At 70.6% G+C, this 55,560-nt stretch carries 51 protein-coding genes, 1 pseudogene and 1 riboswitch (2 of these 53 only partly in view); of the genes and pseudogenes, 29 read left to right on the top strand and 23 right to left on the bottom strand.

Features of this window, described 5'->3' with window-relative positions:
• Both ACH4S8_RS13815 and ACH4S8_RS13820 read right to left on the bottom strand, forming a co-directional pair.
• Window positions 1-624, bottom strand: partial view of a sucrase ferredoxin gene (locus tag ACH4S8_RS13815; protein WP_398393362.1) — the 5' portion only. The gene continues 321 nt to the left of window position 1, outside the view; the window shows 624 of its 945 coding nt (coding positions 1-624); it begins with the start codon at window positions 622-624; its stop codon lies off the left edge, out of view.
• Between the two features lie 165 nt (window positions 625-789).
• On the bottom strand, window positions 790-2,049 hold the full coding sequence (locus ACH4S8_RS13820; protein ID WP_398393364.1) for a citrate synthase: 1,260 nt from the start codon (window positions 2,047-2,049) through the stop codon (window positions 790-792).
• Window positions 2,050-2,146: 97 nt separating this feature from the next.
• On the opposite strand from ACH4S8_RS13820, the gene ACH4S8_RS13825 reads away from it, so the two are divergent.
• On the top strand, window positions 2,147-3,340 hold the full coding sequence (locus ACH4S8_RS13825) for a citrate synthase (protein ID WP_398393366.1): 1,194 nt from the start codon (window positions 2,147-2,149) through the stop codon (window positions 3,338-3,340).
• 302 nt (window positions 3,341-3,642) lie between these two features.
• On the opposite strand, the gene ACH4S8_RS13830 is transcribed toward ACH4S8_RS13825, so the two are convergent.
• Both ACH4S8_RS13830 and ACH4S8_RS13835 read right to left on the bottom strand, forming a co-directional pair.
• Window positions 3,643-3,879 (bottom strand): hypothetical protein, encoded by a 237-nt coding sequence (locus ACH4S8_RS13830; protein WP_326785064.1) that lies wholly within the window; start codon window positions 3,877-3,879, stop codon window positions 3,643-3,645.
• 122 nt (window positions 3,880-4,001) lie between these two features.
• A complete protein-coding gene (locus tag ACH4S8_RS13835; RefSeq protein WP_398393369.1) occupies window positions 4,002-4,556 on the bottom strand; it encodes a DUF6082 family protein in 555 nt (184 codons plus the stop codon).
• A gap of 323 nt (window positions 4,557-4,879) precedes the next feature.
• On the opposite strand from ACH4S8_RS13835, the gene ACH4S8_RS13840 reads away from it, so the two are divergent.
• Window positions 4,880-6,013, top strand: a complete 1,134-nt coding sequence (locus tag ACH4S8_RS13840; protein WP_398393371.1) for a CobW family GTP-binding protein — start codon at window positions 4,880-4,882, stop codon at window positions 6,011-6,013.
• Between the two features lie 7 nt (window positions 6,014-6,020).
• Here ACH4S8_RS13840 and ACH4S8_RS13845 read toward each other — a convergent pair whose 3' ends face one another.
• Window positions 6,021-8,480, bottom strand: coding sequence for a DNA topoisomerase (ATP-hydrolyzing) subunit A (locus ACH4S8_RS13845; RefSeq protein ID WP_398393373.1), 2,460 nt, complete (start codon window positions 8,478-8,480; stop codon window positions 6,021-6,023).
• Window positions 8,481-8,829: 349 nt separating this feature from the next.
• Here ACH4S8_RS13845 and ACH4S8_RS13850 point away from each other — a divergent pair, with 349 nt between their 5' ends.
• The 4 genes from ACH4S8_RS13850 (at window position 8,830) to ACH4S8_RS13865 (ending at window position 13,614) form a co-directional block, all read left to right on the top strand.
• The gene (locus tag ACH4S8_RS13850; RefSeq protein ID WP_398393375.1) at window positions 8,830-10,191 is read left to right on the top strand and encodes a M16 family metallopeptidase; all 1,362 of its coding nucleotides are present in this window, start codon (window positions 8,830-8,832) and stop codon (window positions 10,189-10,191) included.
• Window positions 10,188-11,576: a M16 family metallopeptidase gene (locus ACH4S8_RS13855; RefSeq protein WP_398393377.1), complete on the top strand. Its 1,389-nt coding sequence runs from the start codon at window positions 10,188-10,190 to the stop codon at window positions 11,574-11,576. The genes ACH4S8_RS13850 and ACH4S8_RS13855 overlap by 4 nt, the downstream gene beginning before the upstream one ends.
• Window positions 11,577-11,791: 215 nt before the next feature.
• Window positions 11,792-11,949: riboswitch (cyclic di-AMP (ydaO/yuaA leader) on the top strand.
• A 12-nt stretch (window positions 11,950-11,961) separates the two neighbouring features.
• The gene (locus tag ACH4S8_RS13860) at window positions 11,962-12,726 is read left to right on the top strand and encodes a M23 family metallopeptidase (RefSeq protein WP_398393379.1); all 765 of its coding nucleotides are present in this window, start codon (window positions 11,962-11,964) and stop codon (window positions 12,724-12,726) included.
• A gap of 195 nt (window positions 12,727-12,921) precedes the next feature.
• The gene (locus tag ACH4S8_RS13865) at window positions 12,922-13,614 is read left to right on the top strand and encodes a GntR family transcriptional regulator (RefSeq protein WP_398393381.1); all 693 of its coding nucleotides are present in this window, start codon (window positions 12,922-12,924) and stop codon (window positions 13,612-13,614) included.
• A 216-nt stretch (window positions 13,615-13,830) separates the two neighbouring features.
• Here the strand turns inward: ACH4S8_RS13865 and ACH4S8_RS13870 are convergent, their stop codons facing one another.
• Window positions 13,831-14,112, bottom strand: a complete 282-nt coding sequence (locus tag ACH4S8_RS13870; protein ID WP_398393383.1) for an HPr family phosphocarrier protein — start codon at window positions 14,110-14,112, stop codon at window positions 13,831-13,833.
• A 175-nt stretch (window positions 14,113-14,287) separates the two neighbouring features.
• Between ACH4S8_RS13870 and ACH4S8_RS13875 the strand changes: the two genes are divergently transcribed.
• The 4 genes from ACH4S8_RS13875 (at window position 14,288) to ACH4S8_RS13890 (ending at window position 19,865) form a co-directional block, all read left to right on the top strand.
• The gene (locus tag ACH4S8_RS13875) at window positions 14,288-17,116 is read left to right on the top strand and encodes a GNAT family N-acetyltransferase (RefSeq protein ID WP_398393385.1); all 2,829 of its coding nucleotides are present in this window, start codon (window positions 14,288-14,290) and stop codon (window positions 17,114-17,116) included.
• A gap of 282 nt (window positions 17,117-17,398) precedes the next feature.
• Entirely contained in the window at window positions 17,399-17,986 is a 588-nt protein-coding gene (locus tag ACH4S8_RS13880; RefSeq protein ID WP_261707673.1) for a DUF5998 family protein, read from the top strand.
• Window positions 17,986-19,173 carry an alkaline phosphatase family protein gene (locus ACH4S8_RS13885; RefSeq protein ID WP_398393388.1) on the top strand — a complete coding sequence of 396 codons (1,188 nt, stop codon included), beginning with the start codon at window positions 17,986-17,988 and terminating at the stop codon, window positions 19,171-19,173. Before ACH4S8_RS13880 ends, ACH4S8_RS13885 begins: the two co-directional genes overlap by 1 nt.
• 44 nt (window positions 19,174-19,217) lie before the next feature.
• Window positions 19,218-19,865, top strand: a complete 648-nt coding sequence (locus ACH4S8_RS13890; RefSeq protein ID WP_398393390.1) for a thymidine kinase — start codon at window positions 19,218-19,220, stop codon at window positions 19,863-19,865.
• Window positions 19,866-19,941: 76 nt separating this feature from the next.
• Here the strand turns inward: ACH4S8_RS13890 and ACH4S8_RS13895 are convergent, their stop codons facing one another.
• On the bottom strand, window positions 19,942-20,745 hold the full coding sequence (locus ACH4S8_RS13895) for a VOC family protein (protein WP_398393392.1): 804 nt from the start codon (window positions 20,743-20,745) through the stop codon (window positions 19,942-19,944).
• Between the two features lie 320 nt (window positions 20,746-21,065).
• On the opposite strand from ACH4S8_RS13895, the gene ACH4S8_RS13900 reads away from it, so the two are divergent.
• Window positions 21,066-21,893, top strand: a complete 828-nt coding sequence (locus ACH4S8_RS13900; protein ID WP_398393393.1) for a sulfurtransferase — start codon at window positions 21,066-21,068, stop codon at window positions 21,891-21,893.
• A 93-nt stretch (window positions 21,894-21,986) separates the two neighbouring features.
• Here ACH4S8_RS13900 and sepH read toward each other — a convergent pair whose 3' ends face one another.
• Window positions 21,987-23,039 (bottom strand): septation protein SepH, encoded by a 1,053-nt coding sequence (gene sepH / locus ACH4S8_RS13905; protein WP_398393394.1) that lies wholly within the window; start codon window positions 23,037-23,039, stop codon window positions 21,987-21,989.
• Between the two features lie 472 nt (window positions 23,040-23,511).
• Between sepH and ACH4S8_RS13910 the strand changes: the two genes are divergently transcribed.
• Window positions 23,512-24,303 carry a hypothetical protein gene (locus tag ACH4S8_RS13910; RefSeq protein WP_398393395.1) on the top strand — a complete coding sequence of 264 codons (792 nt, stop codon included), beginning with the start codon at window positions 23,512-23,514 and terminating at the stop codon, window positions 24,301-24,303.
• Here the strand turns inward: ACH4S8_RS13910 and ACH4S8_RS13915 are convergent.
• Complete coding sequence (locus ACH4S8_RS13915) at window positions 24,227-25,546, bottom strand: D-arabinono-1,4-lactone oxidase (protein WP_398393396.1); 1,320 nt, start codon at window positions 25,544-25,546, stop codon at window positions 24,227-24,229. The genes ACH4S8_RS13910 and ACH4S8_RS13915 overlap by 77 nt on opposite strands.
• Window positions 25,506-26,744 (bottom strand): MFS transporter, encoded by a 1,239-nt coding sequence (locus tag ACH4S8_RS13920; protein WP_398393398.1) that lies wholly within the window; start codon window positions 26,742-26,744, stop codon window positions 25,506-25,508. The genes ACH4S8_RS13915 and ACH4S8_RS13920 overlap by 41 nt, the downstream gene beginning before the upstream one ends.
• A gap of 273 nt (window positions 26,745-27,017) precedes the next feature.
• Between ACH4S8_RS13920 and ACH4S8_RS13925 the strand changes: the two genes are divergently transcribed.
• On the top strand, window positions 27,018-28,145 hold the full coding sequence (locus ACH4S8_RS13925; protein ID WP_398393400.1) for a ferrochelatase: 1,128 nt from the start codon (window positions 27,018-27,020) through the stop codon (window positions 28,143-28,145).
• Between the two features lie 8 nt (window positions 28,146-28,153).
• Window positions 28,154-28,969, top strand: a complete 816-nt coding sequence (locus ACH4S8_RS13930; protein ID WP_398393402.1) for an inositol monophosphatase family protein — start codon at window positions 28,154-28,156, stop codon at window positions 28,967-28,969.
• 89 nt (window positions 28,970-29,058) lie between these two features.
• On the opposite strand, the gene ACH4S8_RS13935 is transcribed toward ACH4S8_RS13930, so the two are convergent.
• Complete coding sequence (locus ACH4S8_RS13935) at window positions 29,059-29,232, bottom strand: hypothetical protein (protein WP_382794082.1); 174 nt, start codon at window positions 29,230-29,232, stop codon at window positions 29,059-29,061.
• Between the two features lie 412 nt (window positions 29,233-29,644).
• On the opposite strand from ACH4S8_RS13935, the gene ACH4S8_RS13940 reads away from it, so the two are divergent.
• From ACH4S8_RS13940 to ACH4S8_RS13955, 4 genes are all read left to right on the top strand, one after another.
• A complete protein-coding gene (locus tag ACH4S8_RS13940; RefSeq protein ID WP_398393405.1) occupies window positions 29,645-30,298 on the top strand; it encodes a response regulator transcription factor in 654 nt (217 codons plus the stop codon).
• A gap of 6 nt (window positions 30,299-30,304) precedes the next feature.
• A complete protein-coding gene (locus tag ACH4S8_RS13945; protein ID WP_398393407.1) occupies window positions 30,305-31,537 on the top strand; it encodes a sensor histidine kinase in 1,233 nt (410 codons plus the stop codon).
• 394 nt (window positions 31,538-31,931) lie between these two features.
• Window positions 31,932-32,228 (top strand): DUF4193 domain-containing protein, encoded by a 297-nt coding sequence (locus tag ACH4S8_RS13950; protein ID WP_003997302.1) that lies wholly within the window; start codon window positions 31,932-31,934, stop codon window positions 32,226-32,228.
• Between the two features lie 13 nt (window positions 32,229-32,241).
• Window positions 32,242-33,153 carry a hypothetical protein gene (locus tag ACH4S8_RS13955; protein ID WP_398393410.1) on the top strand — a complete coding sequence of 304 codons (912 nt, stop codon included), beginning with the start codon at window positions 32,242-32,244 and terminating at the stop codon, window positions 33,151-33,153.
• 88 nt (window positions 33,154-33,241) lie between these two features.
• Here the strand turns inward: ACH4S8_RS13955 and ACH4S8_RS13960 are convergent, their stop codons facing one another.
• Window positions 33,242-33,721, bottom strand: coding sequence for a DUF3093 domain-containing protein (locus ACH4S8_RS13960; RefSeq protein ID WP_398393412.1), 480 nt, complete (start codon window positions 33,719-33,721; stop codon window positions 33,242-33,244).
• Between the two features lie 58 nt (window positions 33,722-33,779).
• On the opposite strand from ACH4S8_RS13960, the gene ACH4S8_RS13965 reads away from it, so the two are divergent.
• The 8 genes from ACH4S8_RS13965 (at window position 33,780) to ACH4S8_RS14000 (ending at window position 42,083) form a co-directional block, all read left to right on the top strand.
• Window positions 33,780-34,364, top strand: a complete 585-nt coding sequence (locus tag ACH4S8_RS13965; RefSeq protein WP_398393413.1) for a PaaI family thioesterase — start codon at window positions 33,780-33,782, stop codon at window positions 34,362-34,364.
• 44 nt (window positions 34,365-34,408) lie between these two features.
• A complete protein-coding gene (gene dut / locus ACH4S8_RS13970) occupies window positions 34,409-34,900 on the top strand; it encodes a dUTP diphosphatase (RefSeq protein ID WP_398393415.1) in 492 nt (163 codons plus the stop codon).
• A 1-nt stretch (window position 34,901) separates the two neighbouring features.
• The gene (locus ACH4S8_RS13975) at window positions 34,902-35,666 is read left to right on the top strand and encodes a DUF3710 domain-containing protein (RefSeq protein WP_398393417.1); all 765 of its coding nucleotides are present in this window, start codon (window positions 34,902-34,904) and stop codon (window positions 35,664-35,666) included.
• Between the two features lie 366 nt (window positions 35,667-36,032).
• Window positions 36,033-37,253: an alginate lyase family protein gene (locus tag ACH4S8_RS13980; protein ID WP_398393419.1), complete on the top strand. Its 1,221-nt coding sequence runs from the start codon at window positions 36,033-36,035 to the stop codon at window positions 37,251-37,253.
• A 319-nt stretch (window positions 37,254-37,572) separates the two neighbouring features.
• A complete protein-coding gene (locus ACH4S8_RS13985; RefSeq protein WP_398393421.1) occupies window positions 37,573-40,116 on the top strand; it encodes an ATP-binding protein in 2,544 nt (847 codons plus the stop codon).
• Entirely contained in the window at window positions 40,113-40,796 is a 684-nt protein-coding gene (locus ACH4S8_RS13990) for a response regulator (protein WP_037620035.1), read from the top strand. The genes ACH4S8_RS13985 and ACH4S8_RS13990 overlap by 4 nt, the downstream gene beginning before the upstream one ends.
• Before the next feature lie 117 nt (window positions 40,797-40,913).
• Window positions 40,914-41,312 carry an OB-fold nucleic acid binding domain-containing protein gene (locus tag ACH4S8_RS13995; protein WP_261707694.1) on the top strand — a complete coding sequence of 133 codons (399 nt, stop codon included), beginning with the start codon at window positions 40,914-40,916 and terminating at the stop codon, window positions 41,310-41,312.
• Between the two features lie 3 nt (window positions 41,313-41,315).
• On the top strand, window positions 41,316-42,083 hold the full coding sequence (locus ACH4S8_RS14000; protein ID WP_398393424.1) for a DUF3159 domain-containing protein: 768 nt from the start codon (window positions 41,316-41,318) through the stop codon (window positions 42,081-42,083).
• A gap of 232 nt (window positions 42,084-42,315) precedes the next feature.
• On the opposite strand, the gene ACH4S8_RS14005 is transcribed toward ACH4S8_RS14000, so the two are convergent.
• Both ACH4S8_RS14005 and ACH4S8_RS14010 read right to left on the bottom strand, forming a co-directional pair.
• Window positions 42,316-42,996, bottom strand: coding sequence for a TrkA family potassium uptake protein (locus tag ACH4S8_RS14005; RefSeq protein ID WP_326785033.1), 681 nt, complete (start codon window positions 42,994-42,996; stop codon window positions 42,316-42,318).
• Window positions 42,996-43,667 carry a TrkA family potassium uptake protein gene (locus ACH4S8_RS14010; protein WP_326785032.1) on the bottom strand — a complete coding sequence of 224 codons (672 nt, stop codon included), beginning with the start codon at window positions 43,665-43,667 and terminating at the stop codon, window positions 42,996-42,998. Before ACH4S8_RS14010 ends, ACH4S8_RS14005 begins: the two co-directional genes overlap by 1 nt.
• Window positions 43,668-44,195: 528 nt before the next feature.
• Here ACH4S8_RS14010 and ACH4S8_RS14015 point away from each other — a divergent pair.
• The gene (locus ACH4S8_RS14015) at window positions 44,196-46,244 is read left to right on the top strand and encodes an APC family permease (RefSeq protein ID WP_398393427.1); all 2,049 of its coding nucleotides are present in this window, start codon (window positions 44,196-44,198) and stop codon (window positions 46,242-46,244) included.
• 164 nt (window positions 46,245-46,408) lie between these two features.
• A complete protein-coding gene (locus ACH4S8_RS14020) occupies window positions 46,409-47,737 on the top strand; it encodes a class I SAM-dependent RNA methyltransferase (protein ID WP_398393429.1) in 1,329 nt (442 codons plus the stop codon).
• 215 nt (window positions 47,738-47,952) lie between these two features.
• Here ACH4S8_RS14020 and ACH4S8_RS14025 read toward each other — a convergent pair.
• The 9 genes and pseudogenes from ACH4S8_RS14025 to ACH4S8_RS14065 form a co-directional block, all read right to left on the bottom strand.
• Window positions 47,953-48,492: pseudogene (locus ACH4S8_RS14025) on the bottom strand (ATP-binding protein); the annotation flags it as partial.
• A gap of 144 nt (window positions 48,493-48,636) precedes the next feature.
• Entirely contained in the window at window positions 48,637-48,873 is a 237-nt protein-coding gene (locus tag ACH4S8_RS14030; RefSeq protein WP_398393431.1) for a hypothetical protein, read from the bottom strand.
• Entirely contained in the window at window positions 48,870-49,163 is a 294-nt protein-coding gene (locus ACH4S8_RS14035; protein WP_398393434.1) for a hypothetical protein, read from the bottom strand. Before ACH4S8_RS14035 ends, ACH4S8_RS14030 begins: the two co-directional genes overlap by 4 nt.
• Before the next feature lie 209 nt (window positions 49,164-49,372).
• On the bottom strand, window positions 49,373-50,275 hold the full coding sequence (locus ACH4S8_RS14040) for a hypothetical protein (protein WP_398393436.1): 903 nt from the start codon (window positions 50,273-50,275) through the stop codon (window positions 49,373-49,375).
• A gap of 88 nt (window positions 50,276-50,363) precedes the next feature.
• A complete protein-coding gene (locus ACH4S8_RS14045; RefSeq protein WP_398393438.1) occupies window positions 50,364-50,543 on the bottom strand; it encodes a hypothetical protein in 180 nt (59 codons plus the stop codon).
• A 294-nt stretch (window positions 50,544-50,837) separates the two neighbouring features.
• Window positions 50,838-51,458, bottom strand: coding sequence for a hypothetical protein (locus ACH4S8_RS14050; RefSeq protein ID WP_398393440.1), 621 nt, complete (start codon window positions 51,456-51,458; stop codon window positions 50,838-50,840).
• A gap of 8 nt (window positions 51,459-51,466) precedes the next feature.
• The gene (locus ACH4S8_RS14055) at window positions 51,467-51,793 is read right to left on the bottom strand and encodes a hypothetical protein (protein WP_398393442.1); all 327 of its coding nucleotides are present in this window, start codon (window positions 51,791-51,793) and stop codon (window positions 51,467-51,469) included.
• Entirely contained in the window at window positions 51,793-52,443 is a 651-nt protein-coding gene (locus ACH4S8_RS14060) for a hypothetical protein (protein WP_398393444.1), read from the bottom strand. The genes ACH4S8_RS14055 and ACH4S8_RS14060 overlap by 1 nt, the downstream gene beginning before the upstream one ends.
• Before the next feature lie 147 nt (window positions 52,444-52,590).
• Window positions 52,591-54,363 (bottom strand): hypothetical protein, encoded by a 1,773-nt coding sequence (locus tag ACH4S8_RS14065; RefSeq protein WP_398393446.1) that lies wholly within the window; start codon window positions 54,361-54,363, stop codon window positions 52,591-52,593.
• A gap of 513 nt (window positions 54,364-54,876) precedes the next feature.
• Between ACH4S8_RS14065 and ACH4S8_RS14070 the strand changes: the two genes are divergently transcribed.
• Window positions 54,877-55,560, top strand: partial view of a helix-turn-helix domain-containing protein gene (locus ACH4S8_RS14070; protein ID WP_398393448.1) — the 5' portion only. 159 nt of this gene lie beyond the right edge of the window; only the first 684 of its 843 coding nucleotides appear in the window; the start codon lies at window positions 54,877-54,879; its stop codon lies beyond the right edge, outside the window.

Below are 55,560 nucleotides of genomic sequence, written 5' to 3' on the forward strand. Positions count from 1 at the left end.
CCGCACGCCCTGGAGGATCTCCTCGACGGCGTGGGCCTCGGTGCGGCCGTACGCGTAGCCGTACGGCAGGATCAGCACGGTGGGCGAGAAGCGATGACCGCCCAGATGGGTGACCTCCCAGGTGCCGCCGACGCCGGAAGCGGCCAGTTCCGCCGCCAGGGGGCGGCCGAGCAGGGCGCAGCAGCGGTCGCGTTTGCCGTTGGTGCAGACGAGGGCCAGCGGGTCGCCGGTATGGGGCCGTCCATGGAGAACATCGTCGAAGGAGCGCGGATCGCCCGTGCCGAGCGCGGTGAAGTCGAGGCCGAGCAGCCGTCCGGGGTCACGCGTCATGGCGCTGTGCAGCCACACACCTCCCGGGGTGGTGTGAGCCGCGTACACATGCCGTTCGGCGGCAGAACCGCAGTCGGCGTGGCGCCCGGGGCGCCGGATGAGCGCGATCCGCACCCCCGTGCCCTGTGCGGCCGCTTCGAGGGCGCGGCCGAGCGTGGGGTCCAGGTGGCTCGAAGTGAGCGCCTTGGCACCCCAGGGTCCGGGCTGCTCGATGAGCAGCCATGTCCTCGCAGTGGCCGCGGTCCCGGAAAGGGGCTCGTCGAGCTGCCGTGACGCGGTCGTGCACGTACTCACAGAGGTGAGCCTAACCTGACTTCGCGCGGGGTGACTTCCCGCCTCCCCATGGGGGCGCGTCAGGGGTGGTGCGGGCGCGTGGCCGGGTGCGCGGGGGCGTGGGTGGGGAAACAGCACTCATAGAGAGCGCACGGGTCCTTTCCCCGCGCCCGGCGTGCGCCGTGTCTAGCGGGGCAGCGGCCGGGGCGGCCGCTCGCCCACGTAATGGCCGCTCGGCCGCATCCGCAGGGGGCGCTCCGTGTACTCCTCCAGGGTGTGGGCGATCCAGCCCGCCGTCCGGGCGACGGCGAAGACCGTCTCTCCTGCCGAGGCCGGCATGCCGGAGGAGACGGTGAGGACGGCCAGGGCGAGGTCGACATTGGCGTGCAGCGGTGCGTGCCGGGCCGTGGTGGTCACCACGTCATGGGCCGCCGCCAGGGCGGGTGCCGCGCCGGGCACTTCCTCCAGGAGGGCGAACAGGGCACGCGCGCGAGGATCCTCGCCGGGGTAGAGCCGATGGCCGAGTCCGGGGACACGGCGCCCGGCGCGCAGTTCGTCGGCGACCACGGGGGCGGCCGTGCCCTGGTCGAGAACGTCCAGCAGCAGCCTGTGCGCGAGCCCGCTGGCCGCCCCGTGCAGGGGCCCTTCGAGGACACCGAGGCCCGCCGACACGGCCGCGTACGCGTGGGCGCGGGCCGACGCCGCGACCCGGACCGCCAGCGTCGAGGCGGCCAGGTCGTGGTCGACGAGCAGCCCGAGAGCCGTGTCCAGTACGCGCAGTGACGCGTCGTCGGGTGTGCGTCCGCTGAGCCGTGCCCACAGCCGATGAGCCAGTGGGCCTTCGTCGCGATGGTCGTGCCGCACGGTCGGGAGCGCGGCGACGAGGGTGGGAATGAGGGTGCGCCCGGTGCCGAGGACGGCGCTCTCGGAGAGGTCGAAGCGCAGCGGGTCGGCGGCCGCCGCGGCGATCGCCGCGACCCGTAGCCGGTCGGTCGGACCGCTGTGCTCGGGCAGTGCGTCGACGCTGCGCCGGGCGGCGGCCACGGACGCCTCCGGCGCCGTGAACGTGACGCCGGGGCGCAGTTCGCCGGTCCACAGCCATTCGGCGATCTCCTCGTAGGAGTACCGCGCGGCCAGCTCCGTCGCGTCGACGCCCCGGAAGTAGTACCGGTCCTTGTCGATCAACGTGATGCGGGTGCGGACGGAGAGCTCGCCGCTCCCGCTCGAACTGCCGCCGCCTTCACGCCTGTTGCGCCGTGAGAGTGCCTCGACCTCCTTGGCGTCGAACGTGCTCCCGCGCCCTCCCGGCTCCCGCCTGCTGCTGAGCTGACCACGGCTCACGTACGCGTACACGGTCTCCGGCTTCACGCCGAGCAGTTCGGCGGTCTCCTTGGTGCTGAGCCGTCGGCCCTCGTGCGTCGGCGTTGCCGCTTCTCGATCCCTCATGAGCGCCACCGTATCTGTGGATCGACATATTGATTCAATCAATATTGACAGCTATAGAGTCAAGCATGGACAGTCGAATCAAGTCCAGGGAGGAAACATGCCGATCAACCAAGCCGCTTCCGTCTCCGTCGATGCGCTTGCCGGCGCACCCGCCGACGTGCCGCGAGGACTCGCGGGTGTCGTCGTCACCGACACCGAACTGGGTGACGTCAGGGGGCTGGAGGGCTTCTATCACTACCGCCAGTACTCGGCCGTCGACCTCGCGCAGGCCTGCTGCTTCGAGGAGGTCTGGCATCTGCTGGCCCACGGTGAGCTGCCCGACGAGGCTCGCCTCGCCGCCTTCACCGCCCGGACCGCGAGGCTGCGCCGGCTGCCGGACGACGTGCGCGCCGCGCTGCCCGCCATCGCGGCGGCGACCGGACCGTCGGGACCCCTCGCCGGGCTGCGCACCGCTCTGTCGCTGCTCGGGGCCTCGCTGGGGTTCCGTCCGGTGTACGACATCGACGCCGGACGGCGCCGCGACGACGGCCTCGCGGCGACGGCGGCCGTGCCGACACTGCTCACCGCGCTGTACCGGATCGGGCAGGGTCTGGACCCGGTCGAGCCGCGCGAGGACCTGGGGTACGCCGCCAACTACCTGTACATGCTGACGGGTTCGGAGCCGGACGCGGCCCGCGCCCGTGCAGTCGAGCAATACCTCATCTCAACCATTGACCACGGATTCAATGCGTCAACGTTCACGGCGCGGGTGATCGCTTCCACCGGCGCGGATGTGGCGGCCTGTCTCGTCGGCGCGGTCGGGGCTCTCTCCGGTCCTCTCCACGGCGGTGCTCCCAGCCGGGCCCTGGACACCCTCGATGCGATCGGGACTCCTGACCGGATCGACGGCTGGATCAGGGAACGCGTCCTCGCCGGTGAGCGCATCATGGGCTTCGGACACCCCGTCTACCGCACGGAGGACCCGCGCTCGCGGATGCTCCGCGGGATGGCCCAGGAGTTCGGTGGCCCGCTCGTGGAGTTCGCGGTCGAGGTGGAACGGCGGGTGGAGGTGATCCTGGCCGAACTCAAGCCGGGCCGTGAGCTGCACACCAACGTGGAGTTCTACGCCGGAGTGGTCATGGAACTCTGCGGACTGCCCCGCGAGATGTTCACCCCCACCTTCGCCACCGCCCGCGTGGTCGGCTGGAGCGCCAACATCATGGAACAGGCGGAGGACACGAAGATCATCCGCCCGGCGGCCCGCTATGTGGGGCCGCAGGCGCCGGTGGCGGTGCCGAGGGTCTCCGTCTAGGTCGGCCGTAGTTCGTCTGGAGTCCGTGCGCGGCATCGCGTGACGGGAGCGGCGACCGCAGCGGGCTCAGACGAGAGGTCCAGCACCGGTCGGGGCTGGACCTCAGGAAGCTTCTGTCGAGCGGTGCGACGTGGGGTGAGCGCCGACGCGGCTCGGGCTCCGGCGACAGGGATGCTGCGCGGGGCGTGTGGGTGGTTGATGGGGCGGGCCGGGGAAAATGTGCGCCCTCCGGAGGTGGGTCGGGGTGACCGACGGATCTCGACGGACGGCGGGCATGTTCTGTTCTCAGCCCGGTGACCGCTTCACTTCTCGGGAATGTCCCTCTTCGCGCGGAGGAGGGTCTCCCTGCTGATGATCACGATGCGCTCGTAGTCCGCGCGTGCCGCGTCGTGAGGGAGTTGGTCGTCGAGCGCCGCTGTCGCCTCTGTGCCGATGACGGCGAAATTTCCGTCGCTCAGCTCGAAGATGTCAGGGCACGTCTCGCCCGTCACACTGCCTCGTTCGCGTGGGGATGCGCCGATGCGGCGCACGATCTTCAACTGGATCCCGGTCCTCAGGTTTAGACAGTGAAAACGGGGATACAGTAGCCCAGAGTTTACCAGGTTAGATTATCGCACTCTTGAGCCAACTGGGCCACCAGGGCTGCTTGTTGCGCCGGATGCTAGCCCTGTTCCGGGGGCGATTCGCCGACGACCCACCACTCTTCTGTGTCTGATTCATCCAAATCGTGGATGAGTGTGTCCATCATTCGGCCCACCCGTGCCTCCTGTGACGCTGTTTGAAGGCTCGCCCGATGGTGGCGTGTCGCGTCCCAGTAGTCGCGAAAGATCGCGCTCTGGCAGATCACTCGAAGGTGGCCGTGCAGTTCGTCCCAGGTGAGGTCCCCGGCCCGGTAGGCCCGCAGGATGTTGGTGTAGATGGCGTTGGCGAAGAGGTACTGGCGTCGTCTGGTCGGGTCCACCTCGTTGATGGTGCTCAGAACCTCGGCGAGATCCGGATCGTTCAGCGCTTTGTCGAGAAGGTAGGCCTGAAAGCGTTGCTGTTCCGCCAGTCGCGCGTTCCGGTCGTCGGCCTCCAGCATCTGCGTGACGCGCAGGTGAAGTGCCTCGAACCGGCGCTGGTGGGCGACCAGGACCGCGAGGACCCCTACTGCGAACGCGAGTCCTGCCGTCGCGGCAGAACTCAGCCTCCGCACCCCATGGTTCTGTGTGGTCATGTCAACCCCCGAATCAGGCGACCGTCCGCCGGTCGTCGGTTGTGGGGCGACAGAGAGCGGACCGACGAGCGTTGGGCGGCGCGCTTGCCGCTTCCCAGTGTTGCCGAGCGGCTCTGATCGGCGGGGAGGCGGAGAGGAGGCGCACGGAGGGATGTGTGGGTCGCATCCACCGGCGCCATGTCCAACGTGTGCCCCGCGAGCGCCGCCGACAATCGTTCACTTCGAGGTGTTTCCCCCCACTCGTATGCTGGGGCGGCATTCATTTCCCGCGTGAGCGCCGGTCCCGTGAGCCGGTGCGCGCACAGGTTCAGAAAGGGCGCGTGGTGAGTCGGTCGAGTACCCCGCAGATCCCGGTCATCGTTCTCGCCGGTTTCCTGGGTTCCGGCAAGACCACCCTGCTCAACCATCTCCTGCACCGCAGCGGTGGCAGTCGCATCGGAGCCGTCGTCAACGACTTCGGCGCGATCGAGATCGACGCGATGGCGGTGGCCGGGGCGCTCGGCGACTCCACCGTCTCGCTCGGCAACGGCTGTCTGTGCTGTGCGGTCGATGTCGGCGAACTTGATCAATATCTGGATCGGCTCGCTCGGCCCTCCGCCCGGATCGATGTCATCGTCATCGAGGCGAGCGGGCTCGCCGAGCCCCAGGAACTCGTGCGGATGGTGCTCGCCAGCGAGCACCCGGGGATCGTGTACGGAGGACTCGTCGAGGTCGTCGACGCCGCCGAGTTCACCGGCACCCGCGAGAAGCATCCCGAGATCGACCGGCACCTCGCCCTCGCCGATCTCGTCGTCGTCAACAAGATCGACCGGGCCGGCGACGCCCCGCGCGTGCTGGAGGTCGTCAGAGAGCTCGCCGACCGGGCCGCGGTCGTCCCCGCCACCTACGGCCGGATCGATCCGGAGTTCCTCTTCGACTGCAGGCCCACCGAGGAGCGCGTCGGACAGCTGTCCTTCGACGATCTCCACCGGTACGACGACGAGGCCTACGACGACGAGGCCTACGGCGGGGAGGGCGATCCCGGCGAGGGCGGACATGAGGACCACGGGCACGAGGACCGAGGTCACGAACGGAGCGGCCACCCCGGCCATCTCCACTCCGCCTACGCGTCCCTCTCCTTCAGCTCCGAAGTGCCGCTCGAACCGCGGCGGTTGATGGCGTTCCTCGACAGCCGGCCCGAAGGGCTCTACCGGATCAAGGGATACGTCGACTTCGGCGTCCAGGACCTCCGCAACCGGTACGCGGTGCATGCCGTCGGGCGGTTCCTGCGCTTCTATCCGGAGCCCTGGGCCGAGACGGACGAGCGGCTCACCCAGCTCGTCCTCATCGGCTCCGGGATCGACCCGAAGGCCCTGGCCAAGGAGCTGGAGGCATGCAAAGAGGACGCCCCGCACGCCGACGAACACAGCATGTGGGGCGTCCTCCGCTACGTGCAGGAGCCCGGCCAGGAGGGCTGACCGCGGGCTACACCGGGCCGGCCACCACCGACACCGGCTTGCCCAGTGACACGCCCGAGCCGTCACGGCGCGGGTCGATGTCCGGCAGGTCGACAGGCATGCCGGTCTTCTGCGCCGCGCGCCCCGGCGTCGGACCGGCCCAGGCCAGTGACAGACAGTCCTCGCCCTTCAGGAACCGCTGGCAGCGCACACCGCCCGTGGCGCGGCCCTTGCGCGGGTACTGGTCGAAGGGAGTCAGCTTGGCCGTGGTCTGGACGGAGTCGTCCAGCGTCCCGCGCGAACCCGCCACCGTGAAGACCACCGCGTCGACCGCCGGGTCGACCGCGGTGAACGAGATCACCTTCGCGCCGTCCGTCAGCTTGATGCCCGCCATGCCGCCCGCGGCACGGCCCTGCGGGCGCACCTGCGAGGCCTGGTAGCGCAGCAGCTGGGCGTCGTCCGTGATGAAGACCAGGTCCTCCTCGCCGGTGCGCAGCTCGACGGCGCCGACGATCCGGTCGCCGTCCTTGAGGGTGATGACCTCCAACTCGTCCTTGTTCGAGGGGTAGTCGGGCACCACACGCTTGACGACACCCTGCTCGGTGCCGATCGCGAGGCCCGGCGACGTCTCGTCGAGCGTCGTCAGGCAGATGACCGTCTCGTCCTGCTCGAGCGAGGACAGGAACTCCGAGACCGGAGCGCCTCCGGACAGGTTGGGCGCCGACGCCGTCTCGGGCAGCTGCGGGAGGTCGATCACGTTCAGACGCAGGAGGCGGCCCAGGGACGTGACGGCACCGATCTCGCCGCGTGCCGTCGAGGACACCGCGGAGACGATCACGTCGTGCTTGGTGCGCTTGCCGTCCGGGTCCTGTCCGAAGGGGTCGGCGGTCATCGTGCGTGCCAGCAGTCCCGTGGAGGACAGCAGGACCCGGCACGGGTCGTCGGCGACCTGGAGCGAGACCGTCGCGGCCGGGGCGCCCGCGGACTCCAGCAGCACCGTGCGCCGGTCGGTGCCGAACTTCTTGGCCACCGCGGCCAGTTCGGCGGAGACCAGCTTGCGCAGCTCGGCGTCCGACTCCAGGATGCCGGTCAGCTCGTCGATCTCGCCGTTGAGACGGTCGCGCTCCGACTCCAGCTCGATGCGGTCGAACCGGGTGAGGCGGCGCAGCGGCGTGTCCAGGATGTACTGCGTCTGGATCTCGGAGAGGGAGAAGTGCTCGATCAGCCGCTCCTTGGCCTGCGCCGAGTTGTCGCTGGAGCGGATGAGGCGGATGACCTCGTCGATGTCCAGGAGGGCGACGAGGAGGCCCTCGACCAGGTGCAGCCGGTCGCGCTTCTTGGTGCGGCGGAACTCGCTGCGGCGGCGTACGACGTCGAAGCGGTGGTCGAGATAGACCTCCAGCAGCTCCTTGAGGCCCAGGGTGAGCGGCTGGCCGTCCACCAGTGCCACGTTGTTGATGCCGAAGGACTCCTCCATCGGCGTCAGCTTGTAGAGCTGTTCGAGGACCGCCTCCGGCACGAAGCCGTTCTTGATCTCGATGACCAGGCGCAGGCCGTGCGCACGGTCCGTGAGGTCCTTGACGTCGGCGATGCCCTGGAGCTTCTTCGAGCCGACCAGGTCCTTGATCTTGGAGATCACCTTCTCCGGACCCACGGTGAAGGGCAGTTCGGTGACGACGAGGCCCTTGCGGCGCGCCGAGACGTCCTCCACCGACACCGTGGCACGGATCTTGAAGGTGCCGCGGCCCGACTCGTAGGCGTCCCTGATCCCGGAGAGACCGACGATGCGGCCGCCGGTGGGCAGGTCGGGGCCCGGGACGTGCTTCATCAGCGTCTCGAGGTCGGCCCCCGGGTAGCGGATGAGGTGCCGGGCGGCGGCGATGACCTCGCCGAGGTTGTGCGGCGGCATGTTGGTGGCCATGCCGACGGCGATGCCGGACGAGCCGTTGACCAGCAGGTTCGGGAAGGCGGCCGGGAGGGCCACCGGCTCCCGCTCCTGGCCGTCGTAGTTGGGCGTGAAGTCGACGGTGTCCTCGTCGATCGACTCGGTCATGAGCGACGTCGCGTCGGCCATCCGGGCCTCGGTGTACCGCATGGCGGCCGGCGGGTCGTCGTTGCCGAGGGAACCGAAGTTGCCGTGGCCGTCGACCAGGGGCAGACGCATGGAGAAGGGCTGCGCCAGACGCACCAGGGCGTCGTAGATCGACGCGTCGCCGTGCGGGTGCAGTTTACCCATGACCTCGCCGACGACACGGGCACACTTCACATAGCCGCGGTCGGGGCGCAGGCCCATCTCGTTCATCTGGTACACGATGCGACGGTGGACCGGCTTCAGGCCGTCGCGGGCGTCCGGCAGGGCACGCGAGTAGATGACCGAGTACGCGTATTCGAGGAAGGAGCCCTGCATCTCGTCCACGACGTCGATGTCGAGGATCTTCTCCTCGTACGAGTCGTCGGGCGGCGGGGTCTTCGTGCTGCGGCGGGCCATCGCTGCTGCGGCTCCTTCACAGTCTCTGCCGGGGCATGAACGGGTTCTGACGCGCACCATTGTGGACCGCCCCACTGACAACGCCGACCGCGACCCGTCCGTAGCGCCCCTCGGGCACCCTCCGCGGGCGTCGCCGGGAACGATCACGGGCGGCCGTCGAACACGGTGCCCGGCGGCCGACGGGCGGGTTCGAGGCGGTTCCCGGAGCGGGTTCCCGGGGTGTGCCGGGGACACGCGTGAGTCTCGCTCTCGGCGTACGAGGCGCGGGAACCGCGCCAGCCGTCCGCGCGCTTGCATACAGTGGCAGGACCGACAGGAATGACGCAGTTCCGCGATCGAAGGGACGTACATGCCCATGGGTCACACGGCCACAGCTGAGGCAGGCTCCGGCGGCCTGACAGCGACCGAGCACCGCCTGGCCAACGGCCTGCGCGTGGTGCTCTCCGAGGACCATCTGACCCCGGTCGCCGCGGTGTGCCTCTGGTACGACGTCGGCTCGCGCCACGAGGTCAAGGGCCGGACCGGACTCGCCCACCTCTTCGAGCACCTGATGTTCCAGGGCTCCAAGCAGGTTCACGGCAACGGCCACTTCGAACTCGTCCAGGGCGCCGGCGGCTCGCTCAACGGCACGACGAGCTTCGAGCGCACCAACTACTTCGAGACCATGCCCACCCACCAGCTGGAGCTCGCCCTCTGGCTGGAGGCCGACCGCATGGGTTCGCTGCTCGAGGCACTGGACGACGAGTCCATGGAGAACCAGCGCGACGTCGTGAAGAACGAGCGCCGTCAGCGCTACGACAACGTCCCGTACGGCACCGCCTTCGAGAAGCTCACCGCGCTCTCGTACCCCGAGGGCCACCCGTACCACCACACCCCGATCGGGTCGATGGCGGACCTCGACGCGGCCACCCTGGAGGACGCCCGCACGTTCTTCCGCACCAACTACGCGCCCAACAACGCGGTGCTGTCGGTCGTCGGCGACATCGACCCGGAGCAGACGCTCGCCTGGGTCGAGAAGTACTTCGGCTCCATCCCCGGACACGACGGCAAGCCCGCCCCGCGGGACGGTTCGCTGCCCGACATCATCGGGGAGCAGCTGCGCGAGGTCGTCGAGGAGGACGTCCCGGCGCGCGCCCTGATGGCCGCCTACCGGCTCCCGGAGGACGGCACGCGCGCGTGCGACGCGGCCGACCTGGCGCTCACCGTCCTCGGCGGCGGCGAGTCCTCCCGGCTCTACAACCGGCTCGTACGCCGTGACCGCACCGCCGTCGCGGCCGGATTCGGCCTGCTGCGGCTCGCCGGAGCGCCCTCCCTGGGGTGGCTGGACGTGAAGACGTCCGGCGACGTCGAGGTCCCGGTCATCGAGGCGGCCGTCGACGAGGAGCTCGCCCGGTTCGCCGAGGAAGGCCCCACCGCCAGGGAGATGGAGCGCGCCCAGGCCCAGCTGGAGCGCGAATGGCTCGACCGGCTCGGCACCGTCGCGGGCCGCGCCGACGAACTGTGCCGCTACGCCGTCCTGTTCGGCGACCCGCAGCTCGCCCTGACCGCCGTGCAGCGCGTCCTCGACGTCACCGCGGAAGAGGTCCGGGATGCCGCCAGGGCCCGCCTGCGCCCCGACAACCGCGCGGTGCTCGTGTACGAGCCGACCACCGTCGAAGCAGCCGACGCGGCTGACTCCGCCGACGAGACCGACGAGGAGGCGGCGAAGTGACCGAGCTCGCCACCATGGACTTCCACCCGCAGCCCCAGGCCGGACAGCCCAAGCCGTGGGCGTTCCCCGCCCCCGAGCGCGGCACCCTGGACAACGGTCTGACCGTCCTGCGCTGCCACCGCCCCGGCCAGCAGGTCGTCGCCGTCGAGGTGATCCTCGCTGCGCCGCTGGACGCCGAGCCCGCGGGCCTGGACGGCATCGCCACGATCATGGCGCGCGCCTTCTCCGAGGGCACCGACAAGCACTCGGCCGAGGACTTCGCCGCCGAGCTGGAGCGCTGCGGTGCCACGCTCGACGCGCACGCCGACCACCCCGGCGTACGCCTGTCCCTCGAAGTGCCCGTCTCGCGCCTGGCCAAGGCCCTCGGCCTGCTCGCCGACGCCCTGCGGGCCCCCGCTTTCGCGGACAGCGAGGTCGAGCGGCTGGTGACCAACCGGCTGGACGAGATCCCGCACGAGACGGCCAATCCCGCCCGCCGTGCCGCCAAGGAGCTCTCCAAGGAGCTGTTCCCGGAGAGCGCGCGCATGGCGCGCCCGCGTCAGGGCACCGAGGAGACCGTCCGGAACATCGACGCGTCGGCCGTCCGCGCCTTCTACGAGAAGCACGTGCGTCCCGCCACGGCCACCGCCGTCGTCGTGGGCGACCTGACCGGAGTCGATCTCGACGAGTTGCTCGCCGACACGCTCGGCTCGTGGACCGGATCGTCCGCCGAGCCGCTTCCCGTCCCGCCGGTGAGCGCCGACGACACCGGCCGCGTGATCATCGTCGACCGCCCCGGCGCTGTCCAGACGCAGCTGCTCATCGGCCGGGTCGGCGCCGACCGGCACGACCGCGTGTGGCCCGCCCAGGTCCTCGGCACCTACTGCCTCGGCGGCACCCTCACCTCGCGCCTCGACCGGGTCCTGCGCGAGGAGAAGGGCTACACCTACGGCGTGCGGGCGTTCGGGCAGGTCCTGCGCTCCGCGCCGGACGGCACGGGCGCCGCGATGCTCGCCATCAGCGGCTCGGTCGACACCCCCAACACCGGTCCGGCGCTCGACGACCTGTGGAAGGTGCTGCGCACGCTCGCGGCCGAGGGACTGACCGACACGGAGCGCGACGTCGCCGTGCAGAACCTGGTGGGGGTCGCGCCCCTCAAGTTCGAGACGGCGGCGGCCGTCGCGAGCACGCTCGCGGACCAGGTCGAGCAGCACCTGCCGGACGACTACCAGGCGACGCTCTACCGTCAACTGGCCGCCACCGGCACCGTGGAGGCCACCGCGGCGGCCGTGAGCGCCTTCCCGACGGACCGCCTGGTGACCGTCCTGGTGGGCGACGCGGCGCAGATCGCGGAGCCCGTCAGGGCCCTCGGGATCGGTGAAGTCACCGTGGTGGCCGCCGAGTAGAACCGAAGTGACCGAGGAGGGCCCCGACTGCTGAAGAGCCGTCAGGGCCCTCTTCTTTTCGGGCACTCCTCGCGAGATGTCCGTATTCGTACGGCGGTTGCCGTTCTGCCCTGTGGGATGGATTACAAAAATCGTGATCCGTTTGTTGTTCGAAAGAGGCCCCGTCTAGCGTCGGTCCGACTGTTCGTCACGCAGTGCGCCGCGCCCGCGGCACCGGACAGTCATCGCCGAGTCCCCCATGACGCGAGTCAGGGGAGCCGGGGACCCACGCAGTCCCTGGGGTGAATCGGACGCCCTCCCCGGAGGGGGTCCGTAGGAGACCTTCCTGCTCCGAACCCGTCAGCTAACCCGGTAGGCGAGAGGGAAGGAAAGGATCAGCCTCTCCATGGCGTTCACCTGTGGCACCGGCAAGCATCGTCGTACGAGCCGGGTGCACGGCACCACCACGACCGCCGTCGGGGTCGCGGCGCTCACCACCACCGGTGTGATCGGCACCCTGGCCGCCCCCGCGTTCGCCGCGGAAGCCTCCGTCGAGCAGACCGGGCTGACCCAGACGGTCACCCTGAACGACACGGTCGCCGACCAGATCGACGCCCAGGCCTTCGCGCAGCAGCGCGCCGCCGACGAGGCCGCCGCGCGCAAGCAGGCGGAGCAGACCGCGCGAAAGGAGGCCGCGCAGCAGGCCTCCAAGCTCCGTGAGGCCAAGGAGCGCGCCGCCCGCGAGGCGGAGCGCAAGCGACTGAACACCTTCGTCATGCCGATCACCGGTTCGTACGTCTCCACCGGCTACCAGGCCAGCAGCAGCCTCTGGTCCTCCGGCAGCCACACGGGTGTCGACTTCCACGCCGCGTCCGGCACCTCGGTCCACGCCGTCGGCTCCGGCACGGTCGTCACGGCCGGCTGGGGCGGCGCGTACGGCAATCAAGTCGTGATCAAGATGCACGACGGCACGTACACCATGTACGGCCACCTGTCGTCCATAGGGGTGTCCGTGGGGCAGGCGGTCACTCCGGGGCAGCAGATCGGCCTCTCCGGGGACACCGGCAACACCACGGGACCGCACCTCCACTTCGAGGCCCGTACGACCGCGGAGTACGGCTCGGACATCGACCCGGTCGCGTACCTGCGTTCGCACGGCGTCAACGTCTGACGACCGCTTCGCGGCTTCTCGCCGCTTTCGTTGCCCCGGCTCATCGAGCCGGGGCTTCGTCGTTTCCGGACGCCGTCTGTCCAAAAAATATCCATGGATTCAGGCATGCCATCGGAAATTCAGGCTTCCTGCAATAGAGTCACTGAAGAAGCGTCAATCGACGGCGTTTCACGGGGATTAAAGCGGAGGTCGGTCATGCGTATTCCGGCGCACTCGGTGTGCACGGCGATCCGTGATGACATCGTCGCGGGTGTCTACGAGCGCGGCGGCCGGCTCACCGAGGAACTGCTCGCGCGGCGCTACGGCGTCTCGCGCGTCCCCGTGCGCGAGGCTCTGCGCACGCTGGAGGCCGAGGGTTTCGTCGTCACCCGCCGGCATGCGGGCGCGTGTGTCGCGGAGCCCACCGAGCAGGAGGCCGCGGACCTCCTGGAGATGCGCATGCTGCTGGAACCGCTGGGCGCGGCGAGGGCCGCGCAGCGGCGCACGGAAGCCCATCTCAAGGTGCTGCGCGGTCTGGTCAGGCTGGGGCAGGAGCGTTCCAGGCGAGGCCACAGCGAGGATCTGCGCTCGCTCGGCGGCTGGTTCCACGAGACGCTCGCGCAGGCGTCCGGCAGTCCCGCGCTGACCTCCACGCTCGCCCAGCTCCGCCACAAGATCGCCTGGATGTACGCGGTGGAGGCGCCGGCCGATCCTGCCGAGTCCTGGGCGGAGCACGGCGGGATCGTGGACGCGGTCGCCCGGGGCGACAGCGAGCGGGCCCGCGCGATCACGGCCCTGCACACCGAGCGGGCCACGGGCGCCCACCGGCTCCGATTTCCGGGCGGCGACCGGACGGACCGTGTGAGAAGTTCGCAACATCCCGTAAACATGACGGGCCCGCGTCATTAACACGAGCGCCGTATACAAAGAGGGATATTCGGAAGGGGCTCATTTCTGATGCCCTTTTATTCGTGTGTCCGGAATTTCGGCGCATCCCATTCATGGGACCGTGGCGCGGGGGCCGTGCGGGGTGCTCGGGGAATTGCCGAGCGGGGTACGGAAAACGACTGAGCCGCGCCGCCCGGTGAAGGGAGGCGCGGCTCGGTCGTGTGCCGCGTGGGAGGTTCAGACGGTCTCGGGGAGCTCGTCGAGCCCCTCGGCGACCAGCTTCGCCAGGCGGTCGAGAGCGGCGTCCGCGCCCTCGGCGTCCGAGGCGAGGACGATCTCCTCGCCGCCCTCGGCGCCCAGGCCGAGGACCGCGAGCATGGAGGCCGCGTTGACGGGGTCGCCGCTTGCCTTGGCGATCGTCACGGGGATGCCGGAGGCCGTGGCCGCCCGGACGAAGATGGAGGCGGGGCGGGCGTGGAGGCCCTCGGTCCAGCCGACGTTGACGCGGCGCTCAGCCATGTGATGCTGCCCTTCGGGTGTTCAAGGTTGTCTAGACCATTGTTCCATAGTGTGAGGCGTGCCCGGACGGTCCCTGGTCCCGCCGCCGTGGTGCCGGTCGAAGCCCCGGCTCCGACGCCCGTGACCCTCAGACTGCCTCGCGCCGTTGTCGTACGCGAGCCGTAGTCTGGGCCCCATGCAGACCTCGTCGGACCGCCACGAGTACCCGGCCCACTGGGAGGCCGACGTGGTGCTGCGCGACGGCGGCACCGCACGCATCAGGCCCATCACCGTCGACGACGCCGAGCGCCTGGTCAGCTTCTACGAGCAGGTGTCGGACGAGTCGAAGTACTACCGCTTCTTCGCGCCGTACCCGCGGCTGTCCGCCAAGGACGTCCACCGCTTCACCCACCACGACTTCGTGGACCGGGTGGGCCTCGCGGCCACGGTCGGCGGAGAGTTTATCGCGACCGTGCGCTACGACCGGATCGACCCGGACGGCAGGCCCGCCTCCGCGCCCGCCGACGAGGCCGAGGTCGCCTTCCTCGTACAGGACGCCCACCAGGGCCGGGGCGTCGCCTCCGCGCTGCTCGAACACATCGCCGCCGTGGCCCGCGAGCGCGCCATCCGCCGCTTCGCCGCCGAGGTGCTGCCCGCCAACAACAAGATGATCAAGGTGTTCACGGACGCCGGCTACACCCAGAAGCGCAGCTTCGAGGACGGCGTCGTACGCCTGGAGTTCGACCTCGAGCCCACCGACCGGTCCCTCGCCGTGCAGCGCGCGCGGGAGCAGCGCGCCGAGGCCCGCTCCGTGCAGCGGCTGCTCGCCCCCGGCTCGGTCGCCGTCGTCGGCGCCGGACGCACGCCCGGCGGAGTCGGCCGCAGTGTCCTCGACAACCTTCGGGACGCCGGGTTCACCGGACGCCTCTACGCCGTGAACACCGCCTTCCAGGAGAAGGAACTCGACGGAGTCCCGGCCCACCGCTCCATCAGGGACATCACCGGCCCCGTCGACCTCGCCGTCGTGGCCGTACCCGTCGAGCACGTTCCCGAGGTCGTGACGGAATGCGGCGAACACGGCGTGCAGGGGTTGGTGGTGGTCTCCGCCGGCTACGCCGAGAGCGGTCCCGAGGGGCGCGAGCGCCAGCGCGAACTCGTACGGCACGCGCGCACGTACGGCATGCGGATCATCGGGCCCAACGCCTTCGGCGTCATCAACACATCGCCCGATGTGCGGCTGAACGCCTCGCTCGCCCCCCGGATGCCCCGCCCCGGGCGCATCGGCCTGTTCGCGCAGTCCGGCGCCATCGGCATCGCCCTGCTGTCCCGGCTGCATCGGCGCGGCGGCGGCGTCACGGGCGTGACCGGCGTGTCGACCTTCGTCTCCTCCGGGAACCGGGCGGACGTCTCCGGCAACGACGTCCTGCAGTACTGGTACGACGACCCGGACACCGACGTCGTCCTGATGTATCTGGAATCCATCGGCAACCCGCGCAAGTTCACCCGCCTCGCGCGGCGGACGGCGGCGGCCAAGCCGCTGGTCGTGGTCCAGGGGGCGCGGCACGGCGGGGCGGCTCCCCAGGGACACGCCGTACGGGCCACCCGACTGCCGCACGCCACCGTGTCCGCGCTGCTGCGCCAGGCCGGCGTGATCCGGGTGGACACGATCACCGAACTGGTCGACGCGGGTCTGCTGCTGGCCCGTCAGCCGCTTCCCCGGGGACCCCGCGTGGCGATCCTCGGGAACTCGGAGTCGCTGGGGCTGCTGACGTACGACGCGTGTCTCGCCGAAGGGCTGAGGCCGCTGCCGCCGCGGGACCTGACCACGGCGGCCTCGGCGGAGGACTTCCACAAGGCCCTGTCGCGGGCGCTCGCCGACGACGGCTGTGACGCCGTCGTCGTGACGGCCATACCGGCGGTGGGGGAGACCTCGGCCGCCGACGAGGCGCTCGCCGAGGCGCTCCGGTCCTCCGCCCTGGAGGCCCCGGCGAAGCCCGTCCTCGTCGTGCACGTCGAACTGGGCGGGCTCGCCGAGGCGCTGTCCGCCGCCGCGAGCACCGCTCCGCAGCCCTCCGGGACGGCGCCCGGCGCGGCGTCCGGCGCCCGCTTCCACCCCTCGGACACCTCGCCCGCCGCGGCCCGCTCCGAACCCGCTCCGGACTCCCGGCTCATCCCCGCCTACCCCGCCGCCGAACGCGCCGTCCGCGCCCTCGCGGAAGCCGTCAAGTACGCCCAGTGGCGTCTGGACGCCGGCGAGCCCGGCAAGGTGCCCGAGTACGAGGACATCGACGAGAAGGGAGCGGCCCGGCTGATCGACGACCTCCTCGCGCGCGGGGAGGGCCTGACCCTGGGAGGCGAGCGGACGGCGGCCCTGCTCGGGCGGTACGGCATCGACGTGCACGCCGCCCTGCCCGCTCCCACCCCCGACGACGCCGTGGCGGCTGCCCGGACCATCGGATACCCCGTGGCGCTCAAGACCACCGCCCCCCACCTGCGGCACCGCGCCGACCTGGGCGGCGTGCGCCTGGATGTGGCGGACGAGGAGCAGCTGCGCCGGGCCTACGCGGAGCTGATCGAGCTGTTCGGGCCGCCGACGGTGCTGCGCCCGGTGGTGCAGGGGATGGCGCCGCGCGGTGTCGACACGGTCGTCCGCACGGTGATCGACCCGGCGGCCGGGGCGGTGCTCTCCTTCGGGCTCTCCGGAGCCGCCTCCGAACTGCTCGGAGACACCGCGCACCGGCTGGTCCCGGTCACGGACCGGGACGCGGCCTCGCTGGTCCGGTCGATCAGGACGGCGCCGCTCCTGTTCGGCTGGCGGGGCTCCGCGCCGGTCGACACGGCAGCCCTCGAAGAGCTGATGCTGCGGGTCTCCCGGCTGGTCGACGACCACCCGGAGGTCGTCGCGGTCTCGCTGGAGCCGGTGGTGGTCGCCCCGACCGGCGTGAGCGTCCTCGGCGCCACGGTACGGCTGGCCCGCGCCCCGCTGCGGGACGACCTCGGCCCCCGGACCCTGCCTGTCGTCTGAGCCTCCCCGGTCGGCCCGGGCCGTCCCAGCCGCTGGGGCCGTGCGGGTCGTCCGGTACGTGCGAGTCGTCCGGTACGTACGAAGTCGTCGGGGCCGTCACGAAGGGAAGCCGCTGTGACGGCGGGCACCCCGCCCCCTCCCGTTCCGCCCGTCGTGTCCGCGCGAGGGCCCCTGCCGTGCCCGCGCCGCACCGGTCACCCCGCGCGATGCGATCTGATCCGTCCACGACAGACCCACGCGAGCGGTGCCTCGCAGTCAGTGGGCCCCCGTAGGATGGACGGCATGGCCAAGACCAGTACGACGACCCAGGGGCTGCGAGCGGCGATCGAGCGCAGCGGCTACTACCCGGCCCTCGTGGCCGAGGCGGTGGAGGCCGCGATCGGCGGCGAGACCATCCGGTCGTACCTGGTCCACCAGGAGACGACGTTCGACGCGAACGAGGTGCGGCGGCACGTCACCGTGCTGGTCCTCACCGGCAACCGCTTCATCGTGAGCCACACCGACGAGCAGAACGCGGACACCACGTCCCCCACGCCCTACGCCACGACCTCGACGGAATCGGTCAAGCTCGGCCGGATCTCCTCGGTCGTCGTCAGCCGCGTCGTCGCGAACCCGGAGTCGTACACGCCCGGCACGCTGCCCCGTGAAGTGGTCCTGACCATCGGCTGGGGCGCCGTCTCCCGCATCGACCTGGAGCCCGCCGCCTGCGGCGACCCCAACTGCGAGGCGGATCACGGCTACACCGGCAGCTCGACGGCGGACGACCTGAGCCTGCGGGTCAGCGAGGCGGGGGACGGTCCGGAGACCGTCCGCCAGGCCCTCGCCTTCGCGCAGTCCCTCTCCGAGGCGACCGCGGACGTCGCCCGCTGATGGCCCTGCCCACCTGGGACCACCCGGAACCGCTCGCCGTCGACTCCGCGCCCGTCCCCGAGTACGGCGCCGGTTCGCTGGCCGACCTGCTGCCCACGCTCGCCGCCGGCATGTCCGTGCCCGGCGCGACCGCCGCCATACCCGAGCTGACCGCGGCCGACCGGAACTGCGTGTTCCTGATCGACGGTCTCGGCTGGGAGCAGCTCAAGGCGCACCCGGACGAGGCGCCCTTCATGACGTCGCTCCTCGCGTCCTCGCGCGGCGGCACCGGACGCCCGATCACCGCCGGCTACCCGGCCACCACCGCGACCTCGCTGGCCTCCGTGGGTACCGGCCTGCCCCCGGGTGCCCACGGCCTGCCCGGCTACACCGCGCGCAACCCCGCCACCGGCGAGCTGATGAACCAGCTCCGCTGGAACCCGTGGACCGAGCCGCGCGCCTGGCAGCCGTACCCCACGATCTTCCAGCTGGCCGACGCGGCCGGTGTGCACACCGCCCAGGTCTCCTCGCCGACCTTCCAGAACACACCGCTGACGAAGATCGCGCTGAGCGGCGGGACGTTCCACGGCCGGCTGTCCGGCGAGGAGCGCATGGACCTCGCCGCCGAGCAACTGTCGTCCGGCGACCGCTCCTTGGTCTACACGTACTACGCGGAGGTGGACGGCAAGGGCCACCGCTTCGGCGTCGACTCCGACCCCTGGCGCGGCCAGCTCATGTATGTCGACCGGCTGGTCCAGCGCCTCGCGGAGCAGCTCCCGCCGCGCTCGGCGCTGTACGTCACCGCCGACCACGGCATGATCGACATCCCGTTCGACGAACAGCACCGCATCGACTTCGACGAGGACTGGGAGCTGCGCGCCGGGGTCGCCCTGCTGGGCGGCGAGGGCCGGGCCCGCCATGTGTACGCGGTCCCGGGCGCCGAGGCGGACGTGCTGACCTGCTGGCGCGAGGTCCTCGGCGAGCAGTTCTGGGTCGCCTCCCGCGACGAGGCGATCGAAGCGGGCTGGTTCGGCCCCCGGGTCGACGAGCGGGTGTACGCCCGGCTCGGCGACGTCATCGCCGCCGCCCGGGACGATGTCCTGATCATCGCCTCCGAGCGGGAGCCGAAGGAGTCGCTGATGGTCGGCAACCACGGCTCGATGACCCCGGCCGAGCAGCTGGTGCCGCTCCTCCAAGTACGCTCCTGACGCCCCCTCTCTCCTCCCTGTTGCCGAAAGGTGCTCAACTCCCCATGCCCGAGCTGGTGTTCTTCTCCGGAACGATGGACTGCGGGAAGTCCACGCTGGCTCTCCAGATCGAGCACAACCGCTCGGCGCGGGGTCTGCAGGGCATGATCTTCACGCGTGACGACCGGGCCGGCGAGGGCAAGCTCTCCTCACGCCTCGGCCTGGTCACCGACGCGGTCGAGGTGGCGGACGCCCAGGACCTGTACGCCTATCTGGTGGACCACCTCTCGCAGGGCGGCCGGGCGGACTACGTGATCGCGGACGAGGCGCAGTTCCTGGCTCCCGCGCAGATCGACCAACTGGCCCGTGTGGTGGACGACCTGGACATCGACGTCTTCGCCTTCGGGATCACCACCGACTTCCGGTCCAAGCTCTTCCCCGGCTCCCAGCGCCTGGTCGAACTGGCCGACCGCGTCGAGGTCCTCCAGGTCGAGGCCCTGTGCTGGTGCGGAGCCCGCGCCACGCACAACGCCCGTACCGTGGGCGGCGAGATGGTCGTCGAGGGGGCCCAGGTCGTCGTCGGCGACGTCAACCAGCACGAGAGCATCGGCTACGAGGTCCTGTGCCGCCGGCACCACCGACGCCGCATGACAGCCGCCACGGCCCGTGCGAGTGCCCTGTCCCCGGACGTCCTGCCGATCGCCCAGGCTTGAAGCCTGTTCGGGGGCGCCGTCTCCGGAGTGCTGTCCCTTCCCGCTTCCGGAGCGCCGCCCCTGGAGGCCCCTCGGGTCAGGTGACGGCATGGATCAGGGAGAAGACCGCGCCCTCCGGATCCGCCACCGTGGCCACGCGGCCGTACGGTGAGTCGTGGGCCGCCCGCAGGAGGTGCCCGCCCAGCTCCGTGACGAGGCGGACGGTGTCGTCCACCTCGAAGGCCTCGAAGTACGTCAGCCAGTGCGGGCCCCGGTCGCGCGGCAGCGCGTTCCCGACGCCGTGGACGCCGGCCACCGCCCGGCCGTCGACGTGCAGCGTCACGTAGTCGAAGTCGGCCGAAACGGTCGGCTCCAGTTCGTAGCCGAAGACGCCCTTGTAGAACTTGACGACGCTCTCGGTGTCGCGCGTCACGAGCTCGTTCCACGCCGGAGTGCCCGGAACACCGGTGATCTCCGTGCCGAGGTGGGCCGTCCCCTGCCAGATGCCGAAGACGGCGCCCGACGGGTCGGAGGCGATGGCCAGCCGGCCGGCCCCGGCGGCCTCCAGCGGGCCCACGCCCACGGTTCCGCCGCTGTGCCGTACCGTCTCGGCGGTCTGGTCCACGTCCGCCGAGGCGAAATAGGGCGTCCAGGCGATCGGCAGCTGCCGATCGGGTGGCAACTGGCCGATCCCGGCCACCTCCCGGCCGTCGAGGAGCGCCCGCGCGTAGGGGCCGAGCCGCGGCGGGCCGGGCTGGAACTCCCAGCCGAACAGCGCTCCGTAGAAGTCCTGGGTCGCGGCCGTCTCATGCGCCATCAGGCTCACCCAACAGGGTGTCCCGGGCGTGCGCCGAGCGTGCGTGGTTCCGTTCGGGCCGGCCGATTCCCGTGCCTCGGTCATCGTCACTCTCTTCTCGGCCCCTCGCGGTGGCCGGTCACCTTCCGCTTGCGAACGCGCGTACTCAGTCGCGTGCGTGCGCGCCCCGTGCCGATGTTCGCGCCACCGGTCATGCCGTCCGTGCTTCTCGCACCGCCCGTCGAGGCGGTGCGCGGACACAGGACGCCTGATCCGCCGTTCCTCGTCCGTCGTGGAGCTGTCGCCGTGTGGTGGCCATCGGTTGTACAGCATGTGCCCGATCCCATACGCCTGGTGATCGGACCTGGCGGAGCAGAGTAGCCGGACATGGTCGACGCGGCCACCCCGTGCGCAAGGATGGGGCCATGAACGCCATCATCACGGCATCCGAACTCGCGAGTGACCTGGCCGGGCCGAACCCGCCGGTCCTCCTCGACGTCCGCTGGCAGTTGGGCGGTCCCAACCTGCGCTCCGAGTACGAGAACGCGCACATCCCCGGTGCCGTCTTCGTCGACCTGGATTCCGAACTCGCAGGTCCGGCCGGTGCGGCAGGCCGGCATCCGCTCCCCGACCCCGAGGTCTTCGGCGCGGCGATGCGGGCCGCCGGAGTGTCCGAGAACCGCGACGTCGTCGTGTACGACGGAGGGCAGGGCTGGGCCGCCGCGCGCGCCTGGTGGCTCCTGGGCTATTCGGGTCATCCGTCGGTACGCGTGCTTGACGGCGGGTTCGCCGCCTGGAGCGGACCGGTGTCCTCGGAGACCTCCGTGCCGGCGCCCGGAACGTTCGTGCCGACGGCCGGTGCCCGGCCCGCGCTCGACGCGGACGGGGCGGCCGCGCTCGCCCGCACCGGGCTGCTGCTGGACGCCCGCGCGGGGGAGCGGTACCGGGGCGAGGTCGAGCCGATCGATCCGGTCGGCGGTCACATCCCGGGTGCCGTCTCCGCGCCCACCACCGGGAACGTCACGGAGGACGGACGGTTCCTGCCGTCGGCCGAACTCGCGGACCGCTTCAAGTCCTTCGGTGCGACACCGGCGACCGAGGTCGGCGTCTACTGCGGCTCCGGGGTCTCGGGCGCCCATGAGGTGCTGGCCCTCGCCGTGGCCGGCATTCCGGCGGCGCTGTACGTGGGTTCGTGGTCGGAGTGGTCCCAGGACGGAGCCCGCCCCGTCGCGGTGGGCCCCGACCCGCAGTGACACCGGCGGGACCGGCACCGTCGGTTCCGCCGCTCGTGCGCGACGACGGGCCCGCACCGGATCGGTGCGGGCCCGTCGACGTCACGGATCCGGCTATTCCTGCTTCTTGCGCCGTGTGCCGAAGACGATCTCGTCCCAGCTCGGGACCGCCGCTCTGCGGCCCGGGCGGACGCCGTCGGCCTCGGCCTGCCGGTCGGTCGCTCCGACGAGCCGGTCGCGATGGCTGCCCACCGAGCGGGGCATGAGCACGTCCGCGTACGCGGAACCGGCACCCGCCGAGGCGGCGGGAGCCGGGGGCTCCTCCTCCTCGGGCTCGGTGTCGGGCTCCTCGGCGGCGGGGCGCTCGGCGGGGGCGGGCCGCTCGGGCACGACCATGTCGCCCCGGAAGCTGGGCACCGCCTCCAGGAGGCTGGTCAGCGAGTCACGGTCCTCGGCCTCCTCGGCGGGTTCCGCGGAGGCCGGCGGCAGGCTCGGCCGCTCCGTCTGCCGGTCCAGGGCGCGGTCCAGCGGACGGTCGCGGGGCAGCCGGGCGATCCGCGGCACGAACGGGAAGCTCGGCTCGGGCGCCGCGAGGTCGTCGGACTCGCCGATCAGCGAGCGCGCCTCGTCGTCGACGGCCTGGACGAGCCGCCGGGGCGGGTCGTAGGTCCAGCTCGCCGCGTGCGGTTCACCCGCGACACGGTAGACGAGCAGGACTTCCCAGGTGCCGTCGTCCCGGCGCCAGGAGTCCCATTGGACGGTGTCCTTCTCGGCACCCCGGATCAGCAGCCGTTCCTGGACGGCCTCACCGAGCTGGGGACCGGCGTTCTCTCCGGGGCGGCGGACAGGAGTCTTCCGGGCACGCTCGGCCATGAAGGCGCGCTCGGCCAGCACGGGCCCCTCGAAACGGCGTACGCGATCGACGGGAATGCCGGCGAGCTGGGCGACTTCCTCCGCGGACGCACCGGCACGTATCCGCGCCTGGATGTCACGGGGGCGGAGATGGCTCTCCACCTCGATCTCGATCTGGCCGAGGCGGGGACGGTCGCCGCGTACGGCGGCGCGCAGCCGCTCGTCAATCGGAAGCGTGTATTCCGTACTGTCCGCAGCCTTCAGCACCAGCCGTGTGCCGTCGTTAGAGACGGCCACGACACGCAGTTCGGGCATGGGGACCTCCCGGGTGGTGCCTGCCGACGTCACGTGCGTCGCTGCTTCCGCTAGTCGAGTGTGGCCTGCCCGGGTGCAGCCTGCCACAACCTTGCCGAGTTGCCCGGCGTGTCGGGCGCGGGCCCGGGGTCGCCGTTATGGCACGGTTACCTGTTCGCAACGCTAAGTGACGAACTCCATCACCCTGTGCAACGAGCCCCCTCCCGGTGGTCCTGCAAGGCCCCGGACACCCTGGCGGGAGTCCGGACCCAGGGCTGGCAACAGTACTCCATTCGGGCCACTTGCGTGGATCGGCACGCCGCTCAACTTCGAGCGGGGGGCGCTAGTTGGCCGATCCCGGCACCCTTTCGGCGATCGGGGGACGTGGCGCACTTCACGTAATCGGCAGAAACGGAACTTATCGTTTCGCCTGTACGTCCCTTTCTCGTGCGGTCGGTCGATCAAGTACGGGAAAGGCAGGCAAGGTCCGGGAATGCGTGAGAAGCCGGATGTCGGCGGCGAACAGCCGGATGCCGACGGGGAACCGAGGAAGAGGCGGCTGGACCTGAGCGTCCCCCAGGTGGCGGGGAGCGCGGTCGCCGCGGTGGTCGCGGCGAAACTGGCGTCGTACTTCGGTGTCTACGGGACGATCCTGGGCGCCGGGCTGGTCAGTGTGGTCGCCACCTGCGGGGGAACGCTGTTCCAGCACTTCTTCCGGCGCACCGGCGAACAGATCCGTGATGTGACGGTGCCGGCGAGACCGAAGCCCCGGCAGGTGCCGGCTTCCCCCGGCGAGTTCACCGAAGGGACCGTCTACCGCGCGCGGGTCAGGAGCTGGAAGCGGCCGCTCGTCGCGACCGCCCTGGTCTTCGGCGTCACGATGGCCGGAATCACCACGTACGAAACGGTCTCGGGACGGAGCTTCAGCGGCGACGGCACGAGCACGACGGTCGGCGACGCCCTCAAGGGGCACTCGGACGGCTCGGGGAACCACGATTCCGGTACGACACCGTCGGCCGGGACTTCGCCGTCCTCGCCGCCGGCCTCTCGGAAGGCTCCGGCGCCGGTGCCGTCCTCCGACGGCGCCGGATCGGGGGACACGGCCGGCGACGGCGGTGGCACGGCCGCCGTGCCGACCCCGGGGGACGGGGCCTCGGCGGAGCCGGAAGCCGGGGACGGCACCCCGGCTCCCGCCCCCAGCGCGACCGCTACGACCCCAGAACCCTCCGCAAGTAGTCATTCGCAAAGCGCCGGTCCGGATCGAGCCGGTCCCTCAGCGCCGTGAACTCGCCGAAGCGCGGATAGATCCCGGAGAAGTACTCCGCGTCCCGGGTGTGCACCTTGCCCCAGTGCGGCCGGCCCTCGTGCGCGGTGAAGATCCGCTCGGCGGCGGTGAAGTACGCCTGATAGGGGGTGCCCCTGAACATGTGGACGGCGATGTACGCGCTCTCCCGCCCCGACGCCGTGGAGAGGGCGATGTCGTCGGCGGGCGCCGTGCGCACCTCCACGGGAAAGCTGACCTTCAGGGTCGAGCTGTCGACCATCGACTTCAGCTCGCGCAGCGTCTCGACCAGCGCCTCGCGCGGAACCGCGTACTCCATCTCCACGAACCGCACGCGGCGCGGAGAGGTGAAGACCTTGTACGGGATGTCGGTGTAGGTCCGCGCGGACAGCGCGCGGCTGGAGAATCCGGCGATCGAGGGGATGGCCGCGGGAACGGCCCGGCCGAGCATGTTGGCCACCTGGAAGGCGCCGTTGGAGAGGAGCTCGTCCTCGATCCAGCCGCGGACGGGGCCGACCGGGTTCTCGGGACCCGCGCTGCGGTTGTTGCGCTTGGTGTTGCAGTTGCCGGTGTGCGGGAACCAGTAGAACTCGAAGTGCTCGTTCTCGGTGAAGAGTTCCTCGAAGTCGGCGGTGACCCTGTCGAAGGTCATCGGCTCCTCGCGGGCCGTGAGCAGGAAGACGGGCTCCACGGCGAAGGTGATCGCGGTGATGATCCCCAGGGCGCCGATGCCTATACGGGCCGACGCGAAGATCTCCGGGTTCTCGCTCTCGGAGCAGGTCAGCACCGACCCGTCCGCCGTCACCAGTTCGAGCCCCGTGATCTGCGCGGCGATCGAGGCGGAGTCGCGCCCGGTGCCGTGGGTTCCGGTGCTGGTCGCCCCCGAAACCGTCTGCTCCATGATGTCGCCCATGTTCGTGAGCGACAGACCCTCGCGCGCGAGGGCCATGTTGAGCCTCTTGAGCGGGGTGCCCGCCTCGACCGTGACCGTCATGGCCGTGCGGTCGATCTTGCGGATCCCGGTCAACAGTTGAGGCCGGATCAACACGCCGTCGGTCGCGGCGGCAGCCGTGAAGGAGTGCCCGGTGCCGACGGCCTTCACCGTCAGGCCGTCCTCGGCCGCCTTGCGTACGGCGGCGGAGAGTTCGTCCACCGAGGCAGGGGTGACCTCCCGTACGGGAAGGGCGGTGACGTTACCCGCCCAGTTACGCCACGTGCCGCTCTTCTCGCTCACTGCGGTGCTCATGGGACCCTCCCCGCTGCCGAACCGGCCTGCTGAGCCGGCGGTACCCGAGGAAACCGACCGCGACCGCGACGGCCCCGGATGCCGCCGGAACCCCGTACCCGGCCTTCGCCCCGGCGGAGTCGATCACCCAGCCAGCCACGGAGGAACCGAGCGCGACCCCGACGGCGAGACCTGTGCTCACCCAGGTCATGCCTTCGGTCAGTTTCGCGCGAGGTACGTGCTGCTCGATGAGGGACATCGTCGTGATCATCGTGGGAGCGATGGACAGGCCCGAAACGAACAGCGCCACGGCCAGGAACGGCAAGTTTCCGACCAGTAGGAGGGGGATCATACTCACGGCCATCGCGCATATGCCCAGCAGCCACCTGCCTTCCGCGGCCCCCTTGAACTGCAGGAGCCCGAAGACGGCCCCCGCGAGGCAGGAGCCCGCCGCGTACAGGGCCAGGACGATGCTCGCGGCGGCCTTGTGGCCCTGCTCCTCGGCGAAGGCGACGGTGACCACGTCGACGGCTCCGAAGATCGTCCCGGTCGCCACGAACGTGGCCACGAGGACCTGGAGTCCGGCCGAACGGAGTGCCGAGCCGCCGCTGTGCTGTCCGCGCGGATGCGGCCGGGGCTCGGTGGCGCGCTGGGAGGTCAGCCAGAAGACCCCGGCCGTCAGGAAGCAGCCGGCGAGCAGCGGTCCGGCCTCCGGGAACCACACCGTGGACAGGCCGATGGAGATGATCGGCCCGAAGATGAAGCAGATCTCGTCCACCACGGACTCCAGGGAGTACGCGGTGTGCAGTTGCGGGGTGCCTCCGTAGAGGGCCGCCCAGCGGGCCCGGATCATCGCGCCGATGCTCGGGACGCAGCCGATGCCGGCCGCGCACACGAAAAGCACCCAGTCCGGCCATCCGAAGTGCGCGGCGGCCAGCAGCCCCCCGGCCGCCGTGAGCGCGGCGAGGGTCACCGGGCGCAGGACCCGCCGCTGGCCGTGCAGGTCCACCAGTCGCGAGACCTGCGGGCCCATCGCCGCGGCCGCCAGCGCGATGGTCGCCGACAGGGCGCCCGCGAGCCCGTAGCGCCCGGTCAGCTGGGAGATCATCGTGACGACGCCGATGCCCATCATGGACAGCGGCATCCGGCCGAGCAGGCCGGCGGCGGAGAAGCTCCTGGAGCCGGGGGCGGCGAACAGGGCGCGGTAGGGGCTGGGCACGGGAGTCTCCGTCGGCTCGGCTCGGCCCCTCCCCGGCACAGCGGGCGGCCCGAACTTCGGTAAGGCGTGAAGCTGGCCGATACAGCTTACTGGTTAGGCAACCCTAATACAGCCCTCCTGCCTGTCCGGCCCTCGGTCCGGACAGGCCCGTCCGGCCGCCGGGTGCGAGCAGTGTTCTTCCGGGGCGCAGGGCAGCCGCGCGCCTCACCGCCGTCGCCCGCTCGCCACCCCGCCGGTTCTCGCCCGTCGGCGACGGGTGGCAGGATCGGACCCATGCCACAAGCGCTCGATGCCACCCCCTACGACGCCCTGCTCCTGCTCTCGTTCGGCGGCCCCGAGGGCCCGGACGAAGTGGTCCCGTTCCTGGAGAACGTGACGCGGGGCAGGGGCATCCCCAAGGAACGGCTCAAGGAGGTCGGGCAGCACTACTTCCTGTTCGACGGGATCAGCCCCATCAACGACCAGAACCGCTCGCTGCTCGACGCGCTGCGCAAGGACTTCGCCGAGCACGGTCTGGACCTGCCGGTCTACTGGGGCAACCGGAACTGGGCGCCGTACCTGACCGACACGCTGCGCGAGATGGCCGCCGACGGGCGGCGCAGGATCCTGGTGCTGGCCACCAGCGCGTACGCCTCGTACTCGGGCTGCCGACAGTACCGCGAGGATCTCGCGGGGGCCCTGGCCGTCCTGGAGGGGGAGGGGCTGGAGCCGCCGCGGGTCGACAAGCTGCGGCACTACTTCAACCATCCCGGGTTCGTGGAGCCGATGACCGAGGGTGTCCTGAGGTCGCTCGCCGAGCTGCCCGAGGAGGTCAGGGCGGGCGCGCACCTGGTGTTCACCACGCATTCGATCCCGGTCGCGGCGGCCGACACCTCCGGTCCGGCCGGGGGACACGGCGACGGCGGCGCGTACGTCCGGCAGCATCTGGACGTGGCCCGTCTGATCGCGGACGCGGTGCGCACGGAGACCGGGACCGACCACCCGTGGAAGCTCGTGTACCAGTCGCGCTCCGGGGCACCGCACATCCCGTGGCTGGAGCCGGACATCTGCGACCACCTGGAGGAGCTCCACGGGGCGGGGGCACCGGCGGCGGTGATGGTGCCGATCGGGTTCGTCTCGGACCACATGGAGGTCCGGTACGACCTGGACACCGAGGCACGGGCGAAGGCGCAGGAACTGGGGCTGCCGGTGCGCCGTTCGGCCACCGTGGGCTCCGATTCCCGGTTCGCCGCGGCGATCCGGGACCTGGTCCTGGAGCGGGCCGCGAGCGAGAGCGGACGGCAGGTGACCCGGTGCGCCCTCGGCACGCTGGGCGCCGGTCACGACCTGTGCCCGGTGGGCTGCTGCCCGGCCCGCACGCCCAAGCCCGCCGCCGCGGGCGCCGACAGCCCCTACGCGTGAGGAACCACGTGACCGAGCCCCTGCACACCGAACTCCTCCAGCTCGCGCACGAGGCCGCCCGCCGCGCGGGTGAGCTGCTGCGCGACGGCCGCCCGGCGGACCTCGCGGTCGCCGCCACCAAGTCCAGCCCGATCGACGTCGTCACCGAGATGGACATCGCCGCCGAGAAGCTGATCACCTCGCTGATCGCCGAGCGCCGCCCCGACGACGGCTTCCTCGGCGAGGAGGGCGCCGTCACCGAGGGGACCAGCGGCGTCCGCTGGATCGTCGATCCGCTCGACGGCACGGTCAACTACCTGTACGGGCTGCCGACCTGGGCGGTGTCCATCGCGGCCCAGCAGGGCGGTGAGACCGTCGTCGGCGTCGTGGCGGTCCCCATGCGCGGCGAGACCTGCCACGCGGTCCGCGGCCGGGGTGCCTGGGCCTCCGGCGCCCGGGTGGGCGAACGCCGGCTGGCGTGCCGCCCGTCGCCGCCGCTCGACCAGGCCCTGGTCTCGACCGGCTTCAACTACGTGACCGAGGTCAAGACCCATCAGGCCGACGTGGCCCAGCGGCTGATCCCGCTGGTGCGCGACATCCGGCGCTCCGGCTCGGCGGCGGTCGACCTGTGCGACGTCGCGGCCGGACGCCTCGACGGGTACTACGAGCGTGGTCTGCACCCCTGGGATCTCGCGGCAGGGGACCTGATCGCCCGGGAAGCGGGCGCGGTGACCGGTGGACGCCCCGGAGAAGGCCCCACGGGCGATCTCGCGGTGGCGGCCTCCCCGGGCGTCTTCGAGCCCCTCCAGCGGCTCCTGGAGGACTTCGGGGCCTGGCACGACTGACGGTCCGGACAGGCGGGCGTCGGAAGGCGAAAACGGAGCGGGGCCCCGGTACTGGATCGATACCGGGGCCCCGCTCTCGTACGTGCTGATCAGACGCGTGTGGCGCCGACCTCCACACCGTGCTCCGCGGCAAGGCGGTGCAGGTCGTCCAGCTCGGCCTGCTCGACCTCCGCGAGGAAGTCGTCGCCTGTTTCGCGAGCCCGCGTCAGGTCGGTCTCGGTCGCCCTTATGCGCTGCAGAAGTCCTGTGGTGAATGCGTCCATGCTGCGCCCCCTCGTCCTGGGTCGTGGGTCGGGTGGCACGGGGGTGTGCCGATGGAAGGGGCGATCACGTCTCCGAATGGGGTGCCCAGCGCTGCCCGGTCTGGGCGGCGACGGTGCCGGACACCCACGCCCGCTCTGCGAAAGCGTTGGACGTACCACTATGTGGCTTGCCACATGCAGAGCGTGATCGCGGGGTGTAAAGCCGTCCTCCCCCCGCTCTCTTCCGCGGAAACCTCAACTCGACGAGAAAATCTCGCATTCCCGGTCCCCCGGGCGCGCTTCCCTCGCGCCTCCCCCGTCTTACAGCCGGTTTATGGCCGAAACGGGCAGGATGGAGCTCTCATCCGTGACGGACCTGCCCGCGTGGTGCGCTGAAACGTGCCCGCCGGTGGACAGAGGAAGGACAAGCGACGTGCGCGTACTCGTCGTCGAGGACGAGCAGCTGCTCGCCGATGCGGTGGCCACCGGACTGCGCCGGGAGGCCATGGCCGTCGACGTCGTGTACGACGGCGCGGCCGCGCTGGAGCGCATCGGGGTCAACGACTACGACGTGGTCGTCCTGGACCGCGACCTCCCGCTCGTGCACGGGGACGACGTCTGCCGGAAGATCGTCGAGCTCGGCGTGCCCACGCGCGTGCTGATGCTGACCGCGTCCGGCGACGTCAGCGACCGTGTCGAGGGTCTGGAGATCGGCGCCGACGACTACCTCCCCAAGCCGTTCGCGTTCAGCGAGCTGACCGCACGCGTGCGTGCCCTGGGACGTCGTACGAGCGTGCCGCTGCCGCCGGTCCTGGAGCGTGCCGGCATCAAGCTCGACCCCAACCGCCGCGAGGTCTTCCGCGACGGCAAGGAGGTCCAGCTCGCCCCGAAGGAGTTCGCCGTCCTGGAGGTCCTGCTGCGCAGCGAGGGAGCGGTGGTCTCCGCGGAGCAGCTCCTGGAGAAGGCCTGGGACGAGAACACGGACCCGTTCACCAACGTCGTGCGCGTGACCGTCATGACGCTGCGGCGCAAGCTCGGCGAGCCCGCCGTGATCGTCACCGTGCCCGGTTCCGGGTACAGGATCTGATCGACCGTGGCCACCACCCCCGCGCCGCCCGCGGCGCCACCGAAGCCCACCTGGGACCCCAGAAGGACGGAGCCGCCCTTCCCCTGGCTGCGTCCCACGATCCGCATACGTCTGACGCTGCTGTACGGCGGCATGTTCCTGATCGCCGGCATCATGCTGCTGTCGATCATCTACCTGCTCGCGGCGCAGGCGCTGAACGTCGGCAGCGACCTCCCCTTCCAGATCATTTCCGGGAAGGTCGGCAGCAACGTCTGCAACCTCCCGCTGAACCCCTCGGCGGACGAGCTGAACCGCGCGATGGCCGACTGCGTGAACCGGCAGCGCCAGCACGCCCTCGACGATCTGCTCAGCCGCTCGCTGCTCGCCCTGCTCGGCCTCGCGGTCATCGCCTTCGCGTTCGGCTACGCGATGGCGGGCCGCGTCCTGTCGCCGCTCGGCCACATCACCCGCACCGCGCGCGCGGTGGCCGGCTCCGACCTGTCCCGGCGGATCGAGCTGGACGGCCCCGACGACGAGCTGAAGGAGCTCGCGGACACCTTCGACGACATGCTGGAGCGGCTGCAGCGGGCCTTCACCGCGCAGCAGCGGTTCGTCGGGAACGCCTCGCACGAACTGCGCACACCCCTCGCGATCAATCGCACGCTCCTGGAGGTGCACCTCTCGGGGCCCGGAGTGCCGACGGAGATGCAGCAGCTCGGCAAGACGCTGCTCGCCACGAACGAGCGCAGCGAGCAGCTCGTCGAGGGCCTGCTGCTGCTCGCCCGCAGCGACAACCAGATCGTCGAGCGCAAGCCGGTGGACCTCGCCGAGGTCGCCTCGCAGGCCATCGACCAGGTGCACGCCGAGGCCGAGGCCAAGGGCGTGGAGATCCGCGGGCAGCGTGCTCCGGTGGTCGTCCAGGGCAACGGCGTCCTCCTGGAGCGGATCGCCCTGAACCTCGTCCAGAACGCCGTCCGGTACAACGTGCCGCAGGACGGCTGGGTCGAGGTCACGACGGACACGGAGCACGGCCGGGCGGTCCTGGAGGTGTCGAACACGGGACCGGTCGTTCCCGCGTACGAGGTGGACAATCTTTTCGAGCCCTTCCGGCGGCTGCGCACGGAGCGTACGGGCAGCGACAAGGGCGTGGGCCTCGGCCTGTCGATCGTCCGGTCGGTGGCCCGTGCGCACGGAGGCCACATCGTCGCTCGGCCTCGAGAAGGGGGTGGTCTCGTGATGCGCGTCACCCTTCCCATCTGAGACCATGTCGCGGACACACGGTGATGTTCGCTTTGCGCGGAATTTTCGGGTCACCCACCCGAGTGACCCGTGTGTGATCGATCACAAGGACGATTTTCGGTCCATCTACCCTCCGTGATCATGTGACCTGCCGGAAAGCCGGGAAAATCCGGGTTTTCGGGGGTCCCGATCACGGGAAGTACACGGTGGGGCTCCTTTGAAGTGCGGCCTTGGGACCGTGTACGGTCCGCATCGCCATCCAAGCCGATCACTCTCGATGAGTCCGGTTGGGTGTCGATTGAGTAACAGACCTTGATGTGAGGCAAAATCTCCGCCTCGGGTCGGGCACAAGTCCGGCCTCTCACGCGTTACGTGCGCTGGAGACACCGCAGACACCCAGAGGGGGAGAGCGACAATGGCAACGGATTACGACACCCCGCGCAAGACCGACGACGACGTCGACTCGGACAGCCTTGAAGAACTGAAGGCTCGCCGGAACGACAAGTCGACCTCGTCCGTCGACGTAGATGAGTTCGAGGCCGCCGAAGGCCTGGAGCTGCCCGGTGCGGACCTCTCGAACGAAGAGCTGGCCGTCCGGGTGCTGCCCAAGCAGCAGGACGAGTTCACCTGCATGAGCTGCTTCCTGGTGCACCACCGCAGCCAGCTGGCCCGCGAGAAGAACGGTCAGCCGATCTGCCGCGACTGCGACTGAGGCAGGGTCGGCCGTGACCGGCTCGACCCGACCCTGGAAGCGCCGCCTCCCCTCGGGGGCGGCGGACGAAGGGCCCGCCAAGGGCCCTGAAGGCGTGCGTGACGACGGGCGGGGCTCTTCCGAACAGGGATCAGCCTCGCTCGACCGAACGGGCGTCACGGACGGCCTGACGGCCCCCACGGACACTTCCTCGCCCGTCGCGAGGCGTCGCGTGGAGGCTGTTCGGGACGGCGTCAGGAGGAGCGTCACGAGAAGTGGCGTCCGGGCCCGGGCGGGCCTGGCGTATGTCACCGACCGCATCATCGACATCGCCCCGAGGATTCCCGTACGGGACCTCGCCGCCCTCCGCAGACAGTTCCCGGGCCTCGGCCCCGAGGAGATCGCGGACAAGCTCGTCGCGGGCGCCGCCGCCGCGACGTCCACCGTCGGTGCCGGGATCGGCGCCGCCGCGATGCTGCCGGTGCCGCCCGCCATGCCCACGGAGCTGGCCGCCGAGATCACCGCCGTCGCCGCGATCGAGCTGAAGCTGATCGCCGAACTCCACGAGGTCTACGGCCTGCGTCCGCAGGGCAGCCTCAAGGAGCGCAGTACGGCCTATCTGCACTCCTGGTCGGGCGAGCGCGGCATCGACGTGGCCAGACCCATGACGATCAACGCCGCGCTGGGCGGCCAGATGAAGCGCGAGCTGCGCCAGCAGATCATGAAACGAACGGTCCGGGACCTGCCCAACCTGATGCCGTTCATGATCGGAGCGACCGTGGGGGCGGTGATGAACCGCCGCGACACCAGACGCGTGGCGGGCCACATCCGCAAGGACCTGCGCAAGATGCAGGTTCCGTGGGACGCGCTCCCGCAGCTGCCGCCGCTGGAGAAGCCGATCGATCCGGTGCGGATCGGGGAGATTCCGACCGACCTCGGGCACTGAGACCGTCGGCACGGCCGGCTCCGGCGGGCGGGACCGGTGCGTGCCCCGCGCTCGTGGCACGCCCGGGGCCGGAAGCCCGGCGGCCCTCTCAGCTGCTCTCCGCGGACCGGCCCGCCTGCCGTGCCGTCTCCAGGGCGGCGGCCAGGCGCTCCGGCTCCCGCGTCGACAGATACAGGTAGGGCGTCGGATCCGCCGGGTCCGTGACCTGCACGCGCAGTGCCCCCGGGATGTACGAGCGCAGGAGCATGAAGGCGCGGGTGTCGGCCTTGTACGTACGCCAGGCGCGCGCTTCCTCCGGGTCCATGATCTCCGTGTCCCCGAGGGCCGAGACCGGGATCCTGGCGTCGCCGGCGATCAGCGAGTCACCGACCACGCGGATGCGGATCGAGCCGTACGAGCTGGCCGCGACCGCCGCGACCGCGGTTCCGCCGACGAGCGCTCCGAGCATCGGCAGCGTGCCGAACGGGAGGAAGACCAGGGCCAGGGCGAGTCCGACCAGGAAGCTGATCACCCACCACGACCGGGGCGCGGTGAGGCGTTCTTCGTACGGGGATGCGGAGAGCTGCATGACGCCAAGCTTGGCACGGTGCGAAGACTTGATGGACGCGCGGGTAAGGTCTGCGCCTGTGAGTGGTACTTCCGCAGCTCTGACGCCTCCCGCCGACGCCGTCGCGCCGGTGCGGCACCCTGACGCGCCCGCCCCCGGAGAGCTCCTCGGAGCACACTACGAACACTGTTTCGGGTGCGGTGGAGCGCAGCCCCACGGGCTCCATCTGGAGGCCCGCGCGGGCGAGGGCGTGACGATCACGGCGGAGTTCACCGTGCGCCCCGTCCACCAGGGTGCCCCCGGGCTCGCGCACGGCGGTGTTCTCGCCACCGCGCTCGACGAGACGCTCGGCTCGCTGAACTGGCTGCTGCGGACGATCGCCGTGACCGGACGCCTGGAGACCGACTTCCGGCGCCCCGTACCCGTCGACACCGTGCTGTATCTGGAGGCCGAGGTCACAGCCGTGGCCGGCCGGAAGATCTACTGCACCGCCACCGGGCGGATCGGCGGCCCCGACGGGCCCGTCGCCGTCCGCGCGGACGCCCTCTTCGTCGAGGTGAAGGTCGACCACTTCATCGACAACGGCCGCCCGGAGGAGATCCGCGCGGCGATGAGCGACCCGGACCAGATCCGGCGAGCCCGTGCCTTCGAGGTGAACCCGTGACCCGTAGCCCCGGGGCGACCGAGCCCCGTCCAGAAGTTCCCGTGATGATCAGGCGCGTCGACCCGGACGTCCCGCTCCCCGAGTACGCGCACCCCGGTGACGCGGGAGCCGATCTGCGCACCACCGAGAGCCGCGAGCTGAAGCCCGGTGAGCGGGCCGTGCTGCCGACGGGCGTGGCCATCGCGCTGCCCGAGGGGTACGCGGCCTTCGTGCACCCCCGGTCCGGCCTCGCCGCCCGCTGCGGTGTAGCCCTCGTGAATGCCCCGGGGACGGTGGATGCCGGGTACCGTGGGGAGATCAAGGTGATCGTGGTGAATCTCGATCCGCGCGAGTCGGTGCGGTTCGAGCGCTTCGACCGGATTGCTCAACTGGTCGTCCAGCAGGTCGAGAAGGTCCGCTTCCAGGAGGTCGCGGAACTTCCCGAATCGGCGCGGGCCGCAGGGGGCTTCGGGTCCACCGGCGGTCATGCCGCCGTGGACAGCACAACGGGTGGGAATCGATACGCTTCGGTCGTATCCGACCGGGAAGGACAGTGACGTGTTCGGACGTCGCAAGAAGGGCAGTGCCGCCGAGGACGCGGCGGGCGAGGCCGAGCAGGTCGTCGACGGCGTCGACACTGAGGCGGACGAGAACGCGGAGCGCGAGCGCGTGAGGCTCGAACCCGAGCCGCGCCCCGACGGGCCCTGGGACAGTGAAGAGGTGCGTGACCCGGCCGAGGGCCGGGTGGACCTCGGTGGTCTGTTCGTGCCCGGAGTCGACGGCATGGAACTGCGGGTCGAGGTCGCGGGCGACGCGATCGTCGCGGCGACCGTCGTCGTCAACGACAGCGCCGTGCAGCTCCAGGCCTTCGCCGCTCCCAAGCGCGAGGGCATCTGGGGCGAGGTGCGCGAGGAGATCGCCACCGGGATCACCCAGCAGGGCGGTGTCATCGACGAGGTCGAGGGCCCGCTGGGCTGGGAGCTGCGGGCGCAGGTGCCGGTCCAGCTGCCGGACGGCACGGGCGGCTTCCAGGTCGTGCGGTTCGTCGGCGTGGACGGCCCCCGCTGGTTCCTGCGCGGAGTGATCTCCGGGCAGGGCGCGGTGCAGCCGCAGGCCGCGGGTCTGCTGGAGCAGATCTTCCGGGACACGGTCGTCGTCCGCGGCGAGGGCCCGATGGCCCCGCGCGACCCGATCGTCCTGAAGCTGCCGAACGACGCGCAGATGGTCCCCGAGGGCGTTCAGCAGGAGGACCAGAGCGGCTCCCGCTTCTCCGGAGGCATGGGACAGCTGCAGCGCGGACCGGAGATCACCGAAGTCCGCTAGACGGACGACGGACAGTCGAAGAGACGGGCGACGAAAGGGCCGCACCCCTTGGGGTGCGGCCCTTTCCCGTGCGCGGATCGGGCTCCGGTGTGGGGCTCGCGAGGGCTTCCTCACGCGGCTCGTGCGGGTGTCCGTACGCGGTTCGTGCGGGCGGGCTCGCGAGGGCGTCCGTGCGCGATTCGTCCGGCCCTCTGTGGGCGAGGCCCCAAAGTGCGCGCCTCGCTGGTTTCTGTATGTGAACGATGGTTGAGCAGCAGCTCCTTCTTCAGGCCTTGACGGAAGCTTGGTCCGTACCTATGGTCACCGGCCAGCGCACCATGTTCAGCATCCCGTGTGTCATTCACATACAAGAATGGATGGCTCTGCATGTCCGACACCCCCACTCGGCATTGCCGTAGACGGCGCCCGGCCTTCCTCGCCACCGTCGCCGCCGCGACCGCCGCACTCGTCGGCACCCTCCTGTCCGGGCCCGGCGCACACCGGGCCGACGCGGCGCCCGCCGCCTTCGTCCACCCCGGAGTCACCGTCTCCAGAGGACAGCTCGACTTCGTCCGCACCCAGGTCCTGGCCGGCGCCCAGCCCTGGAAGGGCGCCTACGACCAGATGACGGCGAGCAAGTACGCCTCGCTCACGCGCACCCCCGCGCCCCGTGCGACCGTCGAGTGCGGCTCGTACTCCAACCCGAACTACGGCTGCACGGACGAGCGCGAGGACGCGATCGCCGCGTACACCGACGCCCTCGCCTGGTACATCACGCGCGACGACCGGTACGCCAAGAAGTCGATCGAGCTGATGGACGCCTGGTCCGCGGTGATCAAGTCCCACACCAACAGCAACGCGCCCCTGCAGACCGGCTGGGCGGGCTCCTCCTGGCCCAAGGCCGCCGAGATCATCAAGTACACGTACACCGGCACCTGGGCGAACTCCGGCCGCTTCGCGAGCATGCTGCGCGACGTCTACCTCCCCGAGGTCATCAACGGTTCCAATTCCAACGGGAACTGGGAGCTGTCGATGATGGAGGCCGCGGTCGGCATCTCCGTCTTCCTGGAGGACAAGACCTCGTACGACAAGGCCATGGCGAGGTTCCGGACGCGCACCGCGGCGTACGTCTATCTCTCCACCGACGGCGCCGTGCCGAAGACCGTGCCGAGCCAGAACCTCGACACCACCGCGAAGATCGTCAGCTACTGGCAGGGGCAGTCCACCTTCGTCACCGGGCTGACCCAGGAGACCTGCCGCGACCTCACCCACACCGGGTACGGCATCTCGGCCATCTCGCACATCGCCGAGACCAGCCGCATCCAGGGACAGGACCTGTACGGCACCGACGTCGGGGAACGGCTGCGTCAGGCGCTCGGCTTCCAGGCGAAGTACCAGCTCGGCACGGCCGTGCCCGGCTGGCTCTGCGGCGGCTCGCTGAACCTCGGACTCGGCCCGGTCACCGAGGTCGGCTACAACGCCCTGCACAACCGCCTGGGCATCGCGATGACCAACACCCAGGCACTCACCCAGCAGAACCGCCCGGCCGGCAGCAACAACCTCTTCGTCGCGTGGGAGACGCTGACGCACGGCGACAATCCCGCGTGAACCGAAGCGGGGGTCTCGTCCGATGAGGCAATGAGGGACCGGGCGACCGGCCGGGAGACCGGCGCCCGGTCCACGGGGATCATCGGGAGGGAACATGAGCCGAACCGTCACGCGTACCACCGGCACTGTCGCCGACGCCGGCACCACCACGGTGACCAGTACGGTTCCACGCCGGACCGCGTGGAACCGTACGAGGCCGCGCGGGGCATCAGGGTTGCGTCAAGGACGTTCCCCGGCGGGCCGTTCGTCCCCTTCGCCGGGAACCCTGGCCGTAAGGTCGACGCTGCGTACACAGCGGTGACAGGAAGACAATAAGGTCATGGGACGCGGCAAGCTTCGGATCTATCTCGGTGCGGCACCGGGCGTGGGCAAGACGTACTCGATGCTCTCCGAGGCGCACCGCCGCGTCGAGCGCGGGACGGACTGCGTGGTGGCGTTCGTCGAGCACCACGAGCGGCCGCGCACCGAGGTGATGCTGCACGGCCTGGAGCAGATGCCGCGCAAGGAGCTGGAGTACCGGGGCGCCGTCTTCAGCGAGATGGACGTCGACACCGTGCTCGGCCGCGCTCCGGCCGTCGCCCTGGTGGACGAACTGGCGCACACGAACGTGCCCGGTTCCCGCAACGCCAAGCGTTGGCAGGACGTGGAGGAACTGCTCGCCGCCGGCATCGACGTCGTCTCCACCGTCAACATCCAGCACCTGGAGTCACTGGGTGACGTCGTCGAGTCGATAACGGGTGTACGGCAGCGCGAGACCGTGCCGGACGAGGTGGTGCGGCGGGCGGACCAGATCGAGCTGGTCGACATGTCGCCGCCCGCACTGCGCCGCCGCATGGCCCACGGCAACATCTACAAACCCGACAAGGTCGACGCGGCCCTGTCCAACTACTTCCGTCCGGGCAACCTCACCGCCCTGCGCGAGCTCGCGCTGCTGTGGGTCGCCGACCGGGTCGACGAATACCTGACCGAGTACCGCAGCGAGCACCAGGTCTCCAAGATCTGGGGATCGCGGGAGCGGATCGTCGTCGGTCTGACCGGCGGTCCGGAGGGCCGGACGCTGATCCGGCGTGCCGCGCGGCTGGCCGAGAAGGGAGCGGGCGGCGAGGTCATGGCCGTCTACATCGCCCGCAGCGACGGCCTCACCTCCGCCTCGCCGAAGGAGCTGGCCGTCCAGCGCACCCTGGCCGAGGACCTCGGCGGCACCTTCCACCACGTGGTCGGCGACGACATCCCCGCCGCACTGCTGGACTTCGCGCGCGGTGTCAACGCCACCCAGATCGTGCTCGGCTCCTCCCGCCGCAAGACCTGGCAGTACGTCTTCGGCCCGGGCGTCGGCGCCACGGTCGCCCGGGAGTCCGGCCCCGACCTGGACGTCCACATCGTCACCCACGAAGAGGTCGCCAAGGGGCGCGGTCTGCCGGTGGCGCGCGGAGCACGGCTCGGGCGTTCCCGGATCATCTGGGGCTGGGCGGTCGGCATCGGCGGTCCCGTGGTCATGGCCCTGCTCCTGAACACCATCGACCTCGGCCTCGCCAACGACATGCTGCTGTTCCTGGCGGTGACGGTCGCGGCCGCCCTGCTCGGCGGTCTGCTCCCGGCCCTCGCCTCCGCGGCCTTCGGCTCCCTGCTGCTGAACTACTTCTACACACCGCCCCTGCACCGGCTGACCGTCGCCGACCCGAAGAACATCGTCGCCATCGTGATCTTCGTGGGCGTCGCCGTCTCCGTGGCGTCGGTGGTGGACCTGGCGGCCCGCCGCACCCACCAGGCGGCGCGGCTGCGGGCCGAGTCGGAGATCCTCTCCTTCCTGGCGGGCAGCGTGCTGCGCGGCGAGACCAGCCTGGAAGCGCTGCTGGAGCGCGTCCGGGAGACCTTCGGGATGGAGTCGGTCGCGCTGCTGGAGCGCGCGGGCGACGTCGACCCGTGGACCTGCGCGGGCAGCGCCGGACCCGCGCCCGCGACCCGCCCCGAGGACGCCGACGTCGACATGCCGGTCGGTGACCACATGGCGCTCGCGCTGTCCGGACGGGTGCTGCCCGCCTCCGACCGCCGGGTCCTGGCCGCCTTCGCCGCGCAGGCCGTGGTGGTCCTGGACCGCCAGCGCCTCCAGTCCGAGGCGGACCAGGCCAAGGAGCTGGCCGAGGGCAACCGCATCCGCACCGCCCTGCTGGCCGCCGTGAGCCACGACCTGCGCACCCCGCTCGCCGGGATCAAGGCGGCCGTCTCGTCCCTGCGCTCCGACGACGTGGCCTGGTCCGAGGAGGACCGGGCCGAACTCCTCGAAGGCATCGAGGACGGAGCGGACCGCCTCGACCATCTGGTGGGCAACCTGCTGGACATGTCCCGGCTCCAGACCGGCACGGTCACCCCGCTGTTCCGCGAGATCGACCTCGACGAGGTCGTCCCGATGGCCCTCGGCGGCGTCCCCGAGGACAGCGTGGACCTGGACATCCCGGAGAGCCTGCCGATGGTCGCCGTCGACGCCGGACTCCTGGAGCGCGCCGTCGCCAACCTCGTCGAGAACGCCGTCAAGTACAGCCCCGTCGACGAACGGGTCCTGGTCGCCGCGAGCGCCATGGCCGACCGCGTGGAGGTACGCGTGGTGGACCGTGGCCCCGGCGTCCCGGACGACGCCAAGGATCGTATTTTCGCGCCCTTCCAGCGCTACGGAGACGCCCCGCGCGGCACCGGAGTGGGCCTCGGCCTCGCGGTCGCCCGCGGCTTCGCCGAGGCGATGGGCGGCACCCTCAACGCCGAGGACACCCCCGGCGGCGGACTCACCATGGTGCTCACGGTGCGGGCGGTGGACCACCGGCCCGGCCTGGCCGCCCGATCAGCAGTCGCAGAAAGGCAGGCTTCATGACCCGGGTCCTCGTGGTCGACGACGAGCCGCAGATCACCCGAGCCCTCGTGATCAATCTGAAGGCACGCAAGTACGAGGTCGACGCGGCCCCCGACGGAGCCACCGCACTCCAGCTCGCCGCCGCCCGCCACCCCGACGTCGTCGTGCTCGACCTCGGCCTGCCCGACATGGACGGCGTCGAGGTGATCAAGGGGCTGCGCGGCTGGACCCGCGTGCCGATCCTCGTACTGTCCGCCCGGCACTCCTCGGACGAGAAGGTCGAGGCCCTCGACGCGGGCGCCGACGACTACGTCACCAAGCCCTTCGGCATGGACGAGCTGCTCGCCCGGCTGCGTGCCGCCGTCCGCCGCGCGGAGCCCACCGGGGGCGGTGAGGACGACGTGATCGTGGAGACCGCGGGGTTCACCGTCGACCTGGCGGCGAAGAAGGTGCACCGCGACGGGCGGGACGTCCGGCTCACCCCCACGGAATGGCATCTGCTGGACGTGCTCGTCCGCAACACGGGCCGGCTCGTCGGCCAGAAGCAGCTGCTCCAGGAGGTCTGGGGCCCGTCCTACGGGACCGAGACCAACTACCTGCGGGTCTACATGGCCCAGCTGCGCCGCAAGCTGGAGGTGGACCCCTCGCACCCGAAGCACTTCATCACCGAACCGGGGATGGGATACAGATTCGAGCGGTGACGCGGGCGTGCCCCGCCGGACACCCGCGCGGTCGTCCGATCGGGCGGAGTCCGGGGCCGGTTCGGGCAGCGGTGCCGCCGGTACGAAGCTGTCGGCGCCCCCCGGTACGCTTTCGGTATGAGTGCTGTTCCTCGTTCCGAAAAGCCGGCGGGCCGCTTCCGGCGCATGATGGACCGGCTCTCCTCGTCCCAGGAGGACCTGGAGTCCGAGGAGCTGCGGGAGGACGCGGCGACCGCGGGCTGCACCCGGATCGGTGACTGCCACGACCGGCAGATAGTCACGGTTACTGGTACCTTGCGCACGGTCACTCTGCGGCCGAGGGCCGGTGTCCCGGCCCTGGAGGCCGAGCTGTTCGACGGCTCGGCCGCCCTGGACGTGGTCTGGCTCGGCCGCCGCTCCATCGTCGGCATCGAGCCCGGACGCAAGCTGATCGCCTCCGGCCGTATCTCGATGAGCCGGGGCCGTAGGGTGTTGTTCAATCCGAAGTACGAACTCAGACCCCTCGGACGGGAGTAGCCGGTGACGTCGCTCGACAAGCCGACCGAAGACGCCCAGGACGCCCAGGACGATGCGCGGGCGGTGACCGAGGCCGCACTCTTCGAGGCGTTCGGCGGCGTGCGGGGCATGGTCGAAACCGTGATGCCGGGCCTGCTCTTCGTCACCATCTTCACGATCAACAAGGACCTGCACTGGGCGGCGATCGCCGCCCTCGCCGTGTCCCTGCTGCTCGTCGTGATCCGCCTGGTGCGGCGCGACACCGTGAAGCACGCCTTCAGCGGTGTCTTCGGCGTCGCCTTCGGCGTGGTCTTCGCGATGATGACGGGCAACGCCAAGGACTTCTACCTGCCGGGCATGCTCTACACGCTCGGGCTGGCCGTCGCCTACATCGCGACGACCCTCGCGGGCGTCCCGCTGATCGGTCTGATGCTCGGCCCGGTCTTCAAGGAGAACCTCTCCTGGCGCACCCGCAACCCCGGCCGGAAGCAGGCGTACACGAAGGCCAGTTGGGCCTGGGGCCTGATCATGCTCGCCAAGTGCGCGGTGCTCTTCCCGCTCTACTGGTGGGGCGACACGACCCAGTTCGGCTGGGTCCTGATCGCTCTGAAGATCCCGCCCTTCCTGCTCGCCGTCTGGCTCACCTGGGTCTTCCTGGCCAAGGCGCCGCCGCCCATCGACGTGTTCGCGGAGATGGAGGCCGAGGAGCAGGCGGAGAAGGAGCGCAAGGCCGCCTTCGCGAGCGAGCGCGGTGACGCCCCGGCCCCGGCCAGGCACCGCCGCCAGGCGTGAGCCACGTACGGCTGAGGACGCCCGCGGGCGACTGAGCGCGAGCCGCGCTCCGACTGCGACACGCTTGCGGTCCGACTGAGCACGAGCCGCGCTCCTGCCGCGGCAGGCCTGTGGCAGGACCGTGGTACGACGAAGGGGGCGCCCGGAGAATCTCCGGGCGCCCCCTTCGTCGTACCACGGCGCGGGGCCTTCTCCCGCCGGCGGAGGCCGTACCGCCGACGGGAGGCAACGGCTACTTCGTCGTGCTCGTGTCGCGGCGCACCGACAGCAGGTCCTCGAGCTGCTCCTCGCGGGCCTGGGCGGCCACGAAGAGGAGTTCGTCGCCCGCCTCCAGGGAGTCCTCCCGGGAGGGGGTCAGGACGCGGGTGCCGCGGATGATGGTCACCAGCGAGGTGTCCTCCGGCCACGCGACGTCGCCGACGGTCGTGCCGGCCAGGGCGGACTCCGGCGGCAGGGTCAGCTCGACGAGGTTGGCGTCGCCGTGGCTGAAGCGCAGCAGCCGCACCAGGTCGCCGACGCTGACGGCCTCCTCCACGAGCGCCGACATCAGGCGCGGGGTGGAGACGGCGACGTCCACGCCCCAGGACTCGTTGAAGAGCCACTCGTTCTTGGGGTTGTTCACACGGGCGACGACGCGCGGGACCCCGTACTCGGTCTTCGCGAGCAGCGAGACCACGAGGTTCACCTTGTCGTCGCCGGTGGCCGCGATGACCACGTTGCAGCGCTGCAGCGCGGCCTCGTCCAGGGAGGTGATCTCACAGGCGTCGGCGAGCAGCCACTCCGCCTGCGGGACGCGCTCGACCGAGATGGCGGTCGGCGCCTTGTCGATCAGCAGGATCTCGTGGCCGTTCTCCAGCAGTTCGCCCGCGATCGAGCGGCCCACGGCACCGGCACCGGCAATGGCGACTCTCATCAGTGCCCCGCCTCTTCTTCAGGGCCCTTGGCGAAAGCCGCCTCGACCTTGTCCACCTCGTCGGTGCGCATCATCACGTGCACCAGGTCGCCCTCCTGCAGCACGGTCTGCGAGCTGGGCAGGACCGCTTCGCCCAGCCGGGTGAGGAAGGCTACGCGTACGCCCGTCTCGTCCTGGAGGCGGCTGATCTTGTGGCCCACCCAGGCGACGGAGGTGTGCACCTCGGCGAGCTGCACCCCGCCCGTGGGGTCGCGCCACAGGGGCTCGGCGCCCGAGGGCAGCAGCCGGCGGAGCATCTGGTCGGCCGTCCAGCGGACGGTGGCGACGGTCGGAATGCCGAGGCGCTGGTAGACCTCGGCGCGACGCGGGTCGTAGATGCGGGCGGCGACGTTCTCGATGCCGAACATCTCGCGGGCCACCCGGGCGGCGATGATGTTCGAGTTGTCACCGCTGGAGACCGCCGCGAACGCGCCGGCCTCCTCGATGCCCGCCTCGCGCAGGGTGTCCTGGTCGAAGCCGACTCCGGTGACACGACGGCCGCCGAACCCGGAGCCCAGCCGCCTAAAAGCGGTGGGGTCCTGGTCGATCACGGCGACCGTGTGCCCCTGTTGCTCCAGGTTCTGGGCAAGAGCGGAACCTACTCTTCCGCAGCCCATGATGACGATGTGCACGACCGTCCTTCCGCATGAATGGTTACGGCTCAGGCTAAACAGGGTCTCAGACCGCCGCCCAAGCTACACACGCATGGTCGGCCGGGGGCATCCTTGAGCAGGTTCGGCCGTGCCTTTTTCGCGGAGAACGTTCGCGGAACGGCGCTGAACGGTGCTCAAGGGCCCTGAACGGCGCCGGACGCGAGGTCGGCGCCGTGTGTGCCGCGAACGCCGGGGGCAGCGCTGGGGCGGCGCCGCGTGATGCCGCGGACGCCCTCGGGGTCAGCGCCGTGTGATGCTGCGAACACTCGCGAGGGTCAGGATTCCGAGGCCGGCCAGTGCGACGGCCGCGCCGACGAGCTCAGCGGTCAGGTGCATGGGTCCTCCAGGACGCTCGGGAACGGGGTTTTGTCATATAGACACGGGGACCTCCGGGGCCACGGAATCCGCAGCCGGAGCCCGCCCCGATTTCACCCGGAGAGCAGACGACGGGCCGAAGAGGGACGGCGGGTGGGCGACAGCCAGTTCGAACCCCTACGATTCCCTGTTGTGTCCAAACTGACCGACGTGCCCAAGCGGATCCTCATCGGGCGCGCACTGCGCAGCGACCGGCTGGGGGAAACGCTTCTGCCGAAGCGCATCGCCCTTCCCGTTTTCGCATCCGACCCGCTCTCCTCCGTGGCGTACGCGCCCGGCGAAGTGCTGCTGGTCCTCTCCATCGCGGGCGTGTCGGCCTACCACTTCAGCCCCTGGATCGCGGTCGCGGTCGTCGTGCTGATGTTCACGGTGGTCGCGTCCTACCGCCAGAACGTGCATGCCTATCCGAGCGGCGGCGGCGACTACGAGGTCGCCACCACCAACCTCGGGCCGCGGGCCGGCCTCACGGTCGCCAGTGCGCTGCTCGTCGACTACGTCCTCACCGTCGCCGTCTCCATCGCCTCCGGCATCGAGAACCTCGGCTCCGCGGTGCCGTTCGTGGTGGAGCACAAGGTGTTCTGCGCGGTCGCCGTCATCGTGCTGCTCACGCTGATGAACCTGCGCGGGGTCAAGGAGTCCGGAAAGCTCTTCGCGATCCCGACGTACGTCTTCGTCGCCGGCGTCTTCATCATGATCGCCTGGGGCGCGTTCCGCGGGCTCGTGCTCGGCGACACCATGCTGGCGCCGACCGCCGAGTACCACATCAAGGCCGAGCACCAGGGGCTCGCGGGCTTCGCCCTCGTCTTCCTGCTGCTGCGCGCCTTCTCCTCCGGCTGTGCGGCGCTCACCGGCGTCGAGGCGATCTCCAACGGTGTCCCGGCCTTCCGCAAGCCCAAGTCGAAGAACGCCGCGACCACGCTCGCGGCGATGGGCCTGCTCGCCGTCACCATGTTCTGCGGCATCATCGCCCTGGCCATGACCACCAAGGTGCGCATGGCCGAGAACCCGGCCACGGACCTGATCCACAACGGTGTCGCGGTCGGCTCCGACTACGTCCAGAACCCGGTGATCTCCCAGGTCGCCGAGGCCGTGTTCGGCAAGGACAGCTTCCTGTTCATCCTGCTGGCCGCCGCCACCGCCCTCGTACTCTTCCTGGCCGCGAACACCGCGTACAACGGCTTCCCGCTGCTCGGTTCGATCCTCGCCCAGGACCGCTACCTGCCGCGCCAGCTCCACACCCGCGGCGACCGCCTCGCCTTCTCGAACGGCATCGTCCTCCTGGCCGGCGCCGCGAGCATGCTCGTGATCATCTACGGGGCCGACTCGACGCGCCTGATCCAGCTCTACATCGTCGGCGTGTTCGTCTCCTTCACTCTCAGCCAGACCGGCATGGTCCGCCACTGGAACCGCCACCTGGCCAGTGAGACCGACCCGGCCAAGCGCACCCACATGATCCGCTCCCGCGCGATCAACGCCTTCGGCGCCTTCTTCACCGGCCTGGTCCTGGTCGTCGTCCTCGTCACCAAGTTCACGCACGGTGCCTGGGTCGCCCTGCTCGGCATGGTGATCTTCTACGCGACGATGACCGCGATCCGTAAGCACTACGACCGCGTGGCGGAGGAGCTCGCCGCCCCCGAGGGGCCGACCGACGACAGCGTCCGTCCCTCCCGCGTCCACTCCGTCGTCCTGGTCTCCAAGATCCACCGGCCGGCGCTGCGCGCCCTCGCCTACGCCAAGCTGCTGCGCTCCGACACCCTCGAAGCCCTCAGCGTCAACGTGGACCCGGTCGAGACCAAGACCCTGCGCGACGAGTGGGAGCGGCGCGGCATCGACGTACCGCTGAAGGTCCTCGACTCGCCCTACCGCGAGATCACCCGGCCCGTCATCGAGTACGTGAAGGGCCTGCGCAAGGAGTCGCCGCGCGACGCGGTCTCCGTGATCATCCCCGAGTACGTCGTCGGCCACTGGTACGAGCACCTGCTGCACAACCAGAGCGCCCTGCGCCTCAAGGGCCGCCTGCTGTTCACCCCGGGCGTCATGGTGACCTCGGTGCCCTACCAGCTGGAGTCGTCCGAGGCCGCGAAGTTGCGTGCCCGCAAGCGGCAGGACTGGAACGCTCCGGGCGCGGTGCGCCGCGGACCGGCCCACGAGCGGCCCAAGGAGCCCACCCAGAAGAGCTGACGGGACGGGAGGCGCGCCGCGAGCGCGTCGACCTGACGGGGGCGGGAAGCGCGCCGGGTGCACACTGACAGGACGGGAAGCGCGCCGGGAGCACGTAGACTGGACGGCTGTTGTCCGGCTGTGTTGTCCGGCCGTTTCCCCCTCTCATCTGGAGTCACCCCACCATGCAGGCAGAACCGAAGAAGTCGCTGGTGGGGGACGAGTACGAGGTCGAGATCGGCCCCGTCGCGCACGGCGGGCACTGCATCGCCCGCACGGACGAGGGCCAGGTCCTCTTCGTCCGCCACGCGCTGCCCGGCGAGCGCGTCGTCGCCCGGGTGACCGAGGGCGAGGAGGGCGCACGGTTCCTGCGCGCCGACGCCGTGCGGATCATCGACGCCTCCAAGGACCGCGTCGAGGCGCCCTGCCCGTACGCGGGCCCCGGCCGCTGCGGCGGCTGCGACTGGCAGCACGCCAAGCCGGGCGCGCAGCGCCGGCTCAAGGGCGAGGTCATCGCCGAGCAGCTGCAGCGCCTCGCGGGCCTCACGCCCGAGGAGGCCGGCTGGGACGGCACGGTGATGCCCGCCGAGGGCGACAAGCTGCCCGCCGGCGAGGTGCCCCAGTGGCGCACCCGCGTCCAGTACGCCGTCGACCCCGACGGCAACGCCGGACTGCGCCGCCACCGCTCGCACGAGGTCGAGCCCATCGAGCGCTGCATGATCGCCGCCCCCGGAATCACCGAGCTCGGCATCGAGGAGCGCGACTGGTCCGGCATGGAGGCCGTCGAGGCGATCGCCGCTACGGGCTCGCAGGACCGCATGGTGATCCTGGAACCGCGCCCCGGCGCCCGCCTCCCCCTGGTCGAACTCGACAAGCCGGTCTCCGTGATGCGGGTCGCCGAACAGGACGGCGGCATCCACCGCGTCCACGGCCGCGCGTTCGTGCGCGAGCGCGCCGACGGCCGCACCCACCGGGTCGGCAGCGGCGGCTTCTGGCAGGTCCACCCGATGGCCGCCGACACCCTCGTCAAGGCCGTCATGCAGGGCCTGCTGCCCCGCAAGGGCGACATGGCCCTGGACCTCTACTGCGGTGTCGGCCTCTTCGCCGGTGCCCTCGCCGACCGCCTCGGCGACCAGGGCGCGGTCCTCGGCATCGAGTCGGGCAAGCGCGCGGTGGAGGACGCCCGGCACAACCTGGCCGGCTTCGACCGCGTCCGCATCGAACAGGGCAAGGTCGAGGCGGTCCTCCCGCGCACCGGCATCACCGAGGTCGACATCATCGTCCTCGACCCGCCCCGCGCGGGCGCCGGCAAGAAGACGGTCGAGCACCTGTCGTCGCTGGGCGCGCGAAAGATCGCCTACGTGGCCTGCGATCCGGCGGCCCTGGCACGCGACCTGGCGTACTTCAAGGACGGCGGCTACAAGGTGCGGACGCTGCGGGCGTTCGACCTGTTCCCGATGACGCATCACGTGGAGTGCGTGGCGATTCTGGAGCCGGTGAAGAAGTCCGGCTGAGGCCGGGGGCTCCGGGCCTGCGGCCGCAGAGGACGAGGTCAGCGTGATGCCGACGTATCGAGGCCCTCTCGGTTGTCGGCAGGGCGGGGCGCGCACCCGTTCAGGGCGTCGGCTGGTTGGAGAAGCGCTTCGGCTCCGACAGCGCAGCGCGTGCCCCGTCGAAGTCGGCGAGCCTCGCCGACACCGTGGCCACCGCCAGTCGCTCGGGGAGCGCCGCCGAACTCGGTCGCGTTGTGCAGGAACGCCACCCCGGACAGGGACTTCGGCATCCGCTCCAGTGCCCCGTTGAACGACAGCAGGTACGCGCAGTAGCCGCGGACCTGCTCGATCGGGTTGAGGACGGGGTGCGCGTACGCGTCGATCCGGCAGAGCAGTGGCTCGTTCTCCTCCGGGTGGGCCTCGCTCCACTGCTTCAGTTCGACCACGACGTACGACGGTTCACCCGTGGTGGGGTGCACGCCCGCGAGTACGGCGTCCGCGCGCTTGCTGGTGAGGGGCAGGCCGTACTCGATGAGCACTTCGACGTCGCCGAGCCCGGCATCCATGAGGGCGTTGACGAGAGCCGGGAGGCTGCGTTCCCAGGACCGCACCTCCGCCTGCCCGGCGCGCCGGCCGTGCTGATGGCGGAAGTTCTCGGTCGGATGCAGCGCCGGCGACCCTTCGAGGACGCGGGCGGCCACGGACGCCGCGGACTCACGGAACAGCAAGGAAATGCCCCCAGGCAGCACGAAGAAGACTCGTGCGGGTGGGGGCATGTCCTTCGCGGTCCGCCGCGCGCTCCCGCGAGGCGGATCAGGAAGCCCGTCGGGCCGCTGAGATGGTTCTCGCCGTCCTAGGTGAGCGGTCGGGCCAGGTGGACGGGCAGGACAGGGGCTCGACCACGATGGCGGGCGGCAGGGTCACTGGGTGCTCCGTCTGCTGCGGGTGTTGGCCTCGGAGACCAGGGCGCGCAGCACCTCGGCCCGGTCGAGCGTCCGGACGTGGCGCGGCTCCGCGTCCCATTCGACGCCGCCGCCGAGCGGCCGGAGCTGGAGGTACGGGCCTTCGTGCCCCATGACCCGGCCGACGCGGTCGCGGGCGCTGTCGACCACGACCTCTCCGACCTCGGGTACCGCGTCCTCGCAGGTCTCCCTCATGTGCCGAGGCCACGCAGGATCACGTCCGCGAGCAGGAGAGCCACGGGCGCGGAGCACATCCCGAGGTGGACGAGCGCGTAGCGTGCCTCGCCCTCGCGGTCGTCGGCCCAGGGAGCGCGGATGTCCATCGCGGGGAGCTGGACGCCGGCCCGGCTGAGGGCGGAGGCGAGGGCGTCACGGGCTTCGAGGGCCTCCTGGACCTTCGGGGCGGCGGTCGGCGGGCGGTGCTGACCGGTGGCGGGGCGGGGCGGTGCCGCATGGCCGGAGGGGTGTCGGGGTGTGGGGGGCATCGGCATCCTCGTCGGTTCGGTCCTGCACGGTCCGTCCCGGGTGCGCGGGGCGAGTCGCGCCGCGCGGTCCGGGCGTTACGAGGATGCGCCCGGACGGGGACGGCCACGCTGTGGTCCGGCTCGTGCTTCCGCACGGCACCACGTTCGTTCCACACCTTCCACACCGGCTGCGGGTCTCTCGGAAGGCCGACATGCTTCCGCCGCCCGGCTCAGTCGTGCGGGACTTCCTCGATCACGGTCTCCTTGAAACGCCACGAACCCCGGTTGCCGGTCGCCTCCGCACGCAGGCCCATCTCCCAGGCGATCCGGGCGGCTCGCTGCTGCGGCAGGTCGGGGTAGTCCTCGGGCTGGACCTTGATGTAGCCGCGGCGGTCGGCGGGGTACGTGCGCAGGGCTTCGCGGAGCTTCTCCTCCTGCTCTTCCCCCGTTGTGCGGTCGCCGGTGACGGCCTTGTACGCCTTGCGCAAGCCGATCGACGGCTCTCCGTCGTCCCGCCGTCTCGCGGTGTCCGACCCTCGCCAGGTCATCCAGCCGACGGCGCCGAGTGCGGCGAGTGCGAGCGCAGCTGATCCGAGCGCTTCGCCCGTCGCGTCGGCCTGGCCCGGTGTCCGGGGGCGGAGTTCACCCCGGGGGTCCTCGAGCACGGTCAGCTTCTGGCCGATGTCGTAGCGGTCGGACGTCGTCTTCATGGCCGGTCCCGGAACCTCGGTGCCGTCCTGATGTTCCAGTGCGTAGTTGTAGTCGCGGCCCTTGCGTCCCTCGGCCGGGTCACGCCGCTTCTTCACGACGGTGGCTGCGACCTTCTCCCCGCGTTGCTGCAGCGTGAGATCGTCGCGCGCCATGGAGGCGACGTACACGGACATCAGCGAGACGGCCACGATGAGCAGCGCCGTGTACGCGCTGGACTCCGTGGCGCCCAGCTTCCGGATCAGCAGGGCGAGCAGCACCCCGTGCACGATCCACAGGGGCACCAACAGGGCAGCACCGAAGTCGTCCGCCAGGAGGAACAGCCCCGCGATCACCACGAGTACGTAGCAGCCGATGCCGACCGCGAGCGGGACGGGGTAACGCGTACGCCTCTTCCGCGCCTCGTCCTCGGCAGCACCGCTCATGCTCGCTTCTCCGTCACCAAGTTCGTTCCACACCTTCGGTGAGCCTTGGAGAGGTGCTGCTGCTTCTGTGTCGACCCCACGGCTGCTTCTACGCGTCGGCCGACTGCTCCGAAGCGTTCGCGGACTTCGCGAACGGGGTGACCTCGGTGCCCGCGTCGGGCTGACCGTCCTCGGTGAACCGGAGGCTCCGCAGCACACCGGCCATGACCGGCGCGTAGCACCGCTCCCAGTGGGTGACCTGCGGCGTGGAGAAGGCCATCAGGCACATGTGCCGGCCGTCTCCACTCCCGGAGGGGACAGGGATCATCGCGTGGGAACTGAGCCGTGAGTACCTCGACCTCGAAGGAGTGCAGGCAGTCGGCGGCGTACACCACTCGGCTGTCGTCGAGGAACCGCGAGATCCGCTGGAGTTCCCGTGCCGTCTCCGGCAGCGGCTGTTCGTCCGTCCCGGCTCCCGAAGAGCCGTACGCGCTCCGGGTGTTCACCTCGGCGCAGGCCGCGTCGAAGTCCATGCCCAGCGGCACTTCCTCGAACTCGGAGGGTACGGAGAAGCCGATCCGCATCACCGTCGGCGCCCTTCGCCGGGGTGCAGGGGGCCGGACGGCGGGGGCGGGGGCCCGATCCGCTGCTGGTCGTACAGGTCCACCAGCCGCCGGTTCTTCTCGTACCAGCGCTTCATCCACCGGGGGATCAACGTGGCGATCGCCGCCAGAGGGACGGCGAAGATCACCAGCACGGCGAGTGCCGCGCCGGGCCGGTCACGCAGCACCCCCGCGACGACGAAGCACCCGAGGCTGAGCAGCGCGACGAAGAAGGCAAAACGCTTTGCGCCATTCGTTTCGTAGGCGGTGACACCCCGACGCGCCGAGGCCATCTCTTCGGCCGTGACGGGCCGGGTCGTGCCCGGCTGCGCGGTGGGAGCGTCCCACGTCGGCAGGAGTGGGCCTCCCGCGCGCAGGCGGTCCTGAGCCTGCTGGGCACGTTGTCGAGCCGGCGGGGAATCGTTCCGGACGAAGACCAGGCGGACAGCGCTCTTGCTCGGCATCTCGGTCGCTTGGAGGTCGTAGCCGAACTCGAAGCCGATCGCCGTGATCCTGTCGGAGTGTCTGCCTTCGAGACCGCCGAGGAGGAACTCGGCCCGACCTCGCCCGTCGAAGCGGGACAGTATCTCTGGGTCTTTCATCGTGCGGCTCACTTCCCCTGCGTCCCTGGCGGGGTTCTTCTTGCCTGCGGCGTGGCCACCGGTTCGTACCAGCAGGCAGGGGGCTTCCAGTTGGGGTCCACGGGAGCGAGCGCCTTGGGCGAGGTGCCCGAGGTGCTGCCGCTCACCTGGGTGACCTTGATGCCGGTGTCGGTGGCCTTGGCCGTCAGCGTGCTGCCGGACGAACCGCCGGACGGGCCCGGATGCGGGGGCGCCTGACCGTGCTTGTCTCCGATCGCGAAGGCCGTCGGGGAGGCGAGGAGCAGAACGGGGACGGTTGCGACGACGAGGCTGTACGCCCTCGTTGCCGACCGCATCAGCCGCACCCTCCGGCGACGGTCGTCAGGGACACGTTCTTCCAGACGCCCTGGGAGGTCTTGTCCAGCCGCTCGCGGTACTGCAGCACGGACTCGGGCTTGTCCGGCGTGTCGATGACCTTGCCGGTCTTGCGGTTCTTCGTGGACGCCTTGCGCTCGTCGACGCAGTAGAAGAGCACGCCCGAGCCGGTGTCGTTGATGTGGACCCGGGGGCGATAGACCGTGACCTCGCCGATGAGGCCGTCGTCGGTGTCGGTGAAGCTCTTGATCCACTCGCGGGCGGACGTCAGGGAGGTCCCCGAGTTGTAGAACGCCACGGCGTCCGAGTCCGGGTTCGACTCGATGATCGCCGCGTACTTCGACCTCAGTTCCTCCCGGCCGTCGTCCAGGATCGCCTGGAGCTTCGGGTCGCTGTTGGTCCAGCCTTCGAAGTCCGCCCGGAAGTCCTTGGAGAGCGCGATCTTCGGCCGCCCGGCTGCGTCCTGCGAGGCCGTAGCGGAAGGGCCGGCCGAGGTCTTCTCGCCACCGGCGTCCGCCCCCTTGATCTTGTCCGAGGACGAGTCGTCGCCCCCGCCCGAGCCGCAGGCGGTCAGGAGCAGCGCCGTGGATGCGGTGACCGCGACTACGACGAGCCGGGCGGGGCGGTTCACTTGGGACTCCTGGTGGGGTGAAGGATTGCTCAAGTGAACCGACGCTATCCGTGAGGCATGCGGTGACACCAGTTGGGATCCCGTCAGGACGGGGCAATTACTCCTTGGTGTCGGCACTTTGACCGCTGTTGCCGCCGTTCTCCGTGCCTACTCGGCGTCGCAGGTCGTGGCCTCGGATCCCGTCGGTTTCGTAGGCGGTGCCGTGTCGGTGATCTCGCCCTTCCGGTCCGCCTCGACGGGGGCGTGGTACCGCTGTCGAAGCTGATCGCGTTCGGCGTCCGGGATCGTCATCGACTCGGCGAGCACGGCGGCGAGCGCGTCCACTCGAGTGTTGTCGATGTCGGTGGGGAAGAGCCACCGGATGTTCTCGTCGCGTGTGATGAGGTCGATCGCCAAGCGCGCGCTCTTGTCCGGTGTGGTCGCCGCTCGGACGTAGCGCACCTGGTCGATCGGGATGTCCAGCCGGATCTCGCCCTGCTCGAGGAACGCGCTCGTCCTGGCCGTGATGACGCGGCGATCCGTTACGGCGACCAGGGTCTTCGCCGCCATCTTGTCCCTCGCGGACGCCAGCTTGTCCTTCGCTCCGCTGAAGATCGCGGAGATCGGACCGAGGGCGTCGAGCTGATCGGGGAAGCCGAGGACACGGAGGGCCTCACCGTCCTCGAGGAACCATCGCAGGATGCGAAGGTACGGCTCGAGGTCGAGCACCTCGGGTGCGCAGACGACGCCCGGAGCCTCCAGCGGAGGGGCCGACGGACGGAGAACGTCGGCAAGGGGCGCGATCGCCTCCAGAAGAAGGGCGGAGGTCCGGCGGGCCGCGATCGAGTCCTTCCGCTTCCCCGGCAGTTGCAGCGTGTCGCGTCCGGGGAGTTCGGCGATGATGCGCAACTCCCGCGTCAGCGAGTCGATGAGGCTCGTCGTCTCGGCGAGGGCGGCGTCGAGCTCCGTGCGGGTGTCGCGCGCGATGGAGTCGACGAGCCGGGCCTCGCCGGCGTCCTCGGGACCGGCGGCTCTCGCCCGCGCGGCGTGGAGCGCCTGATATCCGGTCCATGCCTTGACGGAGGACAGGAGGGCGTTCGCGTCGAAGAGGATCGCCTCGGCGTTCGTCTCGAGGTACTCACGACGGGCATGTCCGTCGAGCTGCTGGATCTGCCGGATGTGATCGCCGACGTTCAGGCGGTACAGGTCACGCTGTGTCCGCAGGTCCGCCTTCTTGCCCGCGACGGTGTCCCACAGGGACGTCGGGACCGATCCGACCTCTCGCGCGTGACCGACGACGTGATCGACGGTGGCGACGAGTGCCGTCAGCTCGGCCCACTGCCCGCGGCGGACGGTCGCGAGTACCTGGCTGGTCAGCGCGATGTTGGTCCTGACGAGGTTCTCGACCTCGGTCAGTTGCATCTGAAGGGCGACCATGGCCAGCGCGGGCCCGATCGAGGCCGCGCCCTGCGCCGCGCTCACCGTATCCACGGCGTAGAAACGGGCCTGAGCGAGGAAGCGCCCCGGAATCATCACTGTTCCGAGGTTCGCGCCGTCCTTGACCGCGAGTGTCGCGCCGGCCTTCAGGAGGGCCTGTGTCGCGCTGCTGATCCTGTAGAGCCCCTGCGCGCTGGCGAAGGCGTGTCCGAGGTTGCCGGCCACGGTCGCGGTGTTCCCGATCGAGGCGAGGACCGTGGAGATCTGCTTGCGGTCGGCGGCCGACACGAACCCGAAGTCGAGCAGATCGGGCTTGAGTTCCGCCGGGACCTCACCGAAGACCATGGCGACCCCCGGGAGCACCTCCGCTATGACCGTCGATGCGGTCGCCGAGTCGGTGTCCGGTTCGGGTGCCGGATCTTCCACAACGGGTGAGTCGGCGGTAGTGCTCTGGCCGTTCTCCTCAGGCTCGGCGATCTCCATCGAGTCCGAAGGATCCTGCATGCGATCTCCTATTTGAGGGTGCGCGCAACGGCCAGACGTCGTCGGCGTTCACTGCCGGAGCCTACATTTCGACGCCCCCGGTTCGGCCCGAATCCGCCGGGTTGATTCCGGACCGGCCGATGCCGGGCACGGGTGCACCAGGCGGCACGGAACCGCTCCCGGAGGCGCTTTGAGCGGACTGCTGAACGGTGGTCTGCGAGTACGGGACGAGCCCCGAGCCGGTTGCTGACTGGTCCTGCGTCGGACTTGGGCCGGTGCGGTGGGGCGGGCGTCGGGTGCGTGCGGGTCGTCGTCGGCGAGGTCGGCTTCGGCGGTCGGGGCTTTGGAGGTTCGGTTCCGCTGATTCCTCGATCCGACTGGCTGGTTGAATTACGCTGTGTAGTCCCATTGTTACGAGGGTGCGGCTCGTCTGGGTGTGGGCGGCCGGGCTGTGGGCGGGGGTGCGCTTCCCCGTCGCGTGTGGTGGTTCCACACGTTCCACAGCGGTCACGTGAACGTCCCGGAGGGAGCGGTATGCCGCAACGGCGCGTCGTCACCGGTCGCAGTCAGGAGCCGCGTCAGCGGTTCGCCGAGGAGTTGCGGACGCTACGGGCCGGGAGCGGGACGAGTCTGCGGGCGCTCGGCGAACGGCTGGGCTGGGACTGGTCGTTGTTCGGCAAGATGGAGAAGGGCGAGACGCTCGGCAGCCCGGAGGTTGTCCAGGCCCTCGACCAGCACTACGGGACGCCGGGGCTGCTGCTGGCGCTGTGGGAGCTGGCCGCCGGGGACCATACGCAGTTCCGGGAGCGGTACCGGCGGTACATGGCGCTGGAGGCGGAGGCGGTGAGCCTTTGGCATTTCGCGGTGAGCGTGCTGCCGGGGCTGTTGCAGACGCCTGGGTACGCACGGGAGGTGCTGGCGGCGGGCGGGCTCAAGGGGAAGGAGCTTGAGCAGCAGGTCGAGGCTCGGGTGGGGCGGCGGGAGTTGTTGGAGGGGGAGGACGCGCCGCCGTTCCGGACGATCTTGTCGGAGGCGGTGCTGCGGACGCCGTTGCGGGATGTGGGTGAGTGGCGGGGGCAGCTTGAGTACCTGCGGGATGCTGCGGAGCGGCCCAATGTCACCGTCCATGTGCTTCTGCAGAGCGCAGGACTGCACGGCCTCATGAGCGCGGATATGTGGTACTTGCTCCTTCCTGAGGGCAGGACCGTGGCGTATACC

This window comes from Streptomyces sp. NPDC021080, assembly GCF_044333225.1.
Taxonomy (GTDB): Bacteria; Actinomycetota; Actinomycetes; order Streptomycetales; family Streptomycetaceae; genus Streptomyces.

What these genes read in the sequence shown, in the direction of transcription:
- ACH4S8_RS13860 (WP_398393379.1), top strand. Translation starts at nt 11,962, where the DNA reads ATGGCGTTCACCTGTGGCACCGGCAAGCATCGTCGTACGAGCCGGGTG.
- ACH4S8_RS13910 (WP_398393395.1), top strand. Translation starts at nt 23,512, where the DNA reads ATGCGTGAGAAGCCGGATGTCGGCGGCGAACAGCCGGATGCCGACGGG.
- ACH4S8_RS13915 (WP_398393396.1), bottom strand. Translation starts at nt 25,546, where the DNA reads ATGAGCACCGCAGTGAGCGAGAAGAGCGGCACGTGGCGTAACTGGGCG.
- ACH4S8_RS14055 (WP_398393442.1), bottom strand. Translation starts at nt 51,793, where the DNA reads ATGCGGTCGGCAACGAGGGCGTACAGCCTCGTCGTCGCAACCGTCCCC.
- ACH4S8_RS13870 (WP_398393383.1), bottom strand. Translation starts at nt 14,112, where the DNA reads ATGGCTGAGCGCCGCGTCAACGTCGGCTGGACCGAGGGCCTCCACGCC.
- ACH4S8_RS13925 (WP_398393400.1), top strand. Translation starts at nt 27,018, where the DNA reads ATGCCACAAGCGCTCGATGCCACCCCCTACGACGCCCTGCTCCTGCTC.
- ACH4S8_RS14045 (WP_398393438.1), bottom strand. Translation starts at nt 50,543, where the DNA reads ATGTGCCTGATGGCCTTCTCCACGCCGCAGGTCACCCACTGGGAGCGG.
- dut (WP_398393415.1), top strand. Translation starts at nt 34,409, where the DNA reads ATGATCAGGCGCGTCGACCCGGACGTCCCGCTCCCCGAGTACGCGCAC.
- ACH4S8_RS14005 (WP_326785033.1), bottom strand. Translation starts at nt 42,996, where the DNA reads ATGAGAGTCGCCATTGCCGGTGCCGGTGCCGTGGGCCGCTCGATCGCG.
- ACH4S8_RS14050 (WP_398393440.1), bottom strand. Translation starts at nt 51,458, where the DNA reads ATGAAAGACCCAGAGATACTGTCCCGCTTCGACGGGCGAGGTCGGGCC.
- ACH4S8_RS13880 (WP_261707673.1), top strand. Translation starts at nt 17,399, where the DNA reads ATGGCCAAGACCAGTACGACGACCCAGGGGCTGCGAGCGGCGATCGAG.
- ACH4S8_RS14035 (WP_398393434.1), bottom strand. Translation starts at nt 49,163, where the DNA reads ATGCCCCCCACACCCCGACACCCCTCCGGCCATGCGGCACCGCCCCGC.
- ACH4S8_RS13875 (WP_398393385.1), top strand. Translation starts at nt 14,288, where the DNA reads ATGCAGACCTCGTCGGACCGCCACGAGTACCCGGCCCACTGGGAGGCC.
- ACH4S8_RS13985 (WP_398393421.1), top strand. Translation starts at nt 37,573, where the DNA reads ATGGGACGCGGCAAGCTTCGGATCTATCTCGGTGCGGCACCGGGCGTG.
- ACH4S8_RS13825 (WP_398393366.1), top strand. Translation starts at nt 2,147, where the DNA reads ATGCCGATCAACCAAGCCGCTTCCGTCTCCGTCGATGCGCTTGCCGGC.
- ACH4S8_RS14030 (WP_398393431.1), bottom strand. Translation starts at nt 48,873, where the DNA reads ATGAGGGAGACCTGCGAGGACGCGGTACCCGAGGTCGGAGAGGTCGTG.
- ACH4S8_RS13865 (WP_398393381.1), top strand. Translation starts at nt 12,922, where the DNA reads ATGCGTATTCCGGCGCACTCGGTGTGCACGGCGATCCGTGATGACATC.
- ACH4S8_RS13890 (WP_398393390.1), top strand. Translation starts at nt 19,218, where the DNA reads ATGCCCGAGCTGGTGTTCTTCTCCGGAACGATGGACTGCGGGAAGTCC.
- ACH4S8_RS13960 (WP_398393412.1), bottom strand. Translation starts at nt 33,721, where the DNA reads ATGCAGCTCTCCGCATCCCCGTACGAAGAACGCCTCACCGCGCCCCGG.
- ACH4S8_RS13990 (WP_037620035.1), top strand. Translation starts at nt 40,113, where the DNA reads ATGACCCGGGTCCTCGTGGTCGACGACGAGCCGCAGATCACCCGAGCC.
- ACH4S8_RS14040 (WP_398393436.1), bottom strand. Translation starts at nt 50,275, where the DNA reads ATGAGCGGTGCTGCCGAGGACGAGGCGCGGAAGAGGCGTACGCGTTAC.
- ACH4S8_RS13885 (WP_398393388.1), top strand. Translation starts at nt 17,986, where the DNA reads ATGGCCCTGCCCACCTGGGACCACCCGGAACCGCTCGCCGTCGACTCC.
- ACH4S8_RS14065 (WP_398393446.1), bottom strand. Translation starts at nt 54,363, where the DNA reads ATGCAGGATCCTTCGGACTCGATGGAGATCGCCGAGCCTGAGGAGAAC.
- sepH (WP_398393394.1), bottom strand. Translation starts at nt 23,039, where the DNA reads ATGCCCGAACTGCGTGTCGTGGCCGTCTCTAACGACGGCACACGGCTG.
- ACH4S8_RS13845 (WP_398393373.1), bottom strand. Translation starts at nt 8,480, where the DNA reads ATGGCCCGCCGCAGCACGAAGACCCCGCCGCCCGACGACTCGTACGAG.
- ACH4S8_RS13980 (WP_398393419.1), top strand. Translation starts at nt 36,033, where the DNA reads ATGTCCGACACCCCCACTCGGCATTGCCGTAGACGGCGCCCGGCCTTC.
- ACH4S8_RS13995 (WP_261707694.1), top strand. Translation starts at nt 40,914, where the DNA reads ATGAGTGCTGTTCCTCGTTCCGAAAAGCCGGCGGGCCGCTTCCGGCGC.
- ACH4S8_RS13820 (WP_398393364.1), bottom strand. Translation starts at nt 2,049, where the DNA reads ATGAGGGATCGAGAAGCGGCAACGCCGACGCACGAGGGCCGACGGCTC.
- ACH4S8_RS14020 (WP_398393429.1), top strand. Translation starts at nt 46,409, where the DNA reads ATGCAGGCAGAACCGAAGAAGTCGCTGGTGGGGGACGAGTACGAGGTC.
- ACH4S8_RS13935 (WP_382794082.1), bottom strand. Translation starts at nt 29,232, where the DNA reads ATGGACGCATTCACCACAGGACTTCTGCAGCGCATAAGGGCGACCGAG.
- ACH4S8_RS13895 (WP_398393392.1), bottom strand. Translation starts at nt 20,745, where the DNA reads ATGACCGAGGCACGGGAATCGGCCGGCCCGAACGGAACCACGCACGCT.
- ACH4S8_RS13850 (WP_398393375.1), top strand. Translation starts at nt 8,830, where the DNA reads ATGCCCATGGGTCACACGGCCACAGCTGAGGCAGGCTCCGGCGGCCTG.
- ACH4S8_RS13835 (WP_398393369.1), bottom strand. Translation starts at nt 4,556, where the DNA reads ATGACCACACAGAACCATGGGGTGCGGAGGCTGAGTTCTGCCGCGACG.
- ACH4S8_RS13950 (WP_003997302.1), top strand. Translation starts at nt 31,932, where the DNA reads ATGGCAACGGATTACGACACCCCGCGCAAGACCGACGACGACGTCGAC.
- ACH4S8_RS13900 (WP_398393393.1), top strand. Translation starts at nt 21,066, where the DNA reads ATGAACGCCATCATCACGGCATCCGAACTCGCGAGTGACCTGGCCGGG.